This window comes from Streptomyces sp. NPDC057445 (assembly GCF_042802855.1).
GTDB lineage: Bacteria > Actinomycetota > Actinomycetes > Streptomycetales > Streptomycetaceae > Streptomyces.
The window spans coordinates 91,256-147,722 of record NZ_JBHVDH010000017.1 but is presented as its reverse complement, the minus strand read 5'-3'; the positions used below and the strand labels follow the sequence as shown (position 1 = coordinate 147,722).

Annotated in this window: 52 protein-coding genes and 2 pseudogenes (1 of these 54 only partly in view); 34 read left to right on the top strand and 20 right to left on the bottom strand. The window is 66.2% G+C overall.

Annotation, left to right across the window (positions count from 1 at the left end; translation table 11 throughout):
- The 10 genes and pseudogenes from ACFU5O_RS28220 to ACFU5O_RS28175 form a co-directional block, all read left to right on the top strand.
- Positions 1-217, top strand: partial view of a hypothetical protein gene (locus ACFU5O_RS28220; RefSeq protein WP_384244806.1) — the 3' portion only. Its footprint begins 8 nt before the window's first position; 217 of the gene's 225 nt are visible here — the last part of the coding sequence; its start codon lies beyond the left edge, outside the window; its stop codon occupies positions 215-217.
- Between the two features lie 181 nt (positions 218-398).
- Complete coding sequence (locus ACFU5O_RS28215; RefSeq protein ID WP_384244804.1) at positions 399-818, top strand: hypothetical protein; 420 nt, start codon at positions 399-401, stop codon at positions 816-818.
- A gap of 6 nt (positions 819-824) precedes the next feature.
- The gene (locus tag ACFU5O_RS28210; protein ID WP_384244803.1) at positions 825-1,817 is read left to right on the top strand and encodes a hypothetical protein; all 993 of its coding nucleotides are present in this window, start codon (positions 825-827) and stop codon (positions 1,815-1,817) included.
- A 138-nt stretch (positions 1,818-1,955) separates the two neighbouring features.
- Positions 1,956-2,096 (top strand): annotated as a pseudogene (locus ACFU5O_RS28205) (IS5/IS1182 family transposase); the annotation flags it as partial.
- Between the two features lie 130 nt (positions 2,097-2,226).
- Positions 2,227-2,658: a DUF4240 domain-containing protein gene (locus ACFU5O_RS28200; RefSeq protein ID WP_384244802.1), complete on the top strand. Its 432-nt coding sequence runs from the start codon at positions 2,227-2,229 to the stop codon at positions 2,656-2,658.
- Positions 2,659-3,060: 402 nt separating this feature from the next.
- Positions 3,061-3,406: pseudogene (locus ACFU5O_RS28195) on the top strand (transposase); the annotation flags it as partial.
- Between the two features lie 299 nt (positions 3,407-3,705).
- Positions 3,706-4,293: a DUF6789 family protein gene (locus tag ACFU5O_RS28190; protein ID WP_384244801.1), complete on the top strand. Its 588-nt coding sequence runs from the start codon at positions 3,706-3,708 to the stop codon at positions 4,291-4,293.
- Positions 4,294-4,296: 3 nt separating this feature from the next.
- Positions 4,297-4,923 carry a hypothetical protein gene (locus tag ACFU5O_RS28185; protein ID WP_384244799.1) on the top strand — a complete coding sequence of 209 codons (627 nt, stop codon included), beginning with the start codon at positions 4,297-4,299 and terminating at the stop codon, positions 4,921-4,923.
- Positions 4,924-5,087: 164 nt separating this feature from the next.
- Complete coding sequence (locus ACFU5O_RS28180; protein WP_384244798.1) at positions 5,088-5,867, top strand: DUF3238 domain-containing protein; 780 nt, start codon at positions 5,088-5,090, stop codon at positions 5,865-5,867.
- Positions 5,868-6,138: 271 nt separating this feature from the next.
- Positions 6,139-7,329, top strand: coding sequence for an IS110 family transposase (locus ACFU5O_RS28175; protein WP_384244797.1), 1,191 nt, complete (start codon positions 6,139-6,141; stop codon positions 7,327-7,329).
- 108 nt (positions 7,330-7,437) lie between these two features.
- Here the strand turns inward: ACFU5O_RS28175 and ACFU5O_RS28170 are convergent, their stop codons facing one another.
- The 3 genes from ACFU5O_RS28170 to ACFU5O_RS28160 all read right to left on the bottom strand — a co-directional run bounded on the left by ACFU5O_RS28170 (position 7,438) and on the right by ACFU5O_RS28160 (position 10,676).
- Positions 7,438-8,532: a hypothetical protein gene (locus ACFU5O_RS28170; protein WP_384244795.1), complete on the bottom strand. Its 1,095-nt coding sequence runs from the start codon at positions 8,530-8,532 to the stop codon at positions 7,438-7,440.
- A gap of 93 nt (positions 8,533-8,625) precedes the next feature.
- Positions 8,626-10,302 carry a hypothetical protein gene (locus ACFU5O_RS28165; RefSeq protein ID WP_384244794.1) on the bottom strand — a complete coding sequence of 559 codons (1,677 nt, stop codon included), beginning with the start codon at positions 10,300-10,302 and terminating at the stop codon, positions 8,626-8,628.
- Positions 10,299-10,676, bottom strand: a complete 378-nt coding sequence (locus ACFU5O_RS28160) for a hypothetical protein (protein WP_384244793.1) — start codon at positions 10,674-10,676, stop codon at positions 10,299-10,301. Before ACFU5O_RS28160 ends, ACFU5O_RS28165 begins: the two co-directional genes overlap by 4 nt.
- Before the next feature lie 614 nt (positions 10,677-11,290).
- Between ACFU5O_RS28160 and ACFU5O_RS28155 the strand changes: the two genes are divergently transcribed.
- From ACFU5O_RS28155 to ACFU5O_RS28135, 5 genes are all read left to right on the top strand, one after another.
- Positions 11,291-11,989 (top strand): TnsA-like heteromeric transposase endonuclease subunit, encoded by a 699-nt coding sequence (locus ACFU5O_RS28155; RefSeq protein ID WP_384244791.1) that lies wholly within the window; start codon positions 11,291-11,293, stop codon positions 11,987-11,989.
- Positions 11,986-13,413, top strand: coding sequence for a helix-turn-helix domain-containing protein (locus ACFU5O_RS28150; RefSeq protein ID WP_384244790.1), 1,428 nt, complete (start codon positions 11,986-11,988; stop codon positions 13,411-13,413). Before ACFU5O_RS28155 ends, ACFU5O_RS28150 begins: the two co-directional genes overlap by 4 nt.
- Positions 13,414-13,518: 105 nt before the next feature.
- Complete coding sequence (locus tag ACFU5O_RS28145; protein WP_384244789.1) at positions 13,519-14,679, top strand: integrase; 1,161 nt, start codon at positions 13,519-13,521, stop codon at positions 14,677-14,679.
- Between the two features lie 826 nt (positions 14,680-15,505).
- Positions 15,506-16,090, top strand: a complete 585-nt coding sequence (locus ACFU5O_RS28140; RefSeq protein WP_384244788.1) for a DinB family protein — start codon at positions 15,506-15,508, stop codon at positions 16,088-16,090.
- A 46-nt stretch (positions 16,091-16,136) separates the two neighbouring features.
- Positions 16,137-16,955 carry an IS5 family transposase gene (locus tag ACFU5O_RS28135; RefSeq protein ID WP_384244787.1) on the top strand — a complete coding sequence of 273 codons (819 nt, stop codon included), beginning with the start codon at positions 16,137-16,139 and terminating at the stop codon, positions 16,953-16,955.
- Between the two features lie 115 nt (positions 16,956-17,070).
- Here ACFU5O_RS28135 and ACFU5O_RS28130 read toward each other — a convergent pair whose 3' ends face one another.
- The gene (locus tag ACFU5O_RS28130) at positions 17,071-17,613 is read right to left on the bottom strand and encodes a hypothetical protein (RefSeq protein ID WP_384244786.1); all 543 of its coding nucleotides are present in this window, start codon (positions 17,611-17,613) and stop codon (positions 17,071-17,073) included.
- Between the two features lie 548 nt (positions 17,614-18,161).
- On the opposite strand from ACFU5O_RS28130, the gene ACFU5O_RS28125 reads away from it, so the two are divergent.
- From ACFU5O_RS28125 to ACFU5O_RS28110, 4 genes are all read left to right on the top strand, one after another.
- A complete protein-coding gene (locus ACFU5O_RS28125; RefSeq protein WP_384244784.1) occupies positions 18,162-19,661 on the top strand; it encodes an AAA family ATPase in 1,500 nt (499 codons plus the stop codon).
- Positions 19,661-20,509 carry a hypothetical protein gene (locus ACFU5O_RS28120; protein WP_384244783.1) on the top strand — a complete coding sequence of 283 codons (849 nt, stop codon included), beginning with the start codon at positions 19,661-19,663 and terminating at the stop codon, positions 20,507-20,509. The genes ACFU5O_RS28125 and ACFU5O_RS28120 overlap by 1 nt, the downstream gene beginning before the upstream one ends.
- 971 nt (positions 20,510-21,480) lie before the next feature.
- A complete protein-coding gene (locus tag ACFU5O_RS28115; RefSeq protein ID WP_384244782.1) occupies positions 21,481-21,828 on the top strand; it encodes a hypothetical protein in 348 nt (115 codons plus the stop codon).
- Entirely contained in the window at positions 21,825-22,490 is a 666-nt protein-coding gene (locus tag ACFU5O_RS28110; RefSeq protein WP_384244781.1) for a nucleotidyl transferase AbiEii/AbiGii toxin family protein, read from the top strand. The genes ACFU5O_RS28115 and ACFU5O_RS28110 overlap by 4 nt, the downstream gene beginning before the upstream one ends.
- An 88-nt stretch (positions 22,491-22,578) precedes the next feature.
- Here ACFU5O_RS28110 and ACFU5O_RS28105 read toward each other — a convergent pair whose 3' ends face one another.
- From ACFU5O_RS28105 to ACFU5O_RS28090, 4 genes are all read right to left on the bottom strand, one after another.
- A complete protein-coding gene (locus ACFU5O_RS28105) occupies positions 22,579-23,022 on the bottom strand; it encodes a hypothetical protein (RefSeq protein WP_384244779.1) in 444 nt (147 codons plus the stop codon).
- Between the two features lie 200 nt (positions 23,023-23,222).
- Positions 23,223-23,438, bottom strand: coding sequence for a hypothetical protein (locus ACFU5O_RS28100; RefSeq protein WP_384244778.1), 216 nt, complete (start codon positions 23,436-23,438; stop codon positions 23,223-23,225).
- Between the two features lie 678 nt (positions 23,439-24,116).
- Positions 24,117-24,815: a hypothetical protein gene (locus ACFU5O_RS28095; RefSeq protein WP_384244777.1), complete on the bottom strand. Its 699-nt coding sequence runs from the start codon at positions 24,813-24,815 to the stop codon at positions 24,117-24,119.
- 48 nt (positions 24,816-24,863) lie between these two features.
- Positions 24,864-25,952 (bottom strand): M23 family metallopeptidase, encoded by a 1,089-nt coding sequence (locus ACFU5O_RS28090; protein WP_384244775.1) that lies wholly within the window; start codon positions 25,950-25,952, stop codon positions 24,864-24,866.
- A 367-nt stretch (positions 25,953-26,319) separates the two neighbouring features.
- Here ACFU5O_RS28090 and ACFU5O_RS28085 point away from each other — a divergent pair, with 367 nt between their 5' ends.
- The 6 genes from ACFU5O_RS28085 to ACFU5O_RS28060 are packed head-to-tail and all read left to right on the top strand — an operon-like array spanning position 26,320 to position 32,051.
- Complete coding sequence (locus ACFU5O_RS28085) at positions 26,320-26,658, top strand: hypothetical protein (RefSeq protein WP_384244774.1); 339 nt, start codon at positions 26,320-26,322, stop codon at positions 26,656-26,658.
- The gene (locus ACFU5O_RS28080) at positions 26,658-27,458 is read left to right on the top strand and encodes a hypothetical protein (protein WP_384244773.1); all 801 of its coding nucleotides are present in this window, start codon (positions 26,658-26,660) and stop codon (positions 27,456-27,458) included. Before ACFU5O_RS28085 ends, ACFU5O_RS28080 begins: the two co-directional genes overlap by 1 nt.
- Complete coding sequence (locus tag ACFU5O_RS28075) at positions 27,436-27,849, top strand: hypothetical protein (protein WP_384244772.1); 414 nt, start codon at positions 27,436-27,438, stop codon at positions 27,847-27,849. The genes ACFU5O_RS28080 and ACFU5O_RS28075 overlap by 23 nt, the downstream gene beginning before the upstream one ends.
- Positions 27,850-27,851: 2 nt before the next feature.
- A complete protein-coding gene (locus tag ACFU5O_RS28070) occupies positions 27,852-29,147 on the top strand; it encodes a hypothetical protein (RefSeq protein ID WP_384244770.1) in 1,296 nt (431 codons plus the stop codon).
- A gap of 45 nt (positions 29,148-29,192) precedes the next feature.
- Complete coding sequence (locus tag ACFU5O_RS28065) at positions 29,193-30,683, top strand: SCO6880 family protein (protein WP_384244769.1); 1,491 nt, start codon at positions 29,193-29,195, stop codon at positions 30,681-30,683.
- A gap of 6 nt (positions 30,684-30,689) precedes the next feature.
- Complete coding sequence (locus tag ACFU5O_RS28060) at positions 30,690-32,051, top strand: ATP/GTP-binding protein (protein ID WP_384244768.1); 1,362 nt, start codon at positions 30,690-30,692, stop codon at positions 32,049-32,051.
- Positions 32,052-32,056: 5 nt separating this feature from the next.
- Here the strand turns inward: ACFU5O_RS28060 and ACFU5O_RS28055 are convergent, their stop codons facing one another.
- Positions 32,057-32,566 carry an NUDIX hydrolase gene (locus tag ACFU5O_RS28055; protein ID WP_384244766.1) on the bottom strand — a complete coding sequence of 170 codons (510 nt, stop codon included), beginning with the start codon at positions 32,564-32,566 and terminating at the stop codon, positions 32,057-32,059.
- Positions 32,567-32,906: 340 nt separating this feature from the next.
- On the opposite strand from ACFU5O_RS28055, the gene ACFU5O_RS28050 reads away from it, so the two are divergent.
- From ACFU5O_RS28050 to ACFU5O_RS28040, 3 genes are all read left to right on the top strand, one after another.
- Complete coding sequence (locus ACFU5O_RS28050; RefSeq protein ID WP_384244765.1) at positions 32,907-34,772, top strand: type IV secretory system conjugative DNA transfer family protein; 1,866 nt, start codon at positions 32,907-32,909, stop codon at positions 34,770-34,772.
- Between the two features lie 236 nt (positions 34,773-35,008).
- Positions 35,009-35,590 carry a hypothetical protein gene (locus tag ACFU5O_RS28045; protein WP_384244764.1) on the top strand — a complete coding sequence of 194 codons (582 nt, stop codon included), beginning with the start codon at positions 35,009-35,011 and terminating at the stop codon, positions 35,588-35,590.
- Positions 35,591-36,188: 598 nt separating this feature from the next.
- Positions 36,189-36,572 (top strand): hypothetical protein, encoded by a 384-nt coding sequence (locus ACFU5O_RS28040; RefSeq protein WP_384244763.1) that lies wholly within the window; start codon positions 36,189-36,191, stop codon positions 36,570-36,572.
- A gap of 215 nt (positions 36,573-36,787) precedes the next feature.
- Here ACFU5O_RS28040 and ACFU5O_RS28035 read toward each other — a convergent pair whose 3' ends face one another.
- The 7 genes from ACFU5O_RS28035 to ACFU5O_RS28005 form a co-directional block, all read right to left on the bottom strand.
- Complete coding sequence (locus ACFU5O_RS28035; RefSeq protein WP_384244762.1) at positions 36,788-38,143, bottom strand: DUF2399 domain-containing protein; 1,356 nt, start codon at positions 38,141-38,143, stop codon at positions 36,788-36,790.
- Positions 38,128-42,324, bottom strand: coding sequence for an SbcC/MukB-like Walker B domain-containing protein (locus tag ACFU5O_RS28030; protein ID WP_384244760.1), 4,197 nt, complete (start codon positions 42,322-42,324; stop codon positions 38,128-38,130). The genes ACFU5O_RS28035 and ACFU5O_RS28030 overlap by 16 nt, the downstream gene beginning before the upstream one ends.
- Complete coding sequence (locus tag ACFU5O_RS28025) at positions 42,321-43,466, bottom strand: DUF2398 family protein (RefSeq protein ID WP_384244758.1); 1,146 nt, start codon at positions 43,464-43,466, stop codon at positions 42,321-42,323. Before ACFU5O_RS28025 ends, ACFU5O_RS28030 begins: the two co-directional genes overlap by 4 nt.
- On the bottom strand, positions 43,463-44,995 hold the full coding sequence (locus ACFU5O_RS28020) for a DUF2397 family protein (protein WP_384244756.1): 1,533 nt from the start codon (positions 44,993-44,995) through the stop codon (positions 43,463-43,465). The genes ACFU5O_RS28025 and ACFU5O_RS28020 overlap by 4 nt, the downstream gene beginning before the upstream one ends.
- A 559-nt stretch (positions 44,996-45,554) precedes the next feature.
- On the bottom strand, positions 45,555-45,764 hold the full coding sequence (locus ACFU5O_RS28015; RefSeq protein WP_384244755.1) for a S1 RNA-binding domain-containing protein: 210 nt from the start codon (positions 45,762-45,764) through the stop codon (positions 45,555-45,557).
- Positions 45,765-45,910: 146 nt separating this feature from the next.
- Entirely contained in the window at positions 45,911-46,717 is an 807-nt protein-coding gene (locus ACFU5O_RS28010) for a 3'-5' exonuclease (protein ID WP_384244753.1), read from the bottom strand.
- A 468-nt stretch (positions 46,718-47,185) separates the two neighbouring features.
- Positions 47,186-47,857, bottom strand: coding sequence for a hypothetical protein (locus tag ACFU5O_RS28005; protein ID WP_384244751.1), 672 nt, complete (start codon positions 47,855-47,857; stop codon positions 47,186-47,188).
- Between the two features lie 191 nt (positions 47,858-48,048).
- Between ACFU5O_RS28005 and ACFU5O_RS28000 the strand changes: the two genes are divergently transcribed.
- The 3 genes from ACFU5O_RS28000 (at position 48,049) to ACFU5O_RS27990 (ending at position 50,033) form a co-directional block, all read left to right on the top strand.
- A complete protein-coding gene (locus tag ACFU5O_RS28000; RefSeq protein ID WP_384244749.1) occupies positions 48,049-48,339 on the top strand; it encodes a hypothetical protein in 291 nt (96 codons plus the stop codon).
- 136 nt (positions 48,340-48,475) lie between these two features.
- A complete protein-coding gene (locus ACFU5O_RS27995; protein ID WP_384244748.1) occupies positions 48,476-48,766 on the top strand; it encodes a hypothetical protein in 291 nt (96 codons plus the stop codon).
- Positions 48,767-49,490: 724 nt separating this feature from the next.
- Entirely contained in the window at positions 49,491-50,033 is a 543-nt protein-coding gene (locus tag ACFU5O_RS27990) for an SUKH-4 family immunity protein (protein WP_384244747.1), read from the top strand.
- Positions 50,034-50,318: 285 nt separating this feature from the next.
- On the opposite strand, the gene ACFU5O_RS27985 is transcribed toward ACFU5O_RS27990, so the two are convergent.
- The 4 genes from ACFU5O_RS27985 to ACFU5O_RS27970 form a co-directional block, all read right to left on the bottom strand.
- Complete coding sequence (locus ACFU5O_RS27985; RefSeq protein ID WP_384244746.1) at positions 50,319-51,104, bottom strand: nuclease-related domain-containing protein; 786 nt, start codon at positions 51,102-51,104, stop codon at positions 50,319-50,321.
- Between the two features lie 130 nt (positions 51,105-51,234).
- Positions 51,235-51,612: a fic family toxin-antitoxin system, toxin component gene (locus ACFU5O_RS27980; protein WP_384244744.1), complete on the bottom strand. Its 378-nt coding sequence runs from the start codon at positions 51,610-51,612 to the stop codon at positions 51,235-51,237.
- Entirely contained in the window at positions 51,609-51,914 is a 306-nt protein-coding gene (locus ACFU5O_RS27975) for a hypothetical protein (RefSeq protein WP_384244743.1), read from the bottom strand. The genes ACFU5O_RS27980 and ACFU5O_RS27975 overlap by 4 nt, the downstream gene beginning before the upstream one ends.
- Positions 51,915-52,269: 355 nt before the next feature.
- Complete coding sequence (locus ACFU5O_RS27970) at positions 52,270-53,289, bottom strand: ATP-dependent DNA ligase (protein WP_384244742.1); 1,020 nt, start codon at positions 53,287-53,289, stop codon at positions 52,270-52,272.
- A gap of 26 nt (positions 53,290-53,315) precedes the next feature.
- Here ACFU5O_RS27970 and ACFU5O_RS27965 point away from each other — a divergent pair, with 26 nt between their 5' ends.
- The 3 genes from ACFU5O_RS27965 (at position 53,316) to ACFU5O_RS27955 (ending at position 56,383) form a co-directional block, all read left to right on the top strand.
- Complete coding sequence (locus ACFU5O_RS27965) at positions 53,316-54,266, top strand: hypothetical protein (protein ID WP_384244741.1); 951 nt, start codon at positions 53,316-53,318, stop codon at positions 54,264-54,266.
- Positions 54,267-54,791: 525 nt separating this feature from the next.
- Entirely contained in the window at positions 54,792-55,196 is a 405-nt protein-coding gene (locus ACFU5O_RS27960; protein WP_384244739.1) for a peptidase inhibitor family I36 protein, read from the top strand.
- Positions 55,197-55,945: 749 nt separating this feature from the next.
- On the top strand, positions 55,946-56,383 hold the full coding sequence (locus ACFU5O_RS27955; protein WP_384244738.1) for a DUF4231 domain-containing protein: 438 nt from the start codon (positions 55,946-55,948) through the stop codon (positions 56,381-56,383).
- The last annotated feature ends 84 nt before the right edge of the window (positions 56,384-56,467 follow it).

Genomic DNA, 56,467 nt, shown 5'->3' with positions numbered 1-56,467 from the left:
GGCTTGTGTCTCCGCCGCGGCGGGCAAGTTCGCGTCGGAGGTCGAGGTTCTCGCCATGGGCCAGTCCGAGTGCGTCCCGCAGGGCCTGTACTTCTTCTCGGTGCTGCTTCTTCAGGCGGGTGATCTGGCTGGTCAGGGCGATATCGAGGGTTCTCTGTTCGTCGGCCGGAGGCGCCGGTGCAGGGACGGGACGGGCCTGGGCCGGCAACAGCGCTGATGCGGAGACGTCTTGGGCCCGCACGGGACTGTCCCGTGCGGTGGGATGGCTGGCCGGATCTGATCCCGTGAGGTGATCTGTTGACGGCAGGGTCGGGGTCGCGTGCTGGGCTGCCCGTAGGGTCGGAGCGGGCGCGCAGCACGCTGGCTGCCCCACCGTCCTAGGGGTGATCATTTTGGCGATGTTCGAGCTGGACCTGGAAGGCGCGGATGTGACTCGTGCCGAGATGGTTGCTGACTTGCGCGGCGTCGGTTCGGTCGACGAAGACATCATTCGCGCACTGTCACAGCCAGGCGTGCCGGACTGGTTTTTGGCCAATCCGATCGAGGCTGTCTCCGGGTTGGACGACCTGCGCGGACCGGAGGGTCTCGTGGATGTGCCGGTGAAGTGGCGAGATGGGTTGCCGGCGCAGGTCAGCGGTGATGACGTGGCGCTTCTCACGCTGCTGTATCAGCGTGTTCTCACCTCTGGCACGTCCGCGGAGCAGTCGGCTCTGATTCACCAGGAGCGCTTGCGGAGTGTCTGGCCGTCGCTCGCTCAGGCTCTGCACCCGGTTGTGGCCTCGGTCTGGGAGCGCCGGTTCCCGCAACTGATCGGGTGATGCTTTGTGATCTCGAACCTGTCCGGCGCGCGAGCGGTTGCTGCGCATGCCATGGCCGCAGCCGCAGGCGAGATGGGCATCTCCTTCCAGTTGGCCGGGAGCCTCGCCCTGGACGTCCACGGGGCCCTGCGCCGGAAGGCGATGGACGTAAACCTCACCACGAGGGACGCCCACGACGGGGACAGAGCTATTGAGCGGATTGCGGGGTCACTGAGACACTCCGGTTGGCAGGTGGACGTGCCGGACCTGGCCCGCCCGGCGCGATCGCTCATGTTTCTCGGCCCTGGGCAGGAAACCGGCATCCGGCTGACGACGGCAGTAATGCCGGAGTACACGCGAGAACCCGAGCACGTCGATGGTTTGACCGTAAGTTCTCTGCCGACGTGTCTCCTGAGGACTGTGCAGGCGGTGCAGGGCAGGCGGGATGCGCGGGACTTCGTCGATCTGGCCGCGCTGGAGGAGCGTCTTGGCCCCGAAAGCTTCGATGGCATAGTCACGCAGTGGCTGCGTCACGTAGCGAGGCAGGCCCCAGGCGACGATCCTGCCAGGCCGTACCAGCGGCTGCACTTCTCACTCGCGCACGTAGTGACCGTGTGTCAGCCAGAGTTCGCCGCTCGCGGCCTCACCCGCGCACAAGCTGAGACGGTCCGCGACCAGGTTGTCACCATCGCCGGCCGCCTCGGAGCGGCCGCACCGTCCACCAACAGCCCAGCCAAGAACGCGCTCCAGCGCCTGCTCACCCTGCCAGACGGAGAGTTGCGGAACATGCAGGCCGCGGCCGAGGCACTCGGCATCGACGCCTCATATGTACGAGCACGACTCGCCTCACCAGACACCATGGCCGCACAGCGCGCCGCAGCCGAACAGCAGCGGGGGGCCGACGTCGGTGTCGTCGCACGGGCCGAGCAACGGCGACGCCGAGCACAGCATGCGCAAGACCCGGCGCACAGCCGTTCACTCGAGCAGCAGACCAGCGGACGCATCGCACCGCGCCCTTGACCTCGGCTTCGGGGAGCCGTGGGAGTGCGACGTGCTGGGGCCCGACAATGCTCCCCGCCCCGCGTTAAGGCGTCGCTTCTTGTGGCGATGAGTTCGTTGAACCGTGTATGACGGATCTGGTTGAGCGCCTAGTGCCGGGTGTCGTTTCGGCGGCTGATGCCGCAGCCGGAGGTGATACTCCCGCAGGGCGGAGGCCGCCGTCGGGCGGGTGACCGCGAGGCCCTGGCGGCGATCATCTTCGTGGCCACCTCGGGCTGTTTGCCGGCGTCTGCACCGCCGCTACGAGCGCAAGGCCGAACACTTCCTCGCGTTCGTCGGCATAGCCGCAGCCCTCATCGGCTACCGCCCATTGGCCAGGGAGAACGGCTGACGCCCTGGCTTGTCACACCCATCGACCATGATCTCAACCATGAACGAAGACGTCTTCTGGCAGCTCATTGAAGAGTGCAGGCCCTCAACTCCCGATCCCGAGGGCGATCGGCTCGCTGCTGCCCTGACTGCACGCCTGGTGAACGGGCCCATGTCCGAGCTGATCGGCTTCGCCGAGCATCTCTCCTGGGCCCTGTACAGGTTGGACCGCAAGGAGTACGGCGAAGGACTGTCAGGCGATGCGTTCCTCTACACCCGGGCTGCCGTCGTCGCCGCCGGCCGTGAGGAATACGAGAACGTACTTCGATACCCGGACCAGTTCGTGCCGTACGCCAGCGATCTCGTCTGTGCCGAGGCACTGCTCTACGTACCCGACAAGGCGTACGAGCACATCACTGGCGAGGAGTGGGACCGCAGCACACGGTACAGCTACGAGTCGTACTCCAACACGGCCGGGTGGGCCGACGCATAGCCACCAGCAGGCCCTCCTGCCTCACCAATAGAAACGACCTCTAGGGCGCGGACCCAGCACTGCCGCAGCATCGGCTTCGGCGCACTCGCCGCCTCGCCCTCCGAGCGCAGCAGCCCCCTGGGACCACGCTCCGGCTTCCAGCCTCGGGATGAACTGCTGGAACTCCCAGTGGACGCGTGAGGAGGTCCCTCTCGATGCGCGCCCTAACGCCCTGTCTGGTCGCATGCAATTCTGCTTGCCGCCGGACTGTCCTCCCGAGATGCGCCAGAGTTGCCTCGGTGGGACTCTGATGGTACGTGGGTTACATCGAATGCTCTCGTCGGCAGCGCTCACCGAGCTGGGCCCGCGATCCGCGAGGTTCTAGGACGGCGTCCTATGTGGTGATCGGTCGTTGGGCTGTTCATGGGGCAGGGGACGTGGAGTTGGATTGTTCCGGACGGCTTGTGGGAGCTCGCCGGGCCGTTGATTCCGGAAAACCCGGTGTGGCCGCAGGGCGGTGGGACACCGAACACGCCTGATGAGACGCTGTTCGCGGCGAACCATCTACGTGCTGGGCAGCGGCTGCGCCTGGTGGGCCCTGCCACCGTGCCATTGGCATATCGAAGTCGACGGCCCACCGCCGGTTCGTGATCTGGTCGAGGGCGGGGGCATGGGGCCGGCTCCACGAAGCGGTGCTCACCAACTCGACGACGCGGGCCTCATCGACGTGTCCCGCGCCGTCCTCGACTGCGCTCACGTACGCGCTAAAACCTTTATCCCACTCTGAAGAATTCGAGATGCGGGAGAGACGGGCTCGAGGGATCCTGAAGTCGTTACGTCAAATCGGAGTAGGTGAACGCGCCCGCAGGCGCGTGAGGAGTCTGATCTACACCAGCGGCCGCGCGGTTTCTCCGAGCGGGGGCGCCACAAATGGCGTCGCCATCGGCATTCTCCCCAGTATGGCTCAGGATGACTGGGAGGAGCAGCGTGGGTCCGCAGCAGACCGATCTAACGCGAGGCCGATGGCTTAGGCCGGCCGCGAGTGGGCCGCACGGCGGTCTACTGCTGGTGCTGACACTATTGGCAGCTGGATCGTCTATCGCAGCATTGTTGCTGTATGCGGCAGGCGTGTTTGGCATGCCGTACTCGGTCAGCTTCCTCACGGCGCCCGGCGTGGTGCTATTGGTCTCGATGGCGGCCTGGGCGCGGCGCAGCCGGAGAGCCTTGCTACTCAATCGAATTATCGTCGGCACGGTCGCCGGTTTGCTGGCCACGGCGGCGTACGACATCGGTCGCTGGGTGATTGTTATGCTCTCTGGCGTCGCGTTCGATCCGTTTGGTCCGATCGTCAGTTTTGGTGTTCTTATCACTGGTCAGCCGCCGACTTCCCCATCGGCGATCGCGGCTGGCTGGGCGTATCACCTTTCCAATGGACTGACTTTCGGTATCGCTTACGCCTTGATAGCTGGACCGGCACGCTGGTGGTGGGGGGTCGCCTGGGGGATGATGCTTGAGTTCGCCACTCTGGCCGTATATCCGGTGTTGTTCTCCATTCCGGCATATGAACCGTTCCTCTACATCAGCCTGGTGGGCCACTTCCTTTATGGCGCCGGGCTGGGGCTGTACTGTCAGCGGTTTGCCATGAAGGGACGATGAACAGTGGCCGTATTTGATCAAGCCTGGCGGAAAGACCTCAAGCGCCGGATAAAGCAAGCATGGTTCCCGCTTACCTTTATCGGACTACTGGCCTGGCTTGATTGGATCATGCACCGAAGTCTTTTGTTTATCCTTGTAGTTGGCGGTGCCACAACTGCTGCATTTCTCTACCGAAAGGAGCTGGCTCAGCATCTCCAGTTGACGGGGCGTCTGCGACAGCTGCCGCCGATAGCACGCGCATTGATCCGAGCAACACCGCCACTGCTGTGGTTTCTGGTCCGCGGTCAGGGGACGTCAGGCGTGGGATGGCTTGTCGTTCTCCTGGTTCTGGGGTCAGTCGCGGCAATGACCCGATGGGGTACCGTCGTGGATCATTATCTTGCTCATTTCTATTCGCTTCGAGATCGCCTGCTGTCCTACCGCACCCGATCCGTTCTCGTCCTTTTTATCCCTCTGGTCACTGCATTCGGAATTATTCACGGCAACCCGCTCGATGTGATTGCGTTGATAGGGGGGCCGACAACCCAGCCGCAAGCTGCACCTGGACTGATAGGGCGATTCATTCTTGGAACGATCGTGGCAATTGCGCTCACGGCTCTGCTCATGCGGAGGGCGGCGACCAGGAGATGAGACGGACGCGAATTCTAGCAACCGGATCCCTGGCAGCAACGCTGGTATTGTCGGTGACAACACCAGCTTATGCCGATAACTGCGACATCTTCATAAATCCCGGCGACTGTCAGAATACCGCATGGACCACAGCGTTGGCAGCTATTCTCGCGGCTATTCTAGCCATGATCGCAGCGATCGCAGGGGCCGCTATGGGCGGGTCCAGGGCGGACCAGAACGGCGATGACGACGAAGAAGAAAAGGAATGCAGCATCCAGAGCGTGAAGGTGTGGCTGAAAGCGTTCATCCCCAAGGACGTGCCAGGATTGACCCTCCCGAGACCCAATCACCCTGGCGAGACCATGGTTGGGGGGCTACCGCTCGTAGGTGATTGTTTCCTGACCGACCAGCGGGGGTTCAGTTCCGACATTACTGCATCGGCACGGATCCATAGCGAGATCGCGCTAGACGTGAAGGCGGGTGGGCTGGTCCTTCACGAGTACAACGACTGCTCCCCCACTCACGAGGTTGACTGCGAGGACGGCGACTTGGACATCGTCGCGCGTGGCGATTCATCGCGTATCTATTTCTTCAGCATCAAGGCTCCGGCCGCTGGCATGGTCACCTTCGAGATGAAAGGGGCAGCGAAGAATCCGTGCATCGAGGAGTCCGCAGATGTCGACTACCAAGGCGCGGTTGCCATCGTGGTGTGGCGAGAACCGAGTGAAGACGGGCAGGAGATGGAGAAGGCACGGATTGACTTCCAAGGATTCATCGATAATTTCCCGGCCTTTGAAATGTATGCCGCAGTCAACGACGGTCCTGGGCAGCAAGTCTTCGCCGTCATGCCCCTACCGGGCAACAGTCCAGCAGCCCTTTACGGTCCACCACGGCGTCCGGTCCGCGGCTCCGTCGTCATCAACTGCCAGGGCCAGCCCTCAACGGGCAGCCCCTCATGGCTGTAAGACCGTCCTACCGTTGAGCGAGCCATTCGTAGGGTCCTACCTTCTTAACCGGGTTGATCAAGGCCACTTGTAGGGTCTGGAGGCCCAGAGACACCGGGTATGGCTTTCGTAGGGTTGCCCGAGATGGTTCAGCCAACCTGGCCGCCCGGTGTCTCACGACGGCCTGACTGCTGATTAGGAGACGCGAGTACCTCGTCGTACATCGCTGAGTAGGACCACGCTGGCAAGGTCGTCCGGAACCGCACCGCACTTCGAACGACCGGAGGAGCCCGTGGCCCAGATCTGGGCGGGTACAGACATCGGCAAAACGCACCACCATTGCGTAGTCCTGGACGCGGAGGGCAAACGGCTACTGTCGCGCCGCGTCCCGAACGACGAGCCGGACCTGCTGGCCCTTCTCGCCGATGTCTTGGCCATCGACGAGGACGTGGTTTGGGCGGTCGATGTCGCCGACGGCATGGCCGCTCTGCTGGTCAACCTGCTGCTCAACCACGGCCAGCAGCTCGTCTACATACCGGGCCTGGCCGTGAACCGGGCAGCCGCCGGCTACCGGGGCACCGGGAAAACGGACGCCAAGGACGCCACCGTCATTGCCGACCAAGCCCGCATGCGCCGGGACCTCACAGTGCTGCGGCCGGACGACGAGCACGCCGTCGAGCTGAGGGTCCTCACTGGCCGCCGATCCGACCTGGTGGCCGACCGCACCCGCGCCGTCAACCGGCTGCGGGCCACACTGACCGGCATCTTCCCGGCCTTGGAACGAGCCCTGGACCTGGGAAACCTCGGCCCTCTGCTCCTGCTGACCAGCTACCAGACGCCTGCCGCCCTGCGACGGGTAGGCCGCAAACGGCTGGTGACGTGGCTGCGCAACCGCAAGGTGCGCGGAGCCCAGGCCCTGGCGGACGCCGCACTCGACGCGGCCGAGCGGCAGCACACCGCCCTACCCGGCGAAAAGATCACCGCGCAGATGGTCCACTCGCTGGCGAAGGCGGTGATCGGCCTCCACGAGCAGGTCACTGAGATCGACAAGCTCATCGAGGCCCGGTTTCGCGAACACGAGCTCGCCGAGGTGATCTCCAGCATGCCGGGCATCGGGCCCCTGCTCGGCGCCGAGTTCCTCGCCGCCACCGCAGGCGACCTCGGCCGCTTCGGCAGCACGGACCGCCTGGCCAGCCTCGCCGGGGTCGCCCCCGTACCCCGAGACTCCGGCACCATCAGCGGCAACCTGCACCGGCCGCGCCGCTACCACCGCGGCCTTCAACGCGTCTTCTACACCTCCGCGCTCGTCAGCGTCCGCACCTGCGAGGAGTCCCGCCGCTTCTACGACCGCAAGCGCGCTGAGGGCAAGCGGCACACCCAAGCCGTTTTGGCCCTGGCACGGCGACGCGTGAACGTCTTGTGGGCTCTGATTCGTGACCGACAGTGCTACCACCGGCCCCTCCCCGTTACGACTGCGGCTTGACAAACGGCATTAGGAGGTTGGCTCGCCCAGGGGTGTCGAGTGTGGCTATGAGACCGTGCCCTCGGTGGCTAGGGACACTTGGATTCCGCGCACACACTCGTTGGTGATTCATGGCGTGGGCCGCGGCGTACTGCCGTCGACGCCGGGTTCTGGGGGCTGGTGACGGTGGTGGTGAGTGGCGCGGTGGTGCTCGGCTGCGGGCGGGGCGAGTGGACTTGCGGCGGGGCGAAGTGTCTCGGCCGTACGCGCTGCGAGGCGGCCCATCGCTTCGACGATCTGGGCGATGCGGTCGTGATCCAGCCCGAGGGGTGCAGTGTCGCTGTGTGATGGATCGAGGGAGGCCAAGGCTGAGTTGAGTCTCACGAGGGAGCACATCCCTGGTGCTGCTGCCTCTACGGTCTTGGCTCGGGCCAGTTCGGGCGTGGTGTTGTGGCTGGCCCAGTCCTGGATGGCGCGGGCCCGGGCGGCCGCGGTGGCCGCGTCGGCGAGCGCCCCTTTCTGGTGAAGTTGGACGAGTCGTTCTTTCATGTCCGCGGCATCTGTGTGGCCCTGGTGGGGAATCAGTGCTGCCAGCGGGGCAAGCAGGGGCTGCGCCTTGATGACGCTGTCGTAGATTTGCGCGGCATGCTGCGCGGCCACGTCCATCCATGCGTGGTCGTCGGATCCCGTCACTCGTGCGGTGAGAAGCTCGAGAACGTCCTGGGCGCGCTCTGCTGCTTCAGGCAGTTCCCGACCGCAGGCGGCAAGCCGGTTCCAGTCAGCGACGAGGACGTGGTCCGGTGCGTGATCGTAGGGGACGAGGAGATCCGCCCGGTTGTACGAGGCAGCAGTGTGCTGGGCATGGACGACGATCTCCTCTGCAGCACGCACCGAGATACCGGTACGTCTTCTCACCTCCGCCAGCACATCATGGGCAGGGAGGGCCTCGGAGTCGGCCGTGACGAGGATGCCCCACGCGCGGCCTGCTTGCTGGGCGCTGTCGAGAGAGGGGTGTTGGTCGTCGGGCATGTGCTGGATCAGCCACCGCGCTTGTGCCTCGACCAGCGCGGGCGCTGTGTCGTGGCCATCGGATCCGAGGAGGCCATCGAGCTGCATCTCGTATCGCGCCGCGGCCAGGAGCTGCCCCGGTGACACAGGGCCCTCCGGGCCGGCAACAGCCTGCCGGGTGCGGGACGTGTCGTTGGTGAACCACTGGATGGCCATCTGGGCGGTGCTGTGGGGTCGGTCCGGTTCGCTGGCCGATAGCTCCTCACGTTCGTCAGCGGACACCGCTGCCCTCCAAGCTGGTGTGCTGCCTCACCCGACGCCGGCTCGGTGTGTGGCGTATCGGGAGGGATCCGGGACGGACTGTTCGTGGTGGCGCCACGCCTCCTGGGTGGCCTGATGAACCTGCATGCGGCTCTTCTTGATCAGCTGCCGCGGGTCGATCCTGGTTTGCTGGGCAGATGCCTCGATGACGGTGCTGGCATCACGTGCTACGCGGCGGACGGTCATGATCGCGAGGTGGCCTGCCTCCTGTTCTGCCGGCGCCACCCTGATGGTTCTCGCGGCGTGGGCGATGCTGTTGACCTCATCCAGGTTGAGGGCGGGTGCCCCCTCATACCGGGCCAGTCGTACGGCTTGATTGGCCAGGATCCAGGGGTCCTGGGCTGCGTGCTCGGGGAGGGACTGGATTGCCTTGAAGAGGTAGGCATGCTCATGCTGAGTGAAGTCTTGTTCGCCCAGGCTCTGGACCCATCCTCCCTCCCGGAGCTGGGCGGGGCGCTGCATCAGCGAGATCAGGACCCTTCGCTCAATGTCCCGGGCCGCATAGGAGGGTCCGTCGTCAGCCCCAGGCTCTGGTGGCTCGGTCTGGTCCTGCATGCTGTCGCCGGCCAGCGTTCGGGGTGCGGCGTCAAGTCGTTCCTGTAGTTGGTCCAGGGCATGCTCGTGAGTGCTGAGCTGCATGGCTACCTGGTAGAGCGAGGCGTCGGCGAGCCCGTCCCGGCGTACTTCTCCCGCAAGGTTCGCAACCGCTGCAGGGATGCTGGGCTCGAGGATGGAATGGACCGCGTACAGCGAGGCGTTGTCGGGGTTCGGGCTGAAGTCCGGCCGACTGGCCTGTGCCAGGTAGGCGGCGATGGCCTGGTTCGTATGGTTGTGCAGGCGGGCTTGGGCCTCGGGGTCGGCCGCGGCGCGGTGGTAGTCGTTGTAGGAGAGCTGGTAGTAGATGTGCTCGATCATGGCCTGGGCACGCTGCTCCGGCGTGAGACGGGGGTCGGTGGCGGCCGGCAGGGCGATAGCAGGATCCGGGCCGGTCACCAGAGCGTCCCAGATTTCTGCGGTGGCGGGGTCACCGAAGTCCTGAGGCTGCAGCCAGTAGGGCGATGCGTCGGGAGACGATGGGGTGTAGAGGAACTGCTCGATGCGTCTGGGGTCGTTGAGGATCGCGCCGATCACTGCAAGCTCCTTGAGCCGCGCCTCGTCGTCGTACGGCCGACCGCGGGTCAGTTCGAAGGGAACGCCCTGAGTGGTCGAGGCGTGTTGCGCGGAGCGCACCACGACGTAGGCCTCGTGCCGTGTGTGGCTCGTCGTGGCGGGCCAAGTGGGTTTCGCGAGCTGTCGGATGATCCTGTGCACGTTGGCCCAGTGATCGGCGTTCCTCAGTTTCTCCTGTGCGCCTGGCACACCCGTGGCTGCCATGGCCTGGTACTGCTCGGCAAGCCTGGCTGTGACGGCATCGGCTATGACCTGGGCCGGATCGGCGTTCGGGTACGCCTGGAGCCGCTGCTCGATGTCGTTGAGGCCCCCTGCCAGCAAAGCTCCATAGATTTCGCCGAGCCAGCTGGTCTTGAAGTGGTCCTGCAGCAACCAGTACTGAGGCTCCCTGCGCCTCCAGTCGACCAGCTGGTCATAGGCAACGCGACGGTCCTGCAACAGGCTGCTGATGACGTTCAGCTCGTGCTGGGGTGCTCGGAACTCCTCGTTGATCACGCTGCTCCCTGTCCGGGCAGGACCGGGAGAGGGGCGCTTCTGGCCTCAGCGGCTGCCTGCTCCGCTACGCCCTCGCCATTCCTGTCCGCCGGGGGTGTCGTGGCTGCTCGGTAGCGTTCTGCGAGGCTATCGAGCTGCGCGCTGGCGTCCTCGTCCAGAGCGACCCACCCGAGATCGCCCTGGCGCCACCACCGGTCGAGATAGAGGACCGGGCTGCTCTCGAAGCGCCCGAGTTCGACGGCCTTGCCGCCCTGGAGCAACTCCTTCATCAACGAAGCCGGCATGGGCGTGGCCAGTACCCGCTGCTGGGCGGAGTCCTTCAAATGCTCCATGCGTTCTGTCCACGGAGCCTTCTGGGCATCGGGCTCAGCCATGGAACGCTCCGTTCAGACGAGGACGGGGACCGCCTGCAGGCTGCGCTGTTCGCACCCATGTCGACAACCCGCATGATCACTGTGTCCCGCGTGGTGAGCGCACCTGCCGCGAGAACTTCACGAGCCGTCCCGCCCGGCGGAACCCGACGATCAGCCGCAGAGCGAACGAACTCCACCGAACGCGCATGTGAAGGCCGCCTGTGCACCCGTCGTCGGCACCTCCCCCGCGGGCGTCGGCAACTCGAGGGTTTGACTTCCAGCGCCAGCGAGTGCTTAATGGGCGTGAGACCAGCCATCTTCCAAGCCCATCCGACGAGTTGGGCATTCAAATCCCGGGCAGTTTGCGGGTATGGCTGGTCTTTTTCACATTTGTTGTGGGATCCCAGATCCCGTGTCCTTTTCCCACCGGCGATGTCCACTGCGTGGCCAATAGGACACGGGGATGGGATTCATGCCCCGTGAGCGAGTAGTTCCCCTCTTCGTGTACAGGACTGTCTCTGGTCGTCTTCCGCGTGCGTGACTAGGGCAGGACCCCAGCGCTTGGCGGCCGACGGCGCCGCTTCGGGAGACATGGGGTCGGTCCGATAAGTGCAGCGTTGGCTACGCCGGTACGGGTGAGCGTCCGGCGGGGTGGCGAGGTCGTGGTGGAGGACCTGGACTGGCAGTCGGTGCCGTTCGGGCTGCTGCAGGAGGCCCGGCCGTGGCGGACGTTTCGCTGGTACAAGGGGCAGCAGCACTACTCAGGCACGTACTGGTCGGCGACCGTGCGGAACCATCTGATCTACGAATCCCGGCTGGAGCTGGGTCGGTTGCTGTTCGCCGACTTCGCCCCGGACGTGAGGCACATCGTCGCCCAGCCGTTCCTGCTCAAGGCCGACATCGATGGCAAGGTCCGCAAACACATCCCGGACTACCTGTTGATGACCGGTGACGGGCCGCTGGTCGTGGACGTCAAGCCTCGCCACCGATTGAAGAAGCCGGAGGTCGCCTTCACGTTCTCCTGGACACGGGAGGCGGTCACTTCGCGGGGGTGGCGGTACGAGGTGTGGAGCGAGCAGGACCCAGCCGTGCTGGAGAACATCAGATTTCTCGCTGGCTACCGCCGCGATTGGCTGTTAGACCCCGAACTGGTCGGCGCTTTGAGGGCCACGGATCTGGATGGGATGTCGTTGGGAGATGCCTTCCGGCTGCTGCCTGACTGCACTCGGCCACTGATGAGGTCGGCGGTGCTGCACCTGCTGTGGTCCAGCCACGTGACGACCGTGTTGAACCGGCCGCTGAGCGCGGGGCACGTGCTGCGGAGGCCTGCATGAGTGGCGCGGGGACGAAGCTGGGGGTCGGGACGCATTTCCGCCTGGACGGCGAGACGGTCGAAGTTGTGGATTTCGCCATCCTGGCCACGGGAATGGAGGTGATTCTCAAGGATGGGCGAGACCGGCTGGCCCCCATGTCAGTGCGTGAACTGCTGACCTCGGATCGCGCCGAACTGATCCATGACAAATCGGGCCCGTCTTCCCCCGATGACGAAGACCTCGAGGCCGTACTGCTGAACCGGCTGGCCAAGCAGGAGAAGAAGGATGTTCTGGAACGTGCCGCGCACGTCCGGGAGATGGCGACGGGATACCGCTCCGGCAGTGAGGATCTCGCGCGGCCGGATGAGCCGCGCCCTCAGTACGCCCCTGTCTTGCCTCTGAAGGCCCGCTATGCGGCCAAGGCCGCGGAACTCGGGGTGACCGAACGGACGGTTCGCCGGTGGGCACGCGCGTTCCGTGAGCTGGGCGAGGCCGGACTGGTGCCGAAGACTGCGCAGGCGAACGACGGACTTGGCGGCGCCGATCCGCGTTGGGTCGAAGCGGCCGTGGAGGTACTGCAGGAGTACGAGGAAGAGTCGCGGCCGTCGGTGAAGGCCGTGCTGGAAGAGGTCGAGGCCCGCGTTAAGACGAAGTTCAAGCTGGTCAAGGTGCCGGTGCCATCGCAGGCGACGGGCTATCGCTGGATGAAGGAACTGGAACGGCGCCATCCGGCCTTCCGGCTCAGTACCCAGCGCAATCGGGATATCTCCTGCCGCCCGAAGGGCGTCTACGGGAAGCTGCGGCCCGACCGGCCCGGCGAGTACGTGCTGATGGACACCACGCGGCTGGACGTGTTCGCGCTCGACCCGGTGACGTTGCGGTGGATGCAGGCGGAGCTGACCGTCGCGATGGACTGGTACACGCGCTGCATCATCGGTCTGCGGGTGACACCGGTGTCGACGAAGGCGATTGACGCGGCGGCCGTGCTCTATCAGGCATTCCGTCCCCAGCCGGTCCCGGAGAGCTGGCCGAGGGAAGCGGTCTGGCCCGAGCACGGGATTCCCCGCGGGGTGCTGGTGGAAGCCGAGGCTGTTCACGGGCCCGCCACTGGGGTCTGGGGGCCGAAGATTGCGCCGGAGACACTGATCGTCGACCACGGCAAGATCTACCTGTCGGCGCATCTGACCAGCGTCTGCCACCGGATGGGGATCTCGGTGCAGCCGGCGAGGCTGCGCACGGGCCGGGACAAGGGCCCGGTGGAGCGGTTCTTCCGGACCTTGCGGGAAGACCTGCTGCAGAGGTTGCCCGGCTACAAAGGACCCAACATCCACTCGCGTGGATTGAACCCGGAGAAGGATGCCTTCTTCTTCCACCACGAGCTCGAGGCGATCATCCGCGAGTGGATCGCGGTGGACTTTACCGACCGTGAGTTGTGCTGCTCGTGATGTCCGTCTGGGCCTGTGACATGGACGTCATGGGCTCGTTTGCCGACCGGGACCGGGACGTCTGTCATGTCCCGGAGTCGGTACGGAGGACGAGTGGTACGGCACATGGTGATCGGGGACTTGAGGGTCCAGCAGATCGAGCGGAAGGACGGACGTCGATCATGGACGATCGTGTGGCCGGAGGGCACGGAACACACCGAGGCGGACCGGTTCCTGCGCGTCCATGACGGCTCGGGGACGCAGAGGACGTACGCATATCTGCTGGTGGATCACCTGCGATGGCTGGAGCGTGAGTGCCTGGCCTTCGACACGGTCCAGTTGCGGGACCTGGAACGGTACATGGGCATCGTCGGCGCCGAGGTCCGCATGCCGCTCGCCGAACCGTGGCGGATCGGCAAGCGTCCCTATGGCCGGTCCGCGCTGTCAGCCGCGGCATCCTGTCTGAAGGGCTTCTACCTGCATCAAGCCTCGCTCGGTGTCGGCGTCGAGCTCGGCGAGAAGCTGGACGGCACCCGACTTCCGTCGCGGGTGGACCGTCGTCGCTCATTCCTCGGTCACGTGAAGTCGGCGATGCCGGCGAACCCGCTCACTCCGAAGGGCCCGCACCGTCGGCACCCGAAGATGCTCCCCGACGGCGCCCGGGAGGGACTGCTGGAGGTCGTGAACGCCGCCCGGGACCGGCTGGTTGTCACCTGGCTCGCCGACGGTGGGCTCCGCATCGGCGAGCGCTGCGGACTCTACCTGGTCGACCTGCACCTGCGGGAGAACGCGGCCTGCGGCGAATGCCGCAGCCCTCACCTGCACGTCTGCCACCGCCCGAGCAACCCGAACCGGGCCGAGGCCAAGACCAAGCACCCCTGGCGGGTCGAGCACGGCACGGTTACCGGCGGGCTGATCAAACGGGTCAGCCCCGCGATGGTGCACGCCTACTTCGAGTACATGCCGACCGAGTACCCGCGCGGCGCCGGGCACGGCATGCTCCTGGTCCAGCTGCACGGCGCCGATGCCGGGCAGCCCTGGGCGCCGGTCGGGGCCCGCCGGATGCTCGGCCGGGCCGGGAAACGTGCCGGTCTGGGGCTGGTAAAACCCCATGCCTTCCGGCACACGTTCACCTCCGCGACCGTTCCGCTCCTGCCGGGCCCGGCGGCCAGGGAAGCCCTCTGGCACCGGAGCCGGCAGCATGCCAGGATCCGGCACATGGGCGGAATCACTAGACCTACAGCATGGGTAGCCGGGGCGATGAGGCTGAAGGTGTCATCGGCTTGAGGATAAGGGCGTGGTGTCTGCGGGCAATGCCTTCACCCCACGGGCAGGATGATCTCCATGGACAAGGGGATCGCTGTGGTCATCTCTGCGGGGATTAGCGTCGCCAGTACGTTGCTGGGTGCCGTCGGCGGCGGCGCACTCACCGGACGGAACATGAGGCGCCAGGTCAAAGACCAGGCTGATGTTGAGCATCGGCATTGGCTACGTCAGCAACGGCAAGACGCCTATGCGGCTTTTCTGACAGCCTGCGACACCGTTCTGGACACATGCCAATCCATCGCGGCCCTGCGAGAGTCCCCGAGGCCACAGACCGATGCGCGGCCGCTTTGGGACGCTTACGGCCAGGCATATAGCACCTCACTCCAGGCGGAGTACACCGTATCGGTAGTGGGCCTAAACGAAATGGAGAGATGGGCCAAACACCTTCGGAGTTTCTTTAGTGAGATGTCTAGGACCTTGCGTGATCCCGAACGTCCAGACAGCGCCTCCTCAAGATTTGAAAGCAGCCTTGCCGAGTACTGGGACAGATACAGCACTTTCATCGCATGGGCCGGGCTAACACTGAACAGCCCAATCGATTCATCTACCGAGAAAGAACTAGCTGAGTTGGAGGAGCTACACAAGAGGTGGGACTCAGACTCCGACCAACTAGCCGAGCTAAGGGTGGGGTGGCGTTTCGACTAAGAGGTTGTCTCACGTGGCAAGTTCCGCGAGCTTCTTGAGTAGCTCGGGGCGGTGGCCATGGCCAGGCTTCGGCTCTGCCGGTCGTTGCGGTCCACGTACTGGATCTTGAGGCCACGAGTAGTCCATGGCAGGCTCATGCCGCATGATCGATGAATTCGCGAAGAACAGCCTGCACGGGAGACTGCGGCGGGACCGCAAGGCGCTGCTCTGGAAACTCGACGGCCTGTCCGAGTACGACGCCCGCCGACCTTTGACAGTGACCGGGACCAACCTCCTCGGCCTGGTCAAACACGTGGCCAGCGTCGAGGCCAGGTACTTCGGCGAGGTCTTCGACCGGCCGTCCCCGGAACCGCTGCCCCGGTGGCAGGACCACGACGGCAGCGATCTGTGGGCGGCTGAGGACGAGGCGCGCGATCAGATCATCGAGTCCTACCGGCGCACGTGGGAACACTCAGACGCGACGATCGACGAGCTTGCCCTCGATGCCCCCGGCCACGTGCCGTGGTGGCCGGAGCCTTACTCCAACACGAACCTGTTCGCCATCCTGGTCCACGTCCTCGGCGAGACCAACCGGCATGCCGGGCACGCCGACATCCTGCGTGAAGGCGTCGACGGCCGAACCGGGATGCGCCCCGAACACGAGATGCAGATCGATGAGGACGCCCGCACCGCCTACTGCGCGAAGATCGAGCAGGCCGCCAGATCGGCCGCATCAGTCAAGGCATAGAAGGCTGTCCCACGTAACTTGATGTTCGAGCGGCATGTTGCCGGCCGTGAGTGCTGATCTGTCGAAGCGTCTGGTTCCTGATGAACTCTGGGAGCTGGTCGCCCCGTTACTGCCGTTGTTCGCGGCTCGACCGCAAGGTGGCGGGACCGCTCCGCGTGACGAGCGGGCCGTGTTCACCGCAGTGGTGTACGTGCTGACCAGCGGCTGTGCCTGGCGGCATCTGCCGCCGACGTTCGGCACATCCTCCGCCACCGCGCATCGCCGCTTCACGGTATGGACCGAGGTCGGCCTGTGGCGTCGGCTGCATCGGGCGGTGCTGGACGAACTCGGGGTCCGGGGCGAGGTGGACTGGACCTCGGCGATCGTCGATGCGGCCTCCGTTCGCGCCAAAAAGGGGGGATCGCTGACGGGGCCGCACCCGGTCGATCGCGGCAAGAAGGGCAGCAAGCTGCACGTGCTGTCCGATGCCCAGGGCATCCCCCTCGCCGTCGCCGTGTCAGGTGCGAACATGCACGACAGTCTCGCCTTCAAGCCGCTCATCCTCGGCATCCCCGCCGTCCGGTCCCGCCGGGGACAACGGCGGCGCCGGCCCGTCAAACTCCGTGCGGACAAGGCGTACTTCTCCGCCGAACACCTCAGCTGGCTGCGCGAGCGTGGGCTCGTCGCGCGCATCGCGCGACCAGGCGTCGAGTCCGGCGAACGCCTTGGTCGGCACCGCTGGAAGATCGAGCGGTCGATCGCTTGGCTCTTCGGCTACCGCCGCCTGACCATCCGATACGAACGAAAGGGCTCGCACTTCCTCGCCTTCCTCGGCCTGGCCGCTGCCCTGACCTGCTACAAGAAGCTCGCGAAACTTGCCACGTGAGACGCCCTCTAAATAAAGGCATAGGTAATCCACTCAGAACTGGAAGCCCACTTCGAGCGCTTAAGCGGTCAGCATTGGTCGCTTCAGCGTCGCTCCAGCGGGTCTCTCGTCGAGCTTACGGTCCTTGCAGCCACTCCTTGGTCGGCGGGGCGGTTAGCACAATCCGCGCCCCGGAGACAAACTTCTTGTGTCGCACGTGGTACACGATGGAGGCCATGTCCCATGGCCAGAGGCTCTCGGGGTCTGGCGGAGCGCGATAAATCTTGCTCAGTTCGGTGAAGTACCTCTGAAGCCTAAACGCTTGTTGTCGCATCGCATCTGGCCCCGCAATATTCACGACTGTCGAGGCTCGAACCACTGTTCTGTATGCCTCGTCATAAGCGTCCCAAAGCAGCCCCATGTCGACCTGTGGATCTGGATTCTCTCGCAGGGCAGCGATGGATTGGAGTGTGTCCAGAACGGTGTCGCAGGCTGTCAGAAATGCCGCATAGGCGTCTTGCCGTTGCTGACGTAGCCAATGCCGATGCTCAACATCAGCCTGGTCTTTGACCTGGCGCCTCATGTTCCGGCTGGTGACTCCGCCGCCGCCGACGGCACCCAACAGCGCGCCACCGATGCCAATCCCCGCAGAGATGACCGCAGCGGTTCCTACATCCATGGAGATCATTCTGTCGCTGGGGTGAACGCATTGCCAGCAGACACCACGACCTCATCCCCAAGTGACAAGACGTCCGCGGATCAGAACTGATGTCGGATCAGAATCGGATGCGACACGGGGCTGAGACTCGCAGGTCGAGACCATCAATCGTCTGGGTGAAGCCTGATGATGTGCCCCGTCAGCGTTTTGGCGAGGGGCTGTGGACGGCAGTCCGCCTTGGCGGTGGGTATCGAGACGGCGGTCAGCTTCCGCAGGCAGGACGGTGAGGTTGAGGACAGACCCTGGAAATTTGTGGCCTGGCATACCTCCAGTCGGCCGTCCCTTGGCGGACTTTCCGCTGGCACAAGGGTCAGAAGCACTACTCCGGCATCTACCGGGCGACGACGGTACGAGATCACGTGCTCTACGAGTCGCGTCTGACTCCGCGACCTTTGAGCAGCAAGCCGTACAGTGGAGCGGAGGGTGAGGGGGATGCGCCGCAGGTGTCCAGCTCTTGCGACACTGTCCTCAGCTTGGCACGTGCTGGACATGGGGACAGGGGGCAGCGAGTGCAGTTCACGGTGCTGGAGTACGAGGAGGCTCCGCCAGCGGACCTCGGCGGAGCGTTTCTGACGAAGGACAATTGGAACGACTTCGGCTTCGTGACCACGTTCGTCCTTGAGGTACGACAGGAACACGGTCCCCTTCTACACATCGGCCATGTCCGGATCGCCCACATGGACATGGAGACCGACGATGGATTCGTCCGGACATCGGATCGTATGCCGACGAGCTTTACTCGCCTGCCGGAGGGCTACTTCAGCCTGGCCCAGGAGGACGACTACTACGAGGCCCTGCGGCTGCTACCTCCCGGAACCGACGGCGCAATCCTGAGCGCTCTGCACGATGTCGGTTACACCGAAGGTCTATGGCGCGCAGTTCACGAACTCCAGGTGTTCAAGAAGTCCCTGAGACGCGGATACACACCGCACGAACTCGACCGCGTGATGAGCATTGCTGCGGGAGAGCGAGCCAGGGTAGTTCCCTTCCACTTGGCCTACATCCCGCCGGCCAACGGGCTCCTTGAACCGCCCACGTTTACGTTCGATGCAGAGCCGGGCAGTCTTCCCTCGACGAATCTGCATGCGCTGATCGGCCGTAACGGTGTCGGCAAGTCATACCTGCTTCATGACATTGCCCAGCAGGTCATGGCCGGGAGCATCCGGGTCACTGACGGTCCCCATGCCTTCAGGAAGCCGCTGAGCGGCTGTGTCGTGGTCTCGTTCAGTCCGTTCGACCAGCCGTACGAAACCGCAGACGATCCTGGGCTCCCTTTCGACTACGTCGGCCTGCGACACGGCGATGAACTGCGTCTGAAGACTGACGACGAGCTCCGGGATGAATTCGTTAGGAGCTTCGATGCTGTACGGGTCGGCGCACGCGGGATTCGCTGGCGCAAAGCAGTCCGCACCCTCAGCTATGCGGCGAGCGGATTTCTCGACAGCTACGAGGACGCGATTGAGAACCTGATGAGGGCTTCGCTGGGGCGGGTTCAGTCCGAGATGGGCCCGATCTTCGAGAGCCTGAGCTCAGGACACAAGGTTGCTCTGCTGACCGTGACGCGACTCGTCGAGGTAGTCGCAGAGCGCACGATCGTCCTGATCGACGAACCCGAGACTCACCTGCACCCTCCACTACTTGCCGCGCTCATGAGGAGCGTGTCCGACCTCCTGACAGACCGCAACGGCATGGCCATCATGGCCACCCACTCGCCGGTCGTCCTCCAGGAGGTTCCAGCCTCGTGCGTCTGGAAGCTGCATCGAAACGGAGCGGAGCTCACCGCGCATCGGCCGGCCCTGGAAACGTACGGCGAGAATATCGGAGAACTCACGCATGAGGTGTTCGGGCTCGAAGTAACGTCTACCGGCTACCACGCAGCAATCGCCGAGCTCGTAGAGCAGGGGCTGTCGTACGAGGAGATTGCCACGCGGTTCACCGCCCTGGGATCGGAAGCCCGTGGACTGCTGCGCGCAATGACCTTTGTCCGGGCCCGGGAGCACAAAGACTGATGCGGTGGCCATCAAGACCCACGATCAGCGTTGAGAACACGCTCTCGGCGTGCACCTCCGGTCTTCGGGATGAAGGTGCCAAGGAAAAGCTCGAGGGCCGCCTAGCCGACATGCAGTCGGCAGAGGAGAAATACAAGCAGGCCGGCGAGGGAGGGACCTTGCTCGCACTGCTTCACTCGCGATCGTTCTCCGCCCAGCGTGCCGACCGGGACAAGGAGCTCCTCATAGATACCTATGAGACCGGGCTCGTCGGCCGCAAGGCAGGGCGCGAGCTCTATGACGTCCTCAAGTCGGCCGCAGTGCATGGGAAGTGCCCTCTGTGCGGAATTGGCCAAGCCCACACCCTCGACCACCATGCACCGAAGACACTCTTCCCGCTACTCGCGCTGGCTCCTCTGAACCTCGTTCCTGCTTGCGGAATATGCAATCAGGGCAAGAGCAACAAGCTCTCGATCCTCACTTCGGAGGAGGTCCTTCACCCCTACTTCGACGACCTCGGCACGGAGCGCTGGCTCTTCGCGGATGTCATACCCGAAGCGGGCGTTGCCGCGTACGCGGCCAAACCTCCCGCCTTCTGGTCTGCCACGAAGCAGTCCCGGGTCCAGAACCACTTCGACAGCCACGATCTGGCTCATCGGTACGCGAAAGAAGCAGCCTGGCTCATGTCGTGCCGACGCCGGACGGATCTCCGCACCTTCGAGAGCGCAGGACCAGACGGGCTTCGGGAAGCCCTGCAGACCGATGCTGAAAGCCACGGTGACCACGACCTCAATGGCTGGGACACTGCCCTCCTGCATGCTCTTGCCGAGAGCGAGTGGTACGTCAACGGTGGGATGAAGACGCTCTGAGTGGGAAGGACATCGTCGGCCGCATAGCACCCGTGACCCAGCGCGCCTGGGCGGAACGGATGGCTGCTGATGCAGGTCTGTGAGGACGCCCAGGTCAGCGGCCCGTTCTGCTGGACGGTCTGAGGAAATGACACGGATCTGAGACAGGCGCCGGACGACATGTCGTGAGACACATGGCGAACGTCCAGGTCACACATGACACCGAAAGTGAGAGCCTACATTTTTGTAGGGTCTCAGATTCACTGCACAGTCTCAGAGCCGACTGCATGTCAGTAGCACATGCAGCAGCCCTGAGACTCGCTGTTCAGGCAGCTACTCTTTCGTGTCAACGCAAGCTGAGACAGCTCAGAAACCCGCCGGTCAGACCTGTCCTCAATGACGCGCTCCGCGAGATCTTACATGTGGGGTCGGCAGGGGCTTCACGGTCGCTGCGCTCCTAATACACGGTTGGAACGGCTCCTGGGTACGGACGATGTTGCCCAGGGAGCGGGCCACGCGTCGAACGTGGTGGCCGGTACGTGGAGCCCGGCTTGCTCGTTGGACCGGCGTGAGCAATAGCGATTCTCTGGGCCTGGTCCGGATCGAGATCACTGCGGACACCTTGGCTGCGGCGGAGTTGGCCGCTCAGGAGATCTGCGGGTTGTGGCTCTCGAGTGCCTCGACGCCCCGCCCTGTGCCTGGTGACGGAGTTCGCGTGACGATCCACGCGGACCTCAGCAGCCGCCCGGAAGAAGGTGGCTACAAGATCCCTACTTGCCCTCATCTTGGCGGCGATGGCTGAGCCTGGGCTGCGTCAGGGCGATCGGACGGGCGTGGTGCCGGGCCACGCCGATCCGATCGACCAGCCGGGGCAAAGCCACCCATACTTATCGTGGCGCGGCCAGCCGCTACTCGGCGCCCTGGGCCGCGGCCCGGCGGTGCGTGTAGCGCCACTGTCGCCTCCTGGGTCCCGGGCGCGCGATAATGGGACGGTGAACACGCGCCATTCCGACTCTGCCGCCGAACCCCGATGGGCTCATGTCGCCGAGCGTCTCCCCGGGAGCATCGACGAGCTCTGCGGCCCCAGGTCAGGCAGCGTACAGCTGCCGCTTCACTTGGCCTGGTCCGGACTGACCCGCTTCGACCTGGATGACGAGCAGCTGTTGCTTGGCCTGTACCGGATCGTGCTGACCAATGGGCTGCACGAAGACCTCGTCGCCTACCTCAACGCCGACCTCCTACTCCAGCACTGGCCCCGGCTGCGGATCGCGCTCGGCAAATCGGTGCGCACCTGCTGGGAAGCACGGTTTCCCCAGCTGGCCTCTGCTGCAGCCGCATGAAGCTTCCCGCGCTGCACCGGCGGCTACTCGACGACGCCCTGGACTGCGGCTGCACCTACGGGCTGGTGCTGGCCGGCGGCTACGCGATCCAGGCCCACCAGCTCATTTCCCGGATCAGCCAGGACCTCGACCTCGCGACCGACGCCCCCGCGGAAATGAGCCAGATCGTCCGCGACCTGACGGTCGGCCTCGAGGAGCGAGGCTGGGCTGTCCGGGTCATCGAGATCGCGCCCCGGATGGCCCGCCTGATCGCCGCTGACGATGCCACCGGCGAGGAATGCGAAGTCGACATCCTCAAGGAGATCTTTTACAAGCCGCCAGAGCGTACCGAGGCCGGGCCCACCCTCGCCCGTGACGACGCTGTCGGTCTGAAGGTCCGTGCGCTCCACGACCGCGGGTTCCCTCGCGACGTCATGGACGTTTTCAGTGCCCGCGAGCTGTACTCCATCGCCGACTTCGAGCACCTCGGCGCCCAGCACGACGAGGAGTTCGACCTTGAGGAACTCCACGACCGGCTGGAGGCCGTGAGCTTCACCTCCGACCGCGAGTTCGAGGCCTACGGTATGAGCACCGAGCTGGTCAGCGAGTTGCGCGTGTGGGTACAGCAGTGGCAGGACGACCTCGGGCTACGGCTCGCAGAGCCCTACGACGACACCGACTGAAACTGGTTCCGGAACACGTCTCTGCTCGCGCATAGGGTCCGCGCAGCCCCAGGGCGCCCAAGGCTGGACAGGATGGTCCGGGCGGCCCTCAGGCCGCTGCCGCGATGTCGTCTTGGTCGATCGTGACGCCCTTGGCGGTCTTCAGGGCCTGTCGCGCGTTCACCACGTCGTCCGGCGCGCAGTGCTGTCGGACTGCGTTCCAGTGAGGGTGGCAGCTCACGTCGATGGCGCGTTCCCGGGCCACCGCCCACAGCCGGTCGTACTCGTCCTTCTGCTCCTTGGTCCAGCCGCCCGTCTCCGCGCGCGCAGTCTCCCTCCACCGCCCGGTCCCGCTGTCATCCCATCCCTCGTGCGGCTCCAGCGCCCACGACAGTTCAGGGTTCGCGCTGAAGGCGTGCAGCTCGGCGTAAGCGTCGGCGAGGTCGCGCTGCTTCTCGATCAGGTCGGGCGGGAAGTCGAAGGGGGCGAACGGCTTCTCCTTGGCGGCGGAGGTGTTGTTCGTCGGGTTCTGCTCGGGAGGGGTGCTGGCCATGGTGCGGATGTTAGTTCGGGACGCTGACATGCGGGGGCACCCCGCCGGGCGTGGGCGGCCGGGTGCCTCGATCGGGGTGGAAGTACTGGTCAGCGCCGCGTCCGGTGCGCGGCCGCCGGTAAGGCTGTTGGCGCTGGACACGGCTCGCGGGCACTGGCTCGGGCCGACGGAGGTGTCCATGCCGGGCGTGAAGTCTGCCGTCAGCGTCGCTGCCAGCGGAACCATCGTCCGGTGGTGAGCCTCTCGGTTACGGACAGCAGGGCGACGCAGCCGATGAGGAGGGCCAGGGCCTTGGCGAGCTCGACGCTGGGTCCGCGATGGGCTACGAGAAGGAGGCCGCTGGCCAGCGTCAGCACGACGACGCCGAGCACGAGCACGAACTGGACGAAAACTGTCAGGCTTCGGAGGCCGCTCATGTTCCCTTCCTTCGTTCTGCTCGTCGACGGCTGCATGCAGATGCTGTTGGGTGTGGTGCCCGTGCTGCGACTGTAGCAGTTGACATGTCCTCGCCCGGGTGTCAAGGCTTGGCGGTGTTTCGTCCCTGCTGTCCTGTCTCACTGAAGGTTGAGCGCGTCTCACCGAATCTTGAGCGGCAACACGCAGATCGTGTGGCCTCCGACAACGAGTACTTTGGCCTCGGAGAACATGGAATCGTGGTTGGCGGTTACCGGAGGGGTGGTGGCTGCCGCAGGTCAGCGGCCTCTCAGACAGTTGGGGCGGGCCCGGCTGCCGTCGCTCTGGCCACCTGCTGCGGCTGCCTATCCTGCGTCCTGACCCCGCTTCGCGCGAGACTGCCGTTGCAGGCGCAGCTCTTGCCTACGGGACGCATACCACTCGCGGAAGCGAATGCGGAGGGACGTCCTGTCTCGGGTCAGGGCGCTCGTCCACAGATCCCGTTTCCACCTTCGTCCATCAGCGTCCGTGAAACTGGTGAGGATGCTGCTGCTCCATGCTGGGACGGTCCCCCAGTCGACGCCGCTCATGCGACAACTGTGGCAGGAGCGACACGAAGATCAGCGGAACGGGGCGAACGCCACGAGCTGCCACTCAGGATTCAGTGAGACGCGTCAACCTTCAGTGAGACAGGACACCTGTTACGTGGTGAGCTGCTGGAGACGGGCTTCGATCTGGCCGCGCATTGTTTCCGTGCGTTCGGGGGCGGTCACTTCGAGGAGCATGTTGACCAGGTCGGTTGCTGAGACGATTGCCTCAGTGGGGGGCAGTTGGATCCATGCGGCGGCTGCGTTGCTGGCAGCGATCTGAGTGCGCTTCCTGTGTGGGCCGAGCTTGTCGTACCAGGCAAGGGCGAGCCAGGTCCACGAGGAGGTGGAGTAGGCGTAGTCGCCGCTCAGGAACGCGAGGTCCGCGCGGAACTGAGCGACTTCGAGTGTCTCCTTGGCCGTGGCGCCGCGCTCGCTGGTGAGGTGCTGCAGGATCTGATCGGCTGCTGGTATCGCGGTTGAGAAGTCGTGGTGTCGGCCGGCTGCTTGTGCTGCAGCCAGGCGTGCGAACGGGTCTGTACCGGGTGCGGCTATCGGGGTGCCGACGGCCGCTTCGGGGTCTGGTGCCTGGGTTGTACCGTCTGGCATGACCTGGATGTCGAATATGGAGTTGCTCCGGTCGTCCCTCACGTGGGCCAGGACAGGCAGACCGCTGCCGGCTGCTTCGATGTGGAGGACCTGCAGGGCGACCTGTGAGGGGTCGATCGCGTTGGGGACGAGTTGGGGTTCGCTGTCGATGTGAAGCTGACCGTCGCTGGTGATGTGGACCTGGTGGCTGGTGCTGATGCTCATGTGCGCGGGCTTCCGGTGGTGTACCGGAGGCGCTCCTCCTTCGAGGGTTCAGAGGGACATGCCGTGGCCGCGGAGGTAGCCCAGCGGGTTGATGTCGGAGCCGTATGCGGGGCCGGTGCGTGCTTCGAAGTGGAGGTGGGGGCCGGTGACGTTTCCGGTGGCGCCGGAAAGGCCTACCTGCTGGCGCGCTTGGACTGCCTGCCCTTTGGTGACAGTGATGCGGGAGAGGTGGGCGTATTGGGTGTATTTGCCGTCGCTCATCTTGATGACGACATGGTTGCCGTACGCGCCGCCCCGCCCGGCTTCGACCACCATGCCCGTGCCTACTGCTTGAATCCGCGTGCCTGTGGGGACCGGGAAGTCGACGCCCGTGTGGCTACCTGAGGACCACATGCCCCCGCCTGCCTTGTAGGGGGTGCTCACGCGTGAGTTCTCCACGGGTAGGGCCCAGCCCCCGGAGCCCTTGGCGTTGCTGGCGTTCTGCAGGGGATCGCAACCGGAGGTGCTGGTGATGACTGCTCCCTTCCCCCAGCTCTTGGCCACAAGGTCGCCAGCCGTCTTCTCCCACTTCGCGTATGCGTCCGGAAAGCCGGAGCGCTGCACGGCCTGGGCGACCCTCGTGAGCGGCTTGGTCTGCCACTTGTCCACCTTCTCGAGGCGTTTGTAGAAGGCGGTGGATGCGTACACCGCGTCGGTGACCTGGCTGGGTGTCCCCCATCCTTGGGATGGGCGTTGCTGGAAGAGGCCGAGGGAGTCCCGGTCGCCGTAGTTGATGTTGTTGAGGGTGGACTCCTGGATGGCCGTTGCTACGCCGATGACCGCGGCCCGGGGCGGCAGACCTCGGCTTCGGGCGACGTTGGTGATCACGCTGGCCCAGCGCTGCTGATTCTTGCTCCAGTTGACGCTCTTTTGCTTGCCCTGGGGGTTGAGGGGGACCGTTACTTGCCCTCCGGCCGTTGTTGCCGGCGTGGCCTGTCGCCCCTGGGCGATCTGGACTGCGGAGGTGCTGGGTGTGCAGGCGTCCTCCCAGCCTGGTCCGTTCTGTCGTTCTCCAGTCCCCAGCATGAGCGGCAGGCAGAGGACGGCGCCGCATATCGCAGCGGCGCTGGCCGCTGCCAGGCTGGCGGCTTTGCTCATGTTCCTGATCCCCCAGTCGTCGATAACGTCCCGCCACGAGGGACGGGAGGCGCAGTTCCCGTGCCATGGGGTGAGGCGGTTCCGGCCTGTATCCCAGGGCTGCGAATGCGCTACTGCCTAGCCAGTTGATGCGTGGCTAGCGTGTGCGCCTGGTGAATGCAGCAGGGAATCGACAACTCGCGCTGAATTCTATGACACTCAATCGCAGATGCGTCAATGCATCGGAGTGGGAGGCGACAGGCAAGCCGCCCGGATCACGAGTGTCGGCGACTTCACGTGATGCTCGAATTCCCCGCTACCGACGACCTGATGGCCCCAATTCCTTTGTTTGGGCAGGGCCGGGTTTTCGCAGTCTCGGAGGGGATTCGTGCAGCTAACACAGCATCTGATCGAGCTTGCCGCAGAAGGCGATAAGGGTGGGGGTGGCATTGGCGGTCTGGTCGATGGAATTGCCCCCGCCTGGGGCCCGTTCGGCGCTCTCGAGGGAAAGGCGAAGATCGTCGTCGGCGTCATCATGGCCGGCGCGATCCTGTTCCTTCTTGGAAGCGCCGTCGTCGGCGCGGTTCATATCCGTGTCGGAAATCAGCAGCACAACACGATGGAAACCAAGAAGGGGCAGACCATGGTCGCCAGTTCCCTTCTCGGTCTCTTCACTGTCGCGTCGATGGCGACGCTCTTCACCATCGTCTACGGGTTTGGAATCTGATGGCTGCGAATCAAAGGCAGGCGGGAACGCGTAGCCTGACGGCGAAGGCGCCGGAGGCGCCCGGACCTGGGGAGCCTTCCCCGTGGCGTCGTGCGAAGGTCGGCGGCATCGTCTTCGGTGTCGTCGTTACTTTCGGAATTCTGCTCACCCTCTTCGGCGGCAGCGGCTCGAACGACGAGGATGCGGGTGGTGCCGCGCCGGCCGGGACGGCCCCGACAAGTCAGGCGGGCGGCCGCGGCCCCGGCGCGAAGGCTAGCTCGGTCAGGAACGGCATTCCTGTGGGCTACCCCCGCACCCGGGAGGGTGCTGTGGCGGCCGCGGTCAATTATCAGACCGCTCGGTCGAGCCCGGGCTACTTCAGTGATCAGGCGCTGCGTCACCAGGTACTCAGCACGGTGATGACTTCTGCCGCGCTACCTGGCCAGCAGTCACAGGACGACCAGGCGGCAAAGGGACTGCTGGCTGCACTCGGCGTCTCGGCGAAGACAGCGCCGAGCATGGTGATGCGCGCGTCGCCGCTCGGCACGAAGGTGACCGCCTTCTCCAGTGAGACGGCGACAGTCCAGGTCTGGATGAGTGAGCTTGTCGGCGTTCCCGCGGAGAAGTCGCCGATGCCTGTCTCAGGCACCTGGTCGACGTACACGGTGATTCTGCAGTGGCAGGAGGGCGACTGGAAGGTCGCCACGATCAGCCAGTCGGATGGCCCCACTCCGCTGGTCGCGGCTGACTCCGAGCCGTCCTCCACTGGCGAGATGCGCCAGGCGAATGAGGGATTCGATGCACCTCGCTACGCAGGCTGACTGCCTACGCCGACGGCTGGCGCAGATCACCGCCGTCGTGCTGCTGGCCGGCGCCGCCGTCGTTGTTGGTCCCTCAGCTCCCGAAGCAAAGGCCGCACCACCGAATCCGCTGAGTCCGTGCAACCTGCCCGGTGGCAAGTACGTGTGCGACAAGGCGCAGAAGGGGGCGGAGTGGCTGTACGAGAACACCCCGGGAGTCGAGGGCGTAGCAGGGGCCGTCGATGCCGCGAGCACCGCGGTCGATTTCGCCACGGACCCACTCGGCTATATCGAGGCCAAACTCCGTTCCGGAAGCAAGGGCATGCTCGAGGCGTTCGGTGAGGAACTCACTGGCAAGAAGCCCACTGCCCCCAAGGGAAAGAAGAAGGCCGAGAAGGCCGAGGGGGACTAGCGATGATGGAAATCGACTGGGGGAACGAAGGTTTCCTGCGGCTCTATGGGCTTGTCTTCGGGCTCGCCACTGTTCTCACCATGGTCATGTGGCTGATCTCGGTGGTGAAGCGGGTGGTGCGCGGTGTACCTCTCGGTCAGGCCGCCATGGAGAACGTTGGCTACCTGGTGATGTCAGTCGCCGTCGCCGGATTCGCGCCGCTAGCGGTCGCCTACACGGTCGATTTCATCGACACCGCCGCATGGGCCGTCCTCGGTGACTACATCGGCGAGGTGATTGCTGGCGGCCTCGCCGTGTTCACCGCCCTCGCGGCAATCTCTACGCTGGCGCCCGGGGTCGGCGTGGTGATTGCCATACCGATCGGGCTGATGCTGCTACTTGCCGTTTTCGGCTTGTGGGTCATGCTCATCGTGCGCAACGCGATGATCCTCCTGGGCCTCATCTTCGGCCCTCTGGTCTTCTCCGGGTTGGTCGACAAGGACTTGTGGGGTCATACCCGTAAATGGGTCGGCGTCATGGGCGGTGTCATAGCCAGCAAGCTCTGCATCTACCTGGCGCTTGCTCTGGCCGGAGCACTGCTCGATGGCACGGCCGCTGTGGATGACTTTTCCATGTCGAAGGCCATCGGCACGTGTATCACCTTCCTGGCTCTGCTCTTCATGGCCCTGTTCATGCCCTTCCAGATCGCCAAGTGGCTCCCGATCGTCGGTGACGAGATCCAGTCCATGCAGCAGGTCAAGGACGAAGCTGGGCAGCGTGCCAAGCAGGCGAGAACGAAGCACGACGATATGAAGGCCCAGGCTGCCAATAAGAACTCGGCCAGCGAAGGAGCTGGCGGCCCGGACGGCGGGCCGGGAGGCGGCTCTCCTGCACCGCCTGGAGGCGGGGGCCCTGGTGCTGTACCTGGACCCGGTGCTGCCGCGATGGCTGCGAAGCAGGGCGCCGACAGCCTGCGTGACCAAACGAAGCAGGCAGCAAAGGACGGTGCCAGCAATGCCTCCGGCGATGCTGGCCAGGGTGGTAACGGCTCCAGCGGAGGCAGCGACTCGAACGGTCTGGGCGCAGGTGGCAGCTCAAGCAGCGGCTCCAGCAGGGGCAGCGGAGAGCCTCGCGGTGGCCGTCAGGGTGCCGGACGCTCCGGCGGAGGTCCAGGCGCTCCACGGCGCCCCGCCCCACCGCCCCGACGGTCAGGGAATGGGCCCACTCCCCCACCCCCGCCGCCGCCACCGCCGCCGTCTGTCGGCCAGGCTCCCCCGCCGCCGCCTATCGCCCCGCCGCCACCGCCGCCCGACCGGTAGCCGGCGGCGTCCCCACACCTACCTCTTCTCATGAAAGGAGTCGCGATGGACCGCGCCTTCTCGTTCCCTCGGCCGCGTCCCCGCGGCCTGCTGGGACGCCGCTTCGAAATGGACGAGCAACTGGTTCTGCTCGGGGGAATCGCCCTGTCCGTCGGCCTGCTCGCCGCCCTTCCCGGCGTCGTTCTGAAGATTTTCGGATGCCTCGGAGCTGCAGGTGGCTGCATATGGGCAACGATGGTGCCCTACAAGGGCCGGACCTTCCTGCGCTGGTTGGAGATCAGACGTTCCTACCGACGGCTGCTGCGGGACGGACGCCTCCTCTACCGCTCAACCGCGCCTCTGGCCGGGCGGCGCCGCGATGGCACCCCCGCACCCGTCGCACAGCCCGTCGGTGTGCCGGACTCCCTGGAATGGATCACGGCCAAGACCGCGTACGGGGATATCGCTGTCCTTCTGGAGCCTACTGAGTCGATGTTCGTCACCTGCATCGAAGTGGAGGGGGCGAAGAATTTCGGTGGTCTGGACGGCGGGGATAAGGAAGCGCTGATCGCAGCCTACGAGTACCTGCTGAAGGAAACCGCAGAGTCCGGCGGCCGCATCCAGTACGTGCAGTGGCTGGCACGGTTGCTCCCGACTGATCCCAACGCCCACGCGCACGATGCCGCGGTACGCCGGGACCCTGCCGCACCCACCTGGCTGAGCGACTCCTACGACCAGCTGGTGGACATGGTCTCGGTCTATGCGGAGGACCGGCGCCTGTTCCTTGTCCTCGGCATCCCCTACACCCAGGAGTTGGCTGCAGAGGCTCTGAAGTACCAGACCTTGCACGCGGGGTACGGCGAAGTGCTGGGCAAGGAGATCGAAGGATTCATCCGCTCACTGTCGGGTGCGCAGCTGCGCTGGGTGCGGAACCTGGACGAGCCCGGGCTGGCCTCGCTTATTCATCACAGCTACGCGCCAGACCATTGGCTCAATGACACCCGCGGTATGGACCGTGCGACGTGCTGGCCGGCCGAGATGGATGCGCGGGAGCCCACGAGGATGGCGGCCCGAAGCTGGGAGGGCGCCGACCCCTGGTACACCTCCACGGCCTGGGTCAAGCAGTTCCCGGTCCTTCCGGTCGGGGTCAACTTTCTCGCTCCCCTCCTGCTGTACGTATCGGATGTGATCTTGACCGTTGGGGTCACGATGCGCATGGTGCCGACGGACCAGGCCCTCGAGGACGCCATGGCGGACGTGACCAACGAGGCGGGACAGGCCGACCGCAGCCCCGGCAAGATCACGGACCCGCGCGAGGAGCGGGAACTCGGGGCATCGGCCTCGACCATGCACGACCTCGCCAACGGGGCGGCCGGCATCCGTCTCACGGGCTGGGTCACCGTCACCGCGCCCGATCCGGACCTGCTGGTCCAGCACCGGAACACGGTACGGGCCGCTGCGGTCAAGTCGCAGCTTGCGCTGGAGTGGTGCGACACGGAGCAGTACCGGGCCTTCACCAACACGCTCCCGTTCGTGACCGGTCTGCTGAAGGACTGAGGCGCCATGTTCGAACTCATCCGTGCACAGTCCCAGACCCGGCGCCGCGCCCTGCGGACCACTACCGCAACCGCCTGCGCCCTGTATCCGGCGGTTGGGGCGCCCTCATCGGATCCCCGCGGCGTGATCATCGGCCGGGAGATCTACTCCGGCAAGGCCTACATCTATGACCCCTTCATCCTGTACGACCCGTCTGCGCGTGAACGGCTTCCCAGCGGCCACGCCCTGGTCCTGGGCAAGTCGGGCTTCGGCAAGTCGAGCCTGGAGAAGTGCTACGTGCTGCGGCAGTTGCGCTTTCGGGACAGGTCGTTCGCGATCCTGGACGCCCAGGGGGAGGACGGCGTGGGCGAGTGGGACGGCATCGCCCGCGCCGTGGGCGTCACCCCGATCCGCCTCGTCTACGGCGGAGAGGAAAGCGAAGGGGTACGGCTCAACCCGCTGGACCGGCGCATCCCCGCGCAGCACCAGTTCAAGATCCTCTGCTCGATGGTGGAGATCGTCGGCGGTCCGCTCACCTCCGAGTCAGAGTTCGCGCTGTCGGTGGCACACGCCGCGGCCCGGGACCGGTCCGCAGCTGAGGACCGGGTGGCGGTGCTGTCCGACATTCACGACGCGCTCACCAACCCCGAGCCGGCCATGCTCGGCAAACGCGAAGTCGGCGTCGAAGACATGGTCCGCTGGGGACAGCCTGCCAGCCTGGCGATGGACCAGCTGTGCAGCAACACCCGGGACCTTGCGGGGCTGTTCAACGGGCCCACCACACCGGGCATCGACCTTGATGCTCGCCTGATCGTCTTCGACCTCACCAAGTTGCCCCGTGAGGGCGAAGCGATGCCGCTGCTCATGAGTGTCATCGGGCCATGGCTGCGCTACGCCTGGATCAAGCCAGGCGACACCACGAAGCGGACCTTGATTGTGGAAGAGGCCTGGCACATCCTCTCCCACCGGCCCGTGGCCAGGCTGTTCGATGAGTTCGTCCGCTACGGCAGGCGCCTTGGCCTCTCCTTCTGGGCGATCCTGCATCACCTCGGCGACCTGATGGTCGACGAGGCTCCCGAAGCGGCAGCGATCTTGAAGCTGACGGCCACCCGGGTGCTCTACCACATGGACAAAGCCGAGGCCGATGTCACGGCCGACTATCTGCAGCTGCCCGACTGGGCCCGCGAAGCCCTCGCCGACGGCGCCAGCCGGTGCTCCCCCGGCCGAGCCGTGTGGCAGGTGGGGAATCGCATGCACCTGGTCGAGCACATTCGCAGCGCCATCGAGATCGAGCTGACCAACACCAACCGCAGGATGACCGAAAAACCCAGTGAGGTCACGAATACCGACGTCCTGATCCCCGTGAACCGAAGGGTGGTGGAGCGATGACGAGCCTAACCGAATGGGTGACTCGGGGCGGCCGGCGCTCGATATCGGTCGAGTGCCTCGCGGGCATCCGGGACGAATTCGGAGCGGCGGACGATCTCTTCGAGTTCGGGTTCAGTCAGCCAGTCGAACCAGGCGACTTCCTTGGGGTCGGGCTGAATCGGTGCTGTGATCACGGCTTCATGAAGGCCCAGCCAGTAGGGGCTGATCATGCCGTTGCACAGGAACTTGAGCACGAAGCGGGGATCAGCGTGGACCCCGAGCTCCTCCGCCAGTTCCCTGGCTGCGGCTTCCTCGTACGACTCGCCAGCGTCGACGGCGCCACCGAGCATCCAGTTGAACTGCCCCGGGAAGCGGGATGCCTCGTCCGGGGGACGGTGCACGAGGATCCGTCCGTCGCCGTCGCGGCATACGATCGTCGCGACCCGGTGCAGCCAGCGCTCCCGAATCGCCTCTCCACGGTCGACGACCGCCACGACGTGGTCCTGCTCATCGACCCTCTCAACCAGTTCACCCATGGGACACACGATCGCAGGGGCCGCTCTCGCAATCGCGTTCGGGTGTCCGCTCTACCTCGCGCTATGGGTGCCCGAGGTGTCGGCGGAGCCGTCGGCCAGGTCCGGGTGCTCACCGCGCCCGGCGACGACGCCCCCGTGGCCCCACTCATCTCGATGCGAAAGGGCGCCGCGTGATGCCCCACCTGCCTGTCGGCCGCCGAGCGCGGCGCCGCACGATGCCGCTCCTCCACCAAGCCTCCGCTGCCGGCGTCGCGAATAGCCGGGCGGAGCCCCGCAAGGCCTCCGTTCCCGCCGGCGCGGCGAGCGCCACGGCCACACCCGCCCGAGGGGGTGCGTAGCAGTGGCCAAGGTCGTCACCCCACACTCCGGCAACCGTCTGCACGTGTACAAGGACGCCTGGTGGATCGCTCTGTGCATCACCGCGGTAGCGGTCACTCTCTGGGCGTGGGTAGCCGCGCTGTTGTCCGGTGTGTTCGCTCATGCCTCCCCGGCCCTGGTGTCGTGGAACGAGACGGCCGCCGCGATACCCAAGCTGTTCCTTCATCCCCTGCGTCCGCAGGATGCCTTTCCGGCCTCAGCCGGTGTTGGCGGCCCGTTCGCCTTCTACCCGTCGTTCGTGGCCACGGCGGCCGGCACCTGCTGGGGCGCACGGGCCGGATGGCGGCGCTGGCGCTCCATGCGCGATGAGGGCACTGACGGTCTGGCTACTCGTGCGCAGCTCGAGGATGCGATGGGTGAGGGCAAGGCACTGTCGCGGCTCGGAGCCCTGCGGCCAAGCCTGTCCGCCTCCCGGCCTTCTCTGGAGAAGGCCGCTAAGCCCGGCCTGGCCGTGGCGTGGCGTCGCACCAGCGCGCCGCCGAAGGTGACCGATGTGCCGGTGACCGAGGTCGCGGTCTTCTGCGGCACCGCGATACCCACCGGGGTGAAGCTCTACATCCCCTTCGAGGAGACCGCCCTCATCGTCGCGCCGCCCCGTGAAGGAAAGACCTCGCAGCTGATCATTCCGTGGATCCTGGACTTCCCCGGCTCCGTGCTGGCGACATCGTCCAAGACCGATGTGCTCTACGCGACGGCGAAGTCCCGCGAGAAGAACGGGCCGGTGATGGTTCTCGACCCCACTGGCCTGTCTAACTGGCCCTTGCAGTTGCAGTGGAGCCTCGTGGACGGTTGTGAGGACTTTACTGTCGCCCGAAAGCGCGCCGAGACACTCACAGGTACCGCCAAGTCCGACGAGGGGACGAAGAACGGCGGCTACTTCGTCATGAACGCCCAGATGCTCATGACGTGCTGGTTGCACGCCGCGGCGCTCGACGGCCTGAGCGCCATGGACATCCTGCGGTGGGCCACGTCCCCCACGGAGCGGCAGCCCGTCGACATCCTGGCCCGGCACAACCAGCCGAACCTCGCGCGCGCCCTGGCCGCGCAGCACGCCGCGGCGCCGGAGGAGCGGTCGGCGAGCTGGCGGACGGCCGAGCAGAGCGTCCTGGCTCTGTATGACCAGAAGGTCGCGGCGATCTTCGGCCTGTCCGCCGGCGACGAGAACAACTTCTCCATCGCCAAGTGGCTCACCGAAGGCGGCACGGTCTTCCTGATCGGTGAGGAGGAGGAAGGCTCCAGCCTTGCGCCGATCATGGCGGCCTTCAGCCGCGCCATCCTGGACACCGCGAAAGTGATCGCCGCCCGCATGCCCAACGGCCGGCTGGACCCGCCGCTCGCCCTGCTGGGCGACGAGCTCGCCAATGTCGCCCCGCTGCCGCAGATCCCCTCCCTGATGTCCGTGTCAGGTAGCCAGAACATTTTCATGGTCGCCGTGCTGCAGAATCTCGCTCAGGCTCAGGAGCGCTGGGGTGAGATCGGTGTCAGGAAGATGTTCGCTGCCGCCACAGTGAAGATCATTCTGGGTGGTGTATCCGACGAGCAGGAGCTCAAGACCTACTCGGCCCTTGCGGGCGAGTTCGAGGAGGACACCGAGTCGGTCAGCGATGACGGCGACCGGGCTTCCGTCAGCATCTCCACACGACGCAGAGCCGTCCTCGAGCCCGGAGACATCCGCCAGATCAAGGAGCGGGAAGGGCTCGTCGTCCACCGGCGCACACCCGTCACCCGGGTGAAGTTCGAGCGCATCCACGAGGGCGCCAGGGCCAAGGAGATCGCCGAAGCCACCAAGGAAGCCCTCAGGAAGGTGAACAACCATGCCGCAGCCTGAACTCCGCATCCATCAGCCTCCCAACTCCACGGACCGAAGGCGCTTCCAGCGCATCGGCCCCCAGGCGAAAGACCAGGCCGCCGATGGTCCAACGGCCGCCAACCGATCACCAACGGTCTTGGAGCACCCGCTGGCGCATCTCTTCGATCACGCACCGCAGTCCTCCTCGCGCACACCTCAGTCAGCCTCGGCGCCGCACCAGGCACCGGCGAGGCTCCAGCGGAAGGAGGCTCCCGGTGCCTGACCCGCTGGGACCACTCTTCGACGCCCTCGAATCGATCAACACGGAGCTCACCAGTTTCGCCGCACGGCTTGCCCGCCTGGAGGACGCGAGCTCTGTCCGCGCTGCCCCGAAGTCCGGTGGTGACGGCGATGACGCCAGCGACCGGGCACCGGGCTCGCCGGTCGTGTGGCACAAAATCAAGGACGAAGAGCGGCAAGAACTCTGGGCGGAGTTCACCAGCTGGGTCATCCGCTTGGCGGACCAGTACGAGCTGACCACTGAGCAGCTCCCCCACGCCTGCTGGTGGGAACACGGCGCCGTGGTCGCCGAGCTGACCGCCCTATGGACCGGATGGGAGTCGGCGTACAGCAATGAAGAAGACGCTGCAGCCGGGCCCTATCTGTGGCACGACGCATGGTCCCGCGGGATCGACCGAATCGGCCGCATGTGGCTCGGCGAGTGCACCAACGGGTACCACAACCTCAAGTCGAGAACGACCTTTGGCTCGGATGTCGGATACAGGAAACGGGTCGCTGAAGCCGGCCCGCCAGGAGTCCCTCCTGCAACGCGGCCCAGGGCTGTCGATGGTGACTGAACTGGCGTGCAAGATAGTTGGGCTCATTCGCCGCCAATCCCGAGGTGCTGCTGCGGCGCGCAGAAGTCCGCACCCGCTGACGTTCTCCGCCTCCCTGGTACCCAGGCGGGCTTGGTCGGCGCTGATGGGGAGGGTGTCCCGCTGCGGCATGCGGCAGGAGGCACGGTGGATGACCGCGGGGCTCCGGGTGGGACGGGTTGCGCTTGGGCTCGATGACGTAGCCCTCGGGCCGCTCGACTGCCGCTTCAAGGGCTTGGATCTTCCGCGGGGTGTCGCGTAGCTGCCAGTCGAGCCACTCCTCCAGCGCGCAGCTCAGCGAGGCGTTCGCCTGATGTCAGGTCAGGCGTGGCGGGCTTGGCTACGACCCGGCTGGCGCGGGCGCGGGCGTGGTGTCGGGGTGCTGCGGCCAGGGCGTCATCGCAGACGCTTGTGCGGGCCGCACCTGAACCAGGCCACCGGACTGACCCGCCCCTCCTTCTGGGGTACGTGACCGGGTCCTGCGTGCACAGGAACCCGGCGCTTGCAGATACTGCGCACACCCTTGACCCAGAGTCCCCTCAGGCGCACCGTGATCCACCAGCACCAGGGAGGGACGCTCATGAGTACACAGCCCGACGACGACGAGCCCGAGTACGAAATCCGAACCGTAGAACTACCCGACGGCGACCGATTCACGATCGCCTTCAAGGCTGGCGCGCTCGATGGTGTCTCCGACGAAGAACTGATCGCCAGGCACCAGGACTTCCTCGACACCGCGCTCGACGATGACACACCCCTGCCCGCCGTTGAGGAGGCCGACCGAGACAACGTGGCAGACCTTGCCCAAGAACGACTCCTGCGCCGCGAGCAGGGCACTCCCTTCACGGCTGCCGAGCTCGCACCGCTCCTCACCGACCCGGTCAATCACAGTGCAGCCGCCAAGCTGGCAGCCGTCCTGAACACCACCCAGGAAGCGTTCAGGGGAAGCCGGGAAGGGTCCTGAACTCACGAAGCGGCCCGTAGTCCTGGGGGACCACGGGCCGCAACGTTGTGGGAGGCCTCGCATCTGGCACGGTACGCCTCGCCTCTTGCCGGGAACAGACCCCGTACTCACTGGGCAGAGCGCCTCACCACCGGGCGGTTCGAGAAAGCTCTGAAGGTAGTGATCAACTCGGTCCTCTTTCACTCCTCCGGCCAAGACCCGACCAGTGCCGGCACCTACACGGAGATGACCTCCCGCCTCACCGAACCCGGTTCTCCTCGGCCTCGCGGTCCTGGCTGTGCGCTCCTCATGTCGTCGACGAGCTCGAGAGCCAAGGCTTCTTCGAACGAGCTTCTGCGGTGGCGGCGCATCGCATCGGCGAGGCCTGGGTCCCAGGGGGTGTCCGGGATCTGGTCGGGGTCAAGTTCCGTCGTGGGGTCCGGCTCGATGGTGAGCGCTTCCAGGTAGTGGGTGCTGTTCATGCGCCATGGCTGGGCAGTGGGCGCTTCTTTCAGGACGGCGTGCACGTGGCGGATGCCGGCTGGGTCGAAGTCGGCGCGTACGGCTAGGGACCAGCCTGTCTGGTCGAGTCTGCCGAGGGCCTCGGTTTCTGTGGTGGAGGGTGTGCCCAGGAGGCAGATGAGGGGGGTTCCGGGTGCGAGGTCTGGTTCGTCGAGCATCGCGGTGGCGATCGAGGGGTTCTCGGTGATGTAGACGCCGCCGCTACCAAAAGGGTCGGGCCAGGTGCACAGTTGCAGGCTGCGTGGCGGAAGGGTGATGGCGTGGCCGGGTGGGGCGGTGAATCCGAGAGGGTGGAGGTTGATGGTGAGCAGTCCGCCAGTGAGGTCGTCGCAGCGTACGCCGAGGAGCGCCCAGGCTTCGCGGTAGTTCGCGTTTGGGGGGACGGTGCCGGTGTGGTCTGCGGTGGCGCGGATGAGGGTGGCGAGGAGTGTGCCGCGGTCGAGGGCTTTGGGGTGGCCGGCGCTGCTTTGGGCAAGGAGGCGCCGGTCGAGGACGGTGCCGGGTGGGGGGAGGTGGGTGAGGACGGCTGTGTAGTGGTGCAGGAGGCGCTCGGGATTGTTGGCGGTGAGGACGCGGTGGGCGGTGCCCTGGGTGCGCAGCTGGGCCCAGAGTGCCTGCGGGTGGGGGCGTAGGCGGGCTGTTTGGGGCAGGTTGCTGAGGAGTTGGTGGAGGAGGTCCTCGATTCGCTGGGCCCGGGCTTGGTGCTGCTTGCGGTGGTGAGCGGGTGTGCCGAGCGTGCGGTTCACGGCGTGGGCGGCTACGGCGGCCGGCGTGAGGTGAGGGCCGCGGACGGTGAGCTTGCGGGTCAGGCGGGCGAGGTCGATGGTGCGTTTGGTTGCGGGGAGGAGTCTGCTGCTGCCGAGCAGGCGTCCGGCGGCGCTGCGCTCTTCAGGACTGGCCGGGATGCGCAGGGTGAGGCGGCCCTGGCTGAGGGTGGTATCGCCGCTGTGGTCGCAGCGGGTGGCGATCTGCTCCCAGAGCCAGCGCAACTGAGGATTGAGCAGTGGCGTGAGGTCGGCGTCGGTGCAGTGGCCTGGGCACAGAGGGCAGGAGTTCAGCATGCGTGCCATGGCCCCTCTCCGAGGGTGGCGTTGAGGAGTTCTTCGAGGCGGTCGTTGTAGAGGTGCATGGGTCGGGCGATGACGGTGCCGTTGGAGGTTTTGTGAAGGTTGTAGGCGTCGACGCCGTCCCAGGCGTCGGGTGATCCGTCCCAGGCATGGCTGGTGCAGATGAGGTCGAGGTCGAGGTGGGAGAGGTAGCGGGCGAGCGCGTCGCGGCCGGTGAGGTCGACCTCTGCGGGGATCTCGTCGAGGGCCGTGATGCGGGGGGCTGTGGTTGCGAGGCTGTCGTGGGCCGCTGCCAGGGCGGCCAGCATGGGGGCCAGGACCACGAGGCGGCGCTCGCCGCCGGACAGGTGGGTGCCGGAGCCCCAGGTGGTTGGGTCTTCGCCGGGGCGGGTGATCTCGTAGCGGATGGTCACCCAGTTGCTGATGTCGACGATGCTGCGCAGCCGGGCGGCGCGGTTTTCGGCGGCGTCGGGGGCGGTTCCGTCGGTGCTGGTGCGCAGCTGGGCCAGGAGTTCGGCGCAGATGCGTTCTTGGTCGTCGGGGGTGCGGTCGGCATCTGAGGTGTGGCAGGCGAGTCGGTGGATGGTGCGCAGTCCTGGTGAAAGGCTGCGCTCGAGGGCGATGTCAACACGTACGCCGACGCCGGAGGAGGCAGTGGCGAGGGCCATGCGCTGGTTGACGAGTCTGCACCAGTCCATGAGCCGGGCCCAGGCGGCGCCCAGTGCTGCGGGGATGCGGCCGACGACGAACTTGTCCAGAGCAGTGGCGTCGGCGTCAGCGAGTTCCTGTTCGGCACGGTCGCGCAGCGCTGCGGCGTGCTGGGCGGCCTCGGGCGGTGCGTAGGCGGTGGCGTCGCGCAGGAGCTGGTAGTGCAGGTCGTGCTGGTCGTGTTGGTCGCCGGTGTGGATGCTGAGTTGCCATCCGTGGATGGGTTCGCTGGCCAGGTGGGCGCGCAGGGTGTCGGCGCGTGCGTGGACCTCTTGAAGTGTGGTGGTGGGGCCGGATTCGGTGTAGTCGGCGGCGATGGTCAGGATGTGGTCGTTGTTGTCGCCGTCGGTGGTATCGGAGCGGATACCGGGGGCTGCGATGAGCGTGCGCAGACGGGTCATGGCTGCCTCCGCGGCAGGGGCCTCTGCCTGAAGACGTCGGGAGAGTTCTTCACGACGGGCGGTGCTGTCGATGCTCTGTTTCTGCGCCGCCTTCTGCCGGGCGGTGGCGCGCTTGTGTCGGGTGGTGAGTCGCTCGTGCTCGTCCTGGGCGGCGCCGAGCCGTTGCTGCAGTTCGGCGACGTCGTCGGGGACGTGCTGCTGACGTTGGTGGAGCTCCGCGGCGGCGTGCTGGTGTTCCAGGTACAGGTTCCGCGCCTGTTCAAAGGCCGGGTCGAGCGATTCGGTGGGGGATGCGGAGCGTGTGGCAAGGCGTTCGACGGATTGGGAGAGATGGGTCAGCCGGTCGGCGGTGGTGCGTAGGTGGGCTGTTCGGCGAGCGTTCTCTTCGGTGAGGTGCGTGAGCTGGAGTGGGTCGGCGGGAAGGCCTTGGGTGCGGGTTTCGCTGTTCCAGCGGCGCTGCAGCAGCTCGAATCGCTCGCTGGCGGCGTAGGCGGTGTGTTCGTAGGTACGGGCTTCCTCCCGGGCCCGGGTGTCGGTGGTGGCGGCCTGAACGCGGGCCGTTTCGTGATGGTCGAGGTCGTCGAGCGTCGGGAATGTGCTGCTGGCGTCCTTCAGTTTTTGGGCGCGGAAGTTCAGGTGGTATTCGGCGCGGCGGTGACGGTCGGCGTCGGTCCGTAGGGTGCGTGCTTCCGCGCGGGCCTGCTCGGCCAGGCGGTGGGCGGCGGCCCGGCGGGCGTCAGTGCCGACGTGGGCTGCGCTGGGAAGCATGGTGGGGTCGTCGGCGCCGGGGTGGCGGCCGGTGAGCGGGCCAGCGCTCCAGCTGCCGTCCTGGCCGATGGTCAAAGGGCAGTTGGCGGTCTGGTCGGCGCTGGGCAGGAGGGCGATGCGGGCCAGGAGTGCGGTGACGGTGCCCGCGTGGGGGTGTTCGGGCAGCGGCTCCAGCACACGGTTGAGGCTGTGCACAGCTTGGGGTCCACGGACGGTTGCGGTCCAGCTTCCGGGGGCGTGAAGGGTGCTGGGGGTGAGGGTTGCGCCGAGTAGTCCGCTCGTGGTCAGCGCTGCTTCGAGGCGGTCGCGGTCAGGGCCGGGGGGAGGTGCGTCGTCGTTCCAGCGCAGGGCAGCGCCGAGGACATGGTCGTCGGGAACAGACGGTGCCCAGCTGGGGCGGGGCAGGGGCGGGAGTTGGCCGCCGGACCAGTGCCGTGCCTCGGCGTCCTTGTCGTCGGCCTGCGTTTCCAGGGCGGCGGCGGCACGGCGGTGTCGCTCGGCGCGTTGGAGGACCCGCTCGGCCGCGCGGTCGAGAAGGGTTCGGCTTTCCCGCTCGAGCTTCTGGGCAGCGGCCAGGACGTGGGACGGTTCGTTGCCGGTGTGCTGTTCGGCCCAGGCTGTCACCGCATCGGGGAAGGGAGTGGCGGTGGAGGCCAGCTGAAGGCTGGTCAGGACTTGTGCGGGCCATGCAGAGATGGTGTCCAGAGATGCCTGGGCGGCGGTGTTGGCGCGATGTGTGGCTTCCTGCAGGCGGGCGTGAGCGGCATGAGCTGCTGCGGCGGCCGCTTCCGCGGCGATGTGGGCGTTCTGGCTGTCTTGCTCGGCTGCGGCTACGGGTTCGTGCGCACGCAGCTGGCAGGCGGCTCGATGGGCCTGGGTTTCAAGCCGTGTGGCGCTGTCACGGATTTCCTTGGAGAGCGATGCGGTCTCAGATGCGTCGGCGCGCACGGTCACGGCGGGGCCGGGGTCGATAACGCGGTCGGCGAGTTCAAGAACGGTCTGGGGCTGGGCGTGCAGGCGTACTGGCCTTTGAGCCAGATTCAGTTGCGGGTCGGACTGCCGGGCGGCTGCCAGGATGGCATCGATGTCGCGGGCCAGGTCCTCGGCGTCCTCGTGCAGATGCTGTGACCGCTCGGCCTGGGCGCCGGCCTGGCTTTCCAGCACTGTCCATGCGCTCGCGGCTTGACGGTTCAGCTGGTCGCAGTGCTGGCGGAAGCGTTCGAGGTCGAGAGCGTCGGCAATGGCGTCGCTGTTTTCCAGAACTTTGATCCGGGCGTCATTGTGGGCCTGCTGGCCCTCAATTTCGCTGAGTTCGCGCTCCACTTCGGCCAGCTCACGCGCGGCGTCGGTCTGCTCTTGGCCGTAGGCCTCGGCCTCGGCTTCAAGGGCCTGGGCCTGCCTGCGCAGAGCTGTCGCGCTGTGCAGGGCCTTGTGCACGGTGTCGCGGGCGTATCCCGACCAGGCTGTCGCGAACGCTTCCATGTGATCGGCGGTCTGGCGGTCACGCTCGCAGCGCCTGCGGGTCTCGTCGGCAGCAGTCAGGGCTTTGCCGGTGACCTCCAGCACGTCCTGGCTGACCTCCGGAAGGTTCTCGCGGAGGGCGTTTGCTGCATCCTTGGGGGTCGCCACGGTCATGTTCCAGGGGTTGCGGATGTTGCGGGTCAACTTCGCGATGTCGCGTAGCTGGCCTGCCGTGGCCCCGTAGATCCGTGTGGCCAGGTCATCCACGTAGTCGTCCGGGCTGGTGAAGATTTCTCCGTCGACCTGCTGGACGTCTTGGGTGAAGTCGTCGGCGGTGACGGCCGCGCCGCCGGCCTCATGGAGTGTCAGGGTGCCCTCGGGGCGGCCTGGGATCCGCCAGGGTGTCACTGTGACCTGCACATCGGCATGTCGGGAGAACTCGAGTCGAACGCCGTAGGTGATCAGTCCCGGCTCGCTCTGGTGCGGCGGCGTGGGTGCGGCGAAGGTGACCCACAGGTAGCCGATCCGACGGGTGCCCTGCAGGCCGTGTTCCATCAGCACAGCCAGGGTGGTCCCACGGGCTTTGGCGGCGTTGAGGCGGCGTGCGTCGAGGTCAAGGAGGTAAGGGTAGAGGGCTTCCAGCAGGGTGGTCTTGCCTGTGCCATTGCTTCCGCGCAGGACCAGGCGTCCTGAGATGATCTGAAAGTCCGCATGAGCGTAGGCCCAGACGTTGCTGACACCGACGGCATGCAGGGTGAAGCGGCGCTGATGTCGGCCTTCGGCTGCCGGGGCCGGTGCCGGATTCTGGTCGGTGGAGGGCGTGAGGGTGATCGTCAAGTCGCTCATGGGGTGTCCTTTGCCTCGGGTGGGGAAAGGGGCGGAGGCGGTGTGTCCCAGCGGGCAGCCGCCGGGGAGAACCACCAGGTCGTTTCGAAGCCTTCGGTGATGCGCAGCATGTCCAGGCCTTGCCACAGCTCTCTAATCCGTTCGGCCAGGCTTGGAACGCAGGCACGTAGGTTGTTCGCCCAGCTGGTGTGCTCCTTGGCCAGCAGCTTCAGGTGGGTCAGGACGTCGTGGTAGGGCACGCTGCGCCAACCGGGGCCGGGCTTGCGCGGATCCGCGTCGCCAGCGCTTTGCCGCAGGACGTGGTCGCGCATCAGGACAGCGGCGTGGGCGACGGTTCCGTGAGCTCGAGGGAAGGGGTGAGGGCCCAAGGTGTCGGAACCGTGACTGTCTTCCCTGTCCACGATCAGCGCAACGCCTTCGGTTCGTTCCTCGATGTGCAGGCCGAAGGCTTCAGCAGTGGCGGCAACCTCATCGTGGAGATGAGTGCGCAGCCAGTGCTCCTCGTCCGTGTTCAGATCGCTGTAGAGGACGGCCGTCTCGTCCACCAGCCGGGCCATCACGCGTTCGGCTACGGCATCACGGGGCTGGGCATCGGGGGTGCGGGGCGAGATCAGGTGCAGGATCCGCATGTGGTGCAGCTGCAGCAGCACGGCGGGGCGTTGGTCGGTCAGCAGGGTCTGCAGGTCTCCTTCCAGCTTGTTCATCAGTCCGCGGTTGATGAGCATGTGCAGGGCGTTGAGCATGCTCTGCAGCTCAGCAGCGGTGCCTGTGACCGGTAGTGAGACCTCGGCGGCCGCCGCCCGGGCGCTTTCGACGAGCGCGGGCAGTCCCACGCGCGAGGGGAGGGCGTCGATGGCGGCGATGAACAGCCAGAACCAGGTGGCGGTGGGAGCGGAGGAGGTAGGGACGAAGACGTCCGGCCGGGGAGCTGGTCCTTTGATCAGGCGGACCAGGTCACGTTCGATGATGACGCGCCATCCCAGGCGTGTCATCGTCAGGCGCACGTGGTGGGCGTGACGGTGGACCATTTCGATGTGGAGGGCATGCCGCTCCTCGTACAGCCAGGGCACGGCCGCGAGGAGGCGGCAGATGTCGGCTGCGTCCGGGTCGGTGTCCCCCGGATTGGCGAGGAGGCTGGTCATGAGACCGCCTTCGCGGGCTGGGGCTCAGCGTTCCTTCTTCCGAAGACCTGAAGCTGTTGCGGGGTGGGCGGCTGCTTGGGGCGGTGGAAGACCGCGATCTGGCCCGGCAGGGCCAGGGACCAGTTGGCGCCGCGGAGCCGGCCCTGGTTGTCCGGTGTGGGCAGGAGCGAGCATCCGAGACCTGCGTGGGCGCCCGTGCGTACGCCGTCCGCGGCGCGGGCGGGTGCGCCAGCGGCTGCCACCACCGCAGCAAGGGCAGCACGTGCCGCAGGAGCAGACAGAGGCCGGATGCCGCTGAGGACTTCGCTGATTGCCTGGGCCTGTTGTCTGGCGTGTGCTTCGACTTCACGCTCCACTGCCTCCCTCTCAGCAGTGTCCTGGCGTGCTCGGGTGACGGGTCCCCGGGGCTTCATCTGTCCTGTCGTGCGCAGAAGCGAGGGCAGCGGTACGTGCGGCCCGTCGTGCCAGGAGCTGCCCTGGGCCGCTTCGGGAGCGCGGGTGTGCAGCTTGCGCCAGGGGTGGTCGGCCAACGCAGCAGCGGTGATCTGGGGCCCGGTCTGTGGGTTGGCGCTGGCCGCTGCCAGGTGGAGGGCTCGCGCGCGTACGGTTCCCCCACTGGTGAGTCCTTGCAGGCGGCGCAGGTTGGCGTGCATTGCCGGGATGGCCGCTACCACACGCAGGCTGAACCGCGCGGCCTTCCCCCGCAGCGGGTCGAACCATTCGGTCAGCTGCTGCCAGTCCTGGGGACGGCTACCGCGCGATGCGGTCAGCAGGCCCTTCCCCACCAGAGCTTGCGCGCGGGATGCCGAGCGGCAGGTGGCCGCCAGGTCGGTGAAGCGCGGGCCGAGGAGGCACAGCAGCCGGTGGGCGCGGGCGACGCCGTGTTCCACCTCGGCAACGACATGAGTGGCGTAGCCGAGGAGCATCGACTTGAGTTCGGCGGTGTCGCTTTGGCTCAGGTCGAACCGTCGCGCTAGAGAGATCAGGGCGTCGGCCGCGCCGGTCAGCGCGGAGTCGAGGTCGTCATGGCTGACAAAGACTTGGCTGACCAAAGCGGCCGTCTCCTCAGGGCCCAGGCTGGAGCGGCCGGCAAGGGTGGTGAGCGCGTCGGTGATGTTCCTCAGGCTCGGCAGAGGGATCTCCCTCTGGCCGCAGTCCCGCTCGCGCAGCACGTCCTGGTAGAAGCGGTGTACCTCACGCCCCACCGGCGTGGCCGACCAGCGCCACCGCGTGCCGTCGAGTTCTTCGAACCGCCTCAGGTCGGAGTCCGGATGCCCTGAGACGACCCGGTACTTACCGTCCAGGTCCTTCAGCCGCTGAGCCACCAGCTGGACCGTCATGCCGGGGAAGGACGGAGCGACGGTTTCGCTGATCTCGCCCGGACTGAGGTCGTCGACGCACGACGTCAGGACGTCCATGATGGCCACGTACTGATCGCGCAGGGGAACAAGCAGATAGGCCAGGGACCGGCTCAGGTCCCCGGCGGGCACGGCCAGGACCTCGGCAGGAGCGGTCCCGTCAGTCCTCATGGCCGGGACGACAGCTACGTCCATCACACCTCCACACAAGCAATGAACCTTTTGTCCGCATTTATATGTGGTGGCACTGACAACGTCGTCCATAGCGGTGAGTACCGACGGCGACAAACCGCATGAGCCCAGCCCAAAGGGTGAACTAACGCTTCTTGGGGGCACGAGACTCGAGGAACGCCCGACAGGTGCTCACATGCGGCCTGGCGAGACCGGGTCCGCATACCGTCAGCGGAGTGCGCTGACGCGCCTTTTGCTCAGCAGGGCTGTTGACGGCACCTAGCAGCGCCCCCTGCAACTTCGAATCGGGCGCACCACCGCAGCCGCTTCCCTGAAGTGAGCCACCATGACCTGGCCTGGCCTACCCGCCCCGGACGAGCCCATGACCGTCGAGGCATGCTGGCACCGCTGGCCGAGCAGAGTGGAGCGCACCGAACTCGTTCACGGGGTTCTGCTCGTCAGCGGTCTCTTCGACGCTACCGACTCAAGAACAAGCTCTGCGCCATCGACGGGGGCGCCGCCTCCGCCTGACCCCTCCACAGGCGCAGGGTCGCCGCGGTCAGACCCCTTCCCGCAAGACCAGCTTGACCCGGCGCCTGTCCAGGTTGATATCGGCGACCTCGACCAACAGCACGTCACCGATCGCCAGAGGCTGGTCGTCGCCCACCGGCTCAGGCAGCTCCGAGGCTGGCAGCAACCCTTCGACGTGATCGTGGACACGAACGAAGACTCCGATCGAAGCCACCTTGGTCACCCTGCCCGAAACCACATGCCCAAGATGCGTCCGGGCGAAGTGACGGAACGGATCGTCCTGCAGAGACTTTAGGGACACGACGAGCCAGTCCAGATCAACGAGGGCATCGACATCACTAACCGATGAGCCGGTTCCTGTAGTACGCCGACAGCCAGACGAGCTCACGCATAGGCGGCCAGCTGCTGGAGTCTCTGCAGGATGACCTGGCACTTCGTGACCGCATCATAGGTGCCGCCCAGTGGCTGCCTCCGGTATGCCGATCGACGTGCCGACCACAGCCCCTTCCACACCGCCACGGGCCCTATGGCGTCCTCCCACTGGCAGCTGTCAAGCCAGATCTGGACGGGTGCCCGCTGCCTGTGATGGCGCAGGAGTTCTCGCTCAAATACACCGCGATGGAAGGCCATGTTGTATGCAACGCACCGGCGGCCGGCGAAAAGCCGAGTGAGCGTGGGCAGGAGCTCGGTGAAGGTTGGAGCGTGCGCGACGCGCTCGACGGTGATGCCATGCAGGGCGCTCGCCGCGCTGCAGATCGGAGCGCAAGGGTTGAGCACCTCATCGACCACGGTCCGGCCTTGATTGTTCAGCGCACCGATCTGTACCGCCCACACCTTCTCCAACCCGGAGGTCTGGACATCCACCATCAACAGCGCAGGGTCGGAGAGCAGTTCTCTGGCCCAGCCCCCCACGATCGCGCACTCCCGCGACCATGTCGACGGCCGGCGCAGGACACGCACCGCGTCGTCCAGGGCGGAATGGCGCTCCGCCGCCGACTGCACGTGCCACAACCCGTCGCTGTCGGTGCGAGCGTGAAGCGTGCCGAGGTAGCCATGTCGTCCGTATGCGGCCCAGCTAGGTCGCTGAGTATCGGCAGGCCGCACGAAGTGCACGGGCTCGCCGTCGACGCGCCGACTGAACGCATCACCCCAGGTACTCGGACCTACGCCGCGATGCACTTTGCATTCCATAGGCAGATCTTCAAACACGGTGCCGTATTGACTCGGCGAACAGCGCACGACACGCCGTTGATGCAGACCAGGCGGCCTCCGTCGAATGCGGACGTGAGGGCCGTCAGAGTTGGCTCACCGCAGAAGAGCGATCCGGGCGGGGCACGCGGTGCATTCCGAGCCGGTTCGATCGTTATCCAGGGGGCGGAGCTACTTTGCGCAGTTCAGGCCACTGATCGTGAGTGCAGGCAAGTTAGACAAGTACGCCTTGTCATGTTGGAGAAGGTGTTTCGGTCGAAACACCTTCCTGCACTCGCGTTCGGATCGGGTCAGGTTGTCCATGAAGTGGTTCGGTCGAACCGTTTCCTGTACTCCCGTTCGGGGCGACGTACCGCGGCGGGGGTGTACGCACGGGCCAGCAGCAACGGGAGGAGGAGCTGAGTAGGAGCTACGGCGCGTACCCGGCCCGCGTGCTGGTCAGCGGTTTCGTCAGAGTTGCCCACCCTGGCGATCGCGCCAACGGTCCTGCTCGGCCCAACAGGCGACCAGCTGCTGACGGAGAGACTTGGCAGCCTCGGCGGCCAGGGTCACCGCAGCAGCCAGCTCGCCAGTGGTCGAAGGCAGCAGGTGGTCGGGCAGGCCGGGCTCTTCCTCGCGCAGTTCCTCATGCATCTGCTCGACGGTGAGCTGATCGAGGCCGCGACGGCTGTTGTACCAGACCTCGCCATACGCTCGGGTCGTCTGCTCGGCGGTGTGGAGCATGCCGTTGAGGAGGCGGGCTCGTGCCCGCCAGGCGCTTTCCGCGACATGGGCAGCAGCGGGCCTGGCGCCCTCAGGGAGTTGACGCCACTCGTCGGCGGTGAGGACGGCGTCGCCGGCGGTCGCGAGCTCGACCTCGATGTAGGTAACCGGCAGTTCCTCGGCGGTCGGGCGGGTTGACGCCTGGGTGATGGCCTTGGAGACGGCGGCGCCGCTGGTGCCCAGGCGGTCCGCGACGGCTTGCTGGGAACCGAGGCGGTCGGCGGCGTCCTTGAGGTAGTGGGCGCGGCGCTGGGCGGAGGCGGTGCGCTGGTGACGGCCGCGGGCCTCCTCGCGCCGGACGCGGCGGATGGCGACCTCGTCGGCGTCCTGGAGAAAACGGGCGGCGGAGTTCTGCATCATGACGGTCCTCCCTGGGCGCGACTACCTCCCCAATTAACCCTAGAGTTGGCACCTTTGTCAACCCTAGGGTTAAGGTGCCGAACCATTGGATCGAGCGGCGAATCCGTCCAGTGCCAGGGGACACCGGCAGGCGTGACCAACGTCGGTCCCGGGGTGGCCTGCTGGCACGGCAGATGTGCGAGGCGATGCTGATGGAGCTGGACACAACTGCTGCTTCCGTTCGGCTGCACCTGATCCACGGTCTGCCGTTGCTGCGGCCGGACGAGCAGGTCTTCGAGGCGATGATCAAAGGCTGGCGCAACCAGCAGCTGGCCCGGAACCTCTCGCCGGGATACGCCGATGACCAGGAGTGTACGGTCAGGGCCTTCACCCGGCATGCCGACGCGATGCCGTGGCAGTGGACGCCGCAGCACGTCGATGAGTGGTCGGCCGATCTGCGGGCTGTGCACGGATGCGTCCGCTCCACCTTGCGCAACTACTAGGGCTCCGTGCGCCAGTTCTTCGACTTCCTGACCAACCCGGCCTACGGCTGGAGCGACGAGTGCCTCCGGCACTCCGGAACGACGGGCCTTCACCCGGCCCGAGCTGGAAGCGTTCTTCGACCACGCCGACGAGGAAGTGCTGCGTGTTCGCGGCAAGGGCCGCAAGGGCTGGCTGCCGGCCTTCCGGGACACCACCTTGTTCAAGGTCGCGTACGCCTACGGCCTGCGACGCAACGAGACCCGGATGCTCGACCTCACCGACTTCGGCCGCAACCCAGAAGGCTCGGAGTTCGGTGAATACGGCACCCTGCTGGTCCGCTACGGCAAGGCCAAGAAGGGGTCGCCACCGAAGCGTCGCAGCGTGCTGACCGCTTGGCGCTGGACACCCGGCACTCAGCAGTGCCAGCAGGCCGACATCGACGCCTGACACACCGAGAGCCTGGCCACCCGCCGTCCGTCCCACTCATTCCTGCGATGGTGCATGAATACCGGCCGGATGCCCCGCCTCACACTGCCGCCCGCCGTCATCACCCAGGACCCGGAACCGCTGCACCAGCACCGTCGGTTCGCGATGCTCCGCCGTGTCCTCAACGACGATTCCCTACCCCTGCGGCCAGGGTCGCGGCCGCGCTCGTTCTCCTCTATGCGCAACCCGTCAGCCGTATCGTTCGACTCACCATCGCCGACGTCACCGACGACGAGACCACCGTCACTGTCCAGTTAGGAGACCCGCCGTCCCCGCTGCCGGAGCCCGTCGCCGACCTGATGCGGGCCTACCTCCAGTCCCGCCAGCACCTGCCCTACGCCAGCAGCAGAAGTTCACAGTGGCTCTTCCCCGGCCGCCAGCCCGGACAGCCGATGAACCCAGTCAACCTCCGAGTCCATCTGCGTGAGATCGGCGTCCCGCCGCAGCGCGGCAGGACTTCCGCGATCTGCCAGCTCGTCCTCCAAAGCCCCGGCACCGGTCATCGCGAAGGCACTCGGCTACCACGACAAGACCACCACCCGGCTGGTCACCGAAGCCGGAGGAACCTCGAGCCGATACGCCCCCGGCGGCCACTGAGGAGTATGTCGTCGCCCGATGGGGCCACGTGTCTGTCAGCCCTGCTCGATAGGGTCCGCATCGCACCCAGCCGCGGAAGGACTCTCACATGACAACGTTTGACGAGCTCACCGCCTGGGCCGGCACCGGGAACGTCACAAGGGCAGACTCGGCAGTCGTGTCGGGCTGGCAGATCCCCGAGGAACAGAAGGCACTACTTGTTGATGTCGGAATCCCCATCGTCGATCAGTTGATCGAGTACGTATCGTTCCAGGTGGAGGCGGCTCCAGCACTCCAGACGTCAGCTGGCAGGTCGCTCTACCTCCTCACCCAGAATCACCATGACAACCTCGTGCCAGGACTGCAATGGTCGTTCGGCGTCGAACCCGGCACAGGGACGGTCTACTACGTCCTTCCTCAAGGCGAGGCATGGTTCGCCAACTCCTCCATAGACCTGTGGCTGCGGACCCTGCACCACTACGGCCTGCACGTCAGCGAGTCCGAAATCCTCAGCGATCCGGATCACCGCGAGGTCGAAGCCCTGGCCGAGCTCAGCATGCTCGCTGACGAACTCAAGAAGATCGATCCACCTGCCTTCGACGGCTACCACGGGTTCATCTGGGCCGAGTTCCTCGACCGCTGGCTCTGGTAGTTGCCCCCGGCCGCCACGATCCCCAAACGATCACTCACCGTGCCCAGCGCGTCGAGCGGCTCGCGAATACGCGACACCGGAACATGCGGGCTTACCAGTCCCGGGGCCGGAAACGCCGTACAGAGCAGGCGCGTGCCTCCTGCCTCGCGGGCGGACTCGGCTTCTCCCGTCCCCTCGATCGCGCCTTCCATGCAAACGAGGTCGATCAGGGACACGTAGTCCTCATCATGTGGCATCGCCCTCGGGAAGATACGGACAGAGGTCGGCGGGTGCTGACAACGTCGGTCAGGCCAGAGGGACGAGCGCGGTCCGGGCGGCGTTCGGGATCCAGCGGCGGTCGCGGGGGCCGTTGAACACGTCCCGTGGCAGAGGGACAGACGTGGCGCTGAGGGTTTCGAAGACTTCCAGGTAGATGTCGTCGCCTTCTGGGGCGTCCTTGCTCGCCTCGGCAAACGCGGCGACCATCGCCTTCGTGGCCTGGCCGGACTCCTCGGCGCCGGCCGGGCCGAAGTCGGCACGGTGGGCTTCGAACCAATCGGCGGCCCATAGCGCTGCGTGATCCTCCCGACGTACGACCGCGACCGCGCTGATGTACGGATGGTCGTTCCTAAGACTCCCGTTGCGCCCAGCGACCGCGCGGAACTCTCCGAGTACCCCGTCAGGCTCGAGAGGGGCTTGCAGCGCGAGGTCGCCGTACATCGCTGAGAGAACCATGTGCGAGTCAAAGGGGATCGGTCGACCAGCCGGGTTGTCCAGCACAACCACCAGCGGCCAGCCCCGGTCCCGCAGACCTCGGAGCTGACCGGCAGCCTTCTTGATCTGCTTCCGGATCGGAGGCAGAGCGTCCTCCAGCGACCGCGCCATCACCTGGCCCAGCACCGCGTTCTCGAACATCCCGTAGGTTTCGAATGCCTTCACCTCAGCCACAATCGTGTGCTCGCCAGCCGTGATCAGGTAGTCGGGATGCCGCCCGGTGCCGAAGTCCGGCTCGACCTGAAAGGAGTAATCCCGCTCGCGGAGGTAGCGGGCGACACGTTCTTCGGCGAGTGCACCGGCCCTGGGCACGTTCATGCCAGCAGTATGCCGCCGCGTCTGAGGTGGGAACGACAACAGTGCCCCGACCGGGGCACGTCGACGGTCGCCTGCCGACGTAGGACCGGCTCGGACAGTCCCTGACCGTTGGTGCTATGAACTGCCCGGCTCAAGTTCCGGGGGTGGTCCAGGCACGAAGTTGGGCGGCGATCTCCCGAACGTCCGCGCCCTTGTGCTTGGCCCGCATGACCAGAGCGAGTGCTGCCTCCGGCTCGTAGGTCATGTAGACGCTGTTCGCGGCCAGGAAGGTTTCGGCTGCGAGCCACGCGAAGAACTGGTTTCTCTCTTCGAGGGGCTCGTGGAGAATGATCGTCTCCAGCATGGCCGCCGCCTTGAGCCACAGAGAGCCGTAAACATCCTGGGCCATGTAGCGTGCCCGGACCCGCGCGCACACGGCATCGAGGACGCCAAGGTCCAGGCACGCCGGATCGCCGGGAAGGGTCTGCGCAACCTGCAGCAGCTCTTCTGCGGTGAGGAAGCGTGTCACGCGGCGTGACCGTGGCGCGTTTCGTGCAGGTCGCGGCTGCTCAGCGGCGCGGCGTCGGGCCAAGCGTTCGAGGGGGCAGGTGACGGGCGGGGCTCCTCGCCATGCTCGGCGAAGACCGGGGCCAAACGCACGACGCTCTCGCCCGCATGCTTGAGCGCCTTGAGGAACGGGTCCTCGGCGGCGGCCAGGGCCGCGTCACGGACAAACGCCTCTGGCGACTTGCCAATCAGCCGAGCGGCGTTCTCCACCCGCGCGTACTCCTCGGGGTTGAATCCGGAGGGCATCTCACCGTTCTGCTCCATGAGAGCGAAGATACCAGCGCGATCATGATCCCCGCGAGAAAATCGGCCGCCCTCTCGTGCGGCCTGGCCACGCTGCCAAGGGCACCTCAGCTCGGCCGGAACGCGTCCCGCAGTGCACAGAGGGTCTCGCCCCGCGGGACGACTGACACCTGGCGCGCACAGATAGTCGCTGTCCGTCATGCGCACGGCAAAGTGTCAGGTCTCGCGCGAATGGCCACGAGCCCCTCGGGTTCCTCGTGCCGCTCCCCGAAGCACGTGCAGAATTCTGTTGACGCGAGTGACGCGTCTGCCGGCGATGGCTCTGTGTTTCGCCGGTCGATTGCCGCTGGGTCTGATTCACAAGCCCCCTGCCGGGTTAACGGCGGACGTCATCGGGGGTTAGGTCTGTGCGGATCCGTTGGATGCGGACTGGGTGTCGCCAGGCGCCCCGATCGACGGCGGTGTCACCTTGGAATTCCACGACAAGCTCGGGGGCGACGGTGGTGAAGCTGAGAGGCTCGCGGTTGCCCCATGACGTTGAGAAGCGCACGCCTTGCCACGGGTGGTCGGCACCGCCCGGAGAGAGAAGGCCACTGAGCTCGGTGCGCAGGTGGGAGGGCAGCGGGGTGCTGCGGGCCACCAGCCGTAGTAGACCCTGGTTGGTATAGCGACCGAGGAGGAGGGTCCGCGGGTGAGTCAGAGTGCCGGTCACAGCGGCGACGATCGCCTCGGCGCTTTCCCGGAACCGGTATTTCTGCCATCGGCGGCGTCCGCACTCGTAGTGCTGGGCCACTCCTTTGGCTACCAAACCCTCCACACCGACCGTGCTCCAGTCGCGAAGCCACTCCTCCGCCTGGGTCCGGTCGGTCGTTGACGGGGTGAGCGCCCACGGTGCCTCGAGACTGTGGCTCTGGAAGAGGGACTCCAGGGATGCCCGGCGCTGCTCGTAGGGCCAGGCGATCATCTCGGTTCCGGCGTGCTGGATCAGGTCGAAGGCGACCAGGTGCGCGGGCTGCGCTCGGGCCAGCTGGGCAACGGCGCCGGGCCGACGGTTCAGGCGCTGCTGCAACGCGGGAAAGTCGAACCGGCCTTCCGAGTAGATGACGGCTTCGCCATCGAGGACGACGTCTTCGCCGAGCGCTGCCGCCGCCTCGGCGATCTCTGGGAAGCCGTTGGTGAGGTCACGCCCATTGCGGGACTGCAGGAACACCTCGCCGTCCGGGCCGGCGAAGACGAGGAGCCGGTAGCCGTCGTACTTCGGCTCATACACGGTGCCGCCGGGCAGTGCGCCGGGGCCAGGCAGGCGTGGCACGGCCTGGGCCAGCATTGGTTCCACCGGCGGCGTGAGGCTCACATTCTGGAACATATCAGCCATGTAATGCGAAAATCGGCGCATTACCGGACCTCCGCAGGGGGATCGCCGTGGATCTAGAGAGCGTGATCGACGAGCTGTACGGACTGCGGCCAGCCGCTTTTGTCGCGGCCCGGGACGAGCGCGCGGCGCAGGCGCGCCGGTCCGGGGACCGCTCACTGGCCGAGCGGATCCGCGCCCTCCGCCGTCCCACCCTGGCGGCGTGGACCAGCAACCTTCTCGTACGCCGGCAGCCCGAGGTGGCCGAGCGCCTGGTCAAACTCGGTGCCGAACTGCGCCAGGCGCACCACGATCTCGACCGCGACCAGCTGCGCAGCCTCAGCAGCCAGCAGCATGCCGTGATCTCCGCCCTGGCTCGCCAGGCACGGCATCTGGCGGCTGAAGTCGGCCAACCTGTGAGCGACGAGGCGCAGCACGAGGTCGAAGCGACCCTGCACGCGGTTCTGGCCGACCCACAGGCCGCAGCGGAGTGGGCGGCCGGCAGGCTCACCCGCCCCCTGACCGCCCCTTTTGGTTTTTCCGCCGACAAGACTCCGCGGACGAGGGCCGCCGCACCCTCTCAAGCCCAGCCCACCGGACAGCGCGGAGAAACGAGCGACAAGCGCAGCCACAACCGGCAGCTGCGCGAGCAGATTGACCAGGCGCGGAAGACGGCCGAGAAGGCCGAAGAAGCCGCGCACACTAGCGAGGAACAACTCAAGGTCGCCGAGGCGCACCGGCAGCGGGCAGAGCAGGAGGCACGGGAGAGCGAACAGCGCACGGCCGACCTCGCCCAGCAACTACGGGAGGCAGAGACCACCTATCGTGAGGCCCAGAACAGGGCACGTGCCGCTCGGGAGCAGGTCACGAACGCCGAGCGGGTCGCCCGGGAGGCACGCCACCACGCCTCGGTCGCCGCCCACGCAGCAGAGCAGCTGGAGGACGGGAGCTCGTCCCCTGGGGCCGTGCGGGACCTGCCGAAAGGGCAGACCGCGGCCAAGACGACGGCACCAACCAAGTAGACAGTCACGATACGGAGACAGCGCACATCGGCCGGAGGCCCCCAGTGCCCAGCGTCGGCATCGGAACATCAAGGAGACCCACGGCCTCGCTCCTGCCCTGACATGAACGCGTGGGGCACGTGGCGTTTGACCGGCTCGACCGATGGGTTGATAAATGAGCGCACCTCCCCGGCGTGCCCTGGCCGTGGCGGATCATGCTGGGGGCGTCTCGCCGGTACCCGTCAGTCCCCCCGCGCCCTCAAGATGACCATTGCGGTCCTCAAGAAGGTGGGGCCTTTCATGAGTTCCGAGAGGACCCCTTCGCAGTAGCGGTGGCCCCTGCTCGAGCCCGCCCCGGTAAGCCGGAGCCAACTACGACCACCCCTGCGCTGGGATGAAGTTGCGCCTTGCGCTCCGTCCTGCTGTGGCGGCGTCTGCCTCCACACAGTTGCCAGGGCGTTGCCGGTCTGCGTGGCCGCGGTGCCAACTCGCGCGAGTGAATCGGGGAGTCGCTCCACCCGCTGCCGGGCGGAGCGCACTATTTCTATGGGTGTGATCAGAAACGTGATGCGTGCTGCTGCCGTTGCTTCCATGTCATGTCTGTCGCTGGGCGTGCCTGTGTCGGCAGAGGCCGGGGCGAGTGCCGCGCGTTCCGGCATCGAATGCCCTGGCGGCTATGTATGCATCTACCCAGAGATCAACTTCGGGGGGCAGCCCTGGGTGCGGCGGGCAGTCGACGGTGGCGTGAAGGACCTGCCCTCTGCAATCCGCGACCGCGGCAGCTCGATCAGGAACAACTCCGACCGCACCGCACGGGTCTATGAGAAGAGGAACTACTCCGGCCGCTGGGTCTGCGTGACTCGCAGCGGAGGCTCCATTCATGACCTGCGTTCCTACAACCTCAACGACCAGACCCGATCCCTAAAGATCAACCGCAACGACTGCGGCTGAAGCCTGCTTCTCGTGCCTCGCGGCACCGAGCCGATGTCTGGCGCAAGACGATTCCGGTCGGCGCGGCCATCTGCGCGGCGGCTGCGACCGGCTGGCGGCCACGGCAGCCCAATGAGGGCACACGACGCCGACAGTTCGCGGCGACTTCGGTGAATGTCGTGCACTCCTCAGTCTGCGCCCGCCGACGGAGTCGGGGTCAGCTGCCAAGGACAGCGTCGATCTCCGCGATGCGGGCGGCGAGGCGATCCCGCTCGGCGAGTAGGGTCTCGTGCCCCGGAGCGTCGCCCTCGTTGACGACGGTCCACCGGCCGCCGAGGGCGCGGGAGCGGCCCGCAGTCCTGGGTGACCGCGTGCCGCAATGCAGTGGGAGGCGTCTCCGGCACGTACGACCGACACCCGCCAGACATGGCCAGCGGGGCAGGCTCCGGCGCTCTTCGTCTGGTCGCGTGGCCGCTGTGTCGGCGGCCAGTGGGAAATCCCCGCGTACGGCCAGCTCGATTCCCCACCCAACAGTCACACTCAGTAGTCTCTTCCCTGGCCCGCCTTCATCGTCGGCACCGGTGAGGAGACGACCTCCACTATGTTTCGCCGGTTCTCGGTAGTTCGACTGCCGATCGGCGACTCTGTGGAACCGCGCAGTCGCCAGGCAGTGTCTGACGTAGGGAATCGCAAGGTGACGACGGGTTGCTTTGGGGGCGGAGAGAGTGCAGCCAGCTGGCGAATTGAGCGCAGGCCTCAGCCCGGAGGAGGTGGCTGCTCTCCTGCTGGGCAAGATTCGTCGAGGTGACGGCTACGCCGATAGGAGGAAGCAGCAGTTCCGCCGGCTTGCTTCAGTGATCAAGATGGTGACGCTGGCACTGTCCGCAGCGTCCACCATCATCCTGGGCCTGCAAAGCCTCAACACGTGGGCCGGTCTTGCGTTTGCCCTGGTGGCCCTAGGGACGTTGCTGGGGGCCGTCGAGCCGTTCTTCAACTGGCGCTCCCGATGGGTGCTGATGGAGGAGACCCAGTATCGTTTCCGGCGTCTGGCCGATGACCTGGAATACCTCGTGGCATCAACGTCTCCCGGCGATCTGACGCACGACCAAGTCAACGCCATTTTCCTTAGCTATCAGGACATCTGGGATGATCTGTGCCGCGTGTGGCTGGAGCAACGCCGGGAACCAGTGACGTCGCGCGGTACCTGAGGCAGTCGCTGCCGTTCCGCTGCCGGACGTAGGCCGGGGCCACCATGGAATGTGCAGGGTCGATCTAACCCCCTTCTTGGCCAC

Excerpts from the sequence above, each read along its gene's own strand:
- ACFU5O_RS28160 (WP_384244793.1), bottom strand. The coding sequence starts at position 10,676 with ATGGCTGAGCCCGATGCCCAGAAGGCTCCGTGGACAGAACGCATGGAG.
- ACFU5O_RS28090 (WP_384244775.1), bottom strand. The coding sequence starts at position 25,952 with ATGAGCAAAGCCGCCAGCCTGGCAGCGGCCAGCGCCGCTGCGATATGC.
- ACFU5O_RS28110 (WP_384244781.1), top strand. The coding sequence starts at position 21,825 with ATGAAGCTTCCCGCGCTGCACCGGCGGCTACTCGACGACGCCCTGGAC.
- ACFU5O_RS28030 (WP_384244760.1), bottom strand. The coding sequence starts at position 42,324 with ATGAGCGACTTGACGATCACCCTCACGCCCTCCACCGACCAGAATCCG.
- ACFU5O_RS28140 (WP_384244788.1), top strand. The coding sequence starts at position 15,506 with ATGATCGATGAATTCGCGAAGAACAGCCTGCACGGGAGACTGCGGCGG.
- ACFU5O_RS28040 (WP_384244763.1), top strand. The coding sequence starts at position 36,189 with ATGAGTACACAGCCCGACGACGACGAGCCCGAGTACGAAATCCGAACC.
- ACFU5O_RS27960 (WP_384244739.1), top strand. The coding sequence starts at position 54,792 with ATGGGTGTGATCAGAAACGTGATGCGTGCTGCTGCCGTTGCTTCCATG.
- ACFU5O_RS28070 (WP_384244770.1), top strand. The coding sequence starts at position 27,852 with ATGATGGAAATCGACTGGGGGAACGAAGGTTTCCTGCGGCTCTATGGG.
- ACFU5O_RS28180 (WP_384244798.1), top strand. The coding sequence starts at position 5,088 with ATGATCGCAGCGATCGCAGGGGCCGCTATGGGCGGGTCCAGGGCGGAC.
- ACFU5O_RS28100 (WP_384244778.1), bottom strand. The coding sequence starts at position 23,438 with ATGAGCGGCCTCCGAAGCCTGACAGTTTTCGTCCAGTTCGTGCTCGTG.
- ACFU5O_RS28095 (WP_384244777.1), bottom strand. The coding sequence starts at position 24,815 with ATGAGCATCAGCACCAGCCACCAGGTCCACATCACCAGCGACGGTCAG.
- ACFU5O_RS28025 (WP_384244758.1), bottom strand. The coding sequence starts at position 43,466 with ATGACCAGCCTCCTCGCCAATCCGGGGGACACCGACCCGGACGCAGCC.
- ACFU5O_RS28145 (WP_384244789.1), top strand. The coding sequence starts at position 13,519 with ATGGTGATCGGGGACTTGAGGGTCCAGCAGATCGAGCGGAAGGACGGA.
- ACFU5O_RS28105 (WP_384244779.1), bottom strand. The coding sequence starts at position 23,022 with ATGGCCAGCACCCCTCCCGAGCAGAACCCGACGAACAACACCTCCGCC.
- ACFU5O_RS27970 (WP_384244742.1), bottom strand. The coding sequence starts at position 53,289 with ATGCGCCGATTTTCGCATTACATGGCTGATATGTTCCAGAATGTGAGC.
- ACFU5O_RS28080 (WP_384244773.1), top strand. The coding sequence starts at position 26,658 with ATGGCTGCGAATCAAAGGCAGGCGGGAACGCGTAGCCTGACGGCGAAG.
- ACFU5O_RS28150 (WP_384244790.1), top strand. The coding sequence starts at position 11,986 with ATGAGTGGCGCGGGGACGAAGCTGGGGGTCGGGACGCATTTCCGCCTG.
- ACFU5O_RS28075 (WP_384244772.1), top strand. The coding sequence starts at position 27,436 with ATGCACCTCGCTACGCAGGCTGACTGCCTACGCCGACGGCTGGCGCAG.
- ACFU5O_RS27975 (WP_384244743.1), bottom strand. The coding sequence starts at position 51,914 with ATGGAGCAGAACGGTGAGATGCCCTCCGGATTCAACCCCGAGGAGTAC.
- ACFU5O_RS28200 (WP_384244802.1), top strand. The coding sequence starts at position 2,227 with ATGAACGAAGACGTCTTCTGGCAGCTCATTGAAGAGTGCAGGCCCTCA.
- ACFU5O_RS28035 (WP_384244762.1), bottom strand. The coding sequence starts at position 38,143 with ATGGCACGCATGCTGAACTCCTGCCCTCTGTGCCCAGGCCACTGCACC.
- ACFU5O_RS28120 (WP_384244783.1), top strand. The coding sequence starts at position 19,661 with ATGCGGTGGCCATCAAGACCCACGATCAGCGTTGAGAACACGCTCTCG.
- ACFU5O_RS28170 (WP_384244795.1), bottom strand. The coding sequence starts at position 8,532 with ATGGCCATCCAGTGGTTCACCAACGACACGTCCCGCACCCGGCAGGCT.
- ACFU5O_RS27990 (WP_384244747.1), top strand. The coding sequence starts at position 49,491 with ATGACAACGTTTGACGAGCTCACCGCCTGGGCCGGCACCGGGAACGTC.
- ACFU5O_RS28005 (WP_384244751.1), bottom strand. The coding sequence starts at position 47,857 with ATGATGCAGAACTCCGCCGCCCGTTTTCTCCAGGACGCCGACGAGGTC.
- ACFU5O_RS28060 (WP_384244768.1), top strand. The coding sequence starts at position 30,690 with ATGTTCGAACTCATCCGTGCACAGTCCCAGACCCGGCGCCGCGCCCTG.
- ACFU5O_RS28215 (WP_384244804.1), top strand. The coding sequence starts at position 399 with ATGTTCGAGCTGGACCTGGAAGGCGCGGATGTGACTCGTGCCGAGATG.
- ACFU5O_RS28130 (WP_384244786.1), bottom strand. The coding sequence starts at position 17,613 with ATGGATGTAGGAACCGCTGCGGTCATCTCTGCGGGGATTGGCATCGGT.
- ACFU5O_RS28020 (WP_384244756.1), bottom strand. The coding sequence starts at position 44,995 with ATGAGGACTGACGGGACCGCTCCTGCCGAGGTCCTGGCCGTGCCCGCC.
- ACFU5O_RS28055 (WP_384244766.1), bottom strand. The coding sequence starts at position 32,566 with ATGGGTGAACTGGTTGAGAGGGTCGATGAGCAGGACCACGTCGTGGCG.
- ACFU5O_RS28010 (WP_384244753.1), bottom strand. The coding sequence starts at position 46,717 with ATGGAATGCAAAGTGCATCGCGGCGTAGGTCCGAGTACCTGGGGTGAT.
- ACFU5O_RS28000 (WP_384244749.1), top strand. The coding sequence starts at position 48,049 with ATGGAGCTGGACACAACTGCTGCTTCCGTTCGGCTGCACCTGATCCAC.
- ACFU5O_RS27985 (WP_384244746.1), bottom strand. The coding sequence starts at position 51,104 with ATGAACGTGCCCAGGGCCGGTGCACTCGCCGAAGAACGTGTCGCCCGC.
- ACFU5O_RS28065 (WP_384244769.1), top strand. The coding sequence starts at position 29,193 with ATGGACCGCGCCTTCTCGTTCCCTCGGCCGCGTCCCCGCGGCCTGCTG.